Source organism: Embleya sp. NPDC050154 (assembly GCF_044460165.1).
In the GTDB taxonomy this organism is placed as follows: Bacteria; Actinomycetota; Actinomycetes; order Streptomycetales; family Streptomycetaceae; genus Embleya.
This window is the reverse complement of record NZ_JBITJP010000015.1, coordinates 1-57,671: the sequence shown is the minus strand read 5'-3', so window position 1 is coordinate 57,671 and position 57,671 is coordinate 1. Positions and strand designations below refer to the sequence as shown.

40 protein-coding genes (1 of these 40 running past the window's edge) are annotated in these 57,671 nt (G+C 72.0%); 18 read left to right on the top strand and 22 right to left on the bottom strand.

Annotation, left to right across the window (positions count from 1 at the left end):
- The 4 genes from ACIBSV_RS28900 to ACIBSV_RS28885 form a co-directional block, all read right to left on the bottom strand.
- Positions 1 to 518: the 5' portion of a thiol-disulfide oxidoreductase DCC family protein gene (locus ACIBSV_RS28900; RefSeq protein WP_395868055.1), read on the bottom strand. The gene continues 43 nt to the left of window position 1, outside the view; only the first 518 of its 561 coding nucleotides appear in the window; its start codon is at positions 516 to 518; its stop codon lies off the left edge, out of view.
- Between the two features lie 5 nt (positions 519 to 523).
- On the bottom strand, positions 524 to 982 hold the full coding sequence (locus tag ACIBSV_RS28895) for a hypothetical protein (RefSeq protein WP_395868053.1): 459 nt from the start codon (positions 980 to 982) through the stop codon (positions 524 to 526).
- Positions 983 to 1,263: 281 nt separating this feature from the next.
- The gene (locus tag ACIBSV_RS28890; RefSeq protein ID WP_395868051.1) at positions 1,264 to 2,739 is read right to left on the bottom strand and encodes an APC family permease; all 1,476 of its coding nucleotides are present in this window, start codon (positions 2,737 to 2,739) and stop codon (positions 1,264 to 1,266) included.
- Between the two features lie 190 nt (positions 2,740 to 2,929).
- Entirely contained in the window at positions 2,930 to 4,132 is a 1,203-nt protein-coding gene (locus ACIBSV_RS28885; protein ID WP_395868049.1) for an amidohydrolase family protein, read from the bottom strand.
- A 193-nt stretch (positions 4,133 to 4,325) separates the two neighbouring features.
- On the opposite strand from ACIBSV_RS28885, the gene ACIBSV_RS28880 reads away from it, so the two are divergent.
- A complete protein-coding gene (locus ACIBSV_RS28880) occupies positions 4,326 to 5,021 on the top strand; it encodes a GntR family transcriptional regulator (protein ID WP_395868047.1) in 696 nt (231 codons plus the stop codon).
- A gap of 66 nt (positions 5,022 to 5,087) precedes the next feature.
- On the opposite strand, the gene ACIBSV_RS28875 is transcribed toward ACIBSV_RS28880, so the two are convergent.
- On the bottom strand, positions 5,088 to 5,537 hold the full coding sequence (locus ACIBSV_RS28875) for a MerR family transcriptional regulator (protein WP_395868045.1): 450 nt from the start codon (positions 5,535 to 5,537) through the stop codon (positions 5,088 to 5,090).
- Between the two features lie 64 nt (positions 5,538 to 5,601).
- Here ACIBSV_RS28875 and ACIBSV_RS28870 point away from each other — a divergent pair, with 64 nt between their 5' ends.
- The 7 genes from ACIBSV_RS28870 to ACIBSV_RS28840 all read left to right on the top strand — a co-directional run bounded on the left by ACIBSV_RS28870 (position 5,602) and on the right by ACIBSV_RS28840 (position 12,320).
- On the top strand, positions 5,602 to 6,558 hold the full coding sequence (locus ACIBSV_RS28870; protein ID WP_395868044.1) for an oxidoreductase: 957 nt from the start codon (positions 5,602 to 5,604) through the stop codon (positions 6,556 to 6,558).
- Positions 6,559 to 6,706: 148 nt separating this feature from the next.
- Complete coding sequence (locus tag ACIBSV_RS28865) at positions 6,707 to 7,024, top strand: peptidylprolyl isomerase (RefSeq protein ID WP_395868042.1); 318 nt, start codon at positions 6,707 to 6,709, stop codon at positions 7,022 to 7,024.
- Positions 7,025 to 7,291: 267 nt separating this feature from the next.
- Positions 7,292 to 8,083: a S1 family peptidase gene (locus ACIBSV_RS28860; RefSeq protein ID WP_395868040.1), complete on the top strand. Its 792-nt coding sequence runs from the start codon at positions 7,292 to 7,294 to the stop codon at positions 8,081 to 8,083.
- 232 nt (positions 8,084 to 8,315) lie between these two features.
- Complete coding sequence (locus ACIBSV_RS28855) at positions 8,316 to 8,840, top strand: PadR family transcriptional regulator (RefSeq protein WP_395868038.1); 525 nt, start codon at positions 8,316 to 8,318, stop codon at positions 8,838 to 8,840.
- On the top strand, positions 8,837 to 9,517 hold the full coding sequence (locus ACIBSV_RS28850) for an ABC transporter ATP-binding protein (RefSeq protein ID WP_395868036.1): 681 nt from the start codon (positions 8,837 to 8,839) through the stop codon (positions 9,515 to 9,517). Before ACIBSV_RS28855 ends, ACIBSV_RS28850 begins: the two co-directional genes overlap by 4 nt.
- A 20-nt stretch (positions 9,518 to 9,537) precedes the next feature.
- Positions 9,538 to 11,832: an FtsX-like permease family protein gene (locus tag ACIBSV_RS28845; protein ID WP_395868433.1), complete on the top strand. Its 2,295-nt coding sequence runs from the start codon at positions 9,538 to 9,540 to the stop codon at positions 11,830 to 11,832.
- 188 nt (positions 11,833 to 12,020) lie between these two features.
- Complete coding sequence (locus ACIBSV_RS28840) at positions 12,021 to 12,320, top strand: hypothetical protein (protein ID WP_395868034.1); 300 nt, start codon at positions 12,021 to 12,023, stop codon at positions 12,318 to 12,320.
- Positions 12,321 to 12,392: 72 nt separating this feature from the next.
- Here the strand turns inward: ACIBSV_RS28840 and ACIBSV_RS28835 are convergent, their stop codons facing one another.
- Complete coding sequence (locus ACIBSV_RS28835) at positions 12,393 to 13,178, bottom strand: SAM-dependent methyltransferase (protein WP_395868431.1); 786 nt, start codon at positions 13,176 to 13,178, stop codon at positions 12,393 to 12,395.
- A gap of 1,696 nt (positions 13,179 to 14,874) precedes the next feature.
- Here ACIBSV_RS28835 and ACIBSV_RS28830 point away from each other — a divergent pair.
- The 3 genes from ACIBSV_RS28830 (at position 14,875) to ACIBSV_RS28820 (ending at position 17,582) form a co-directional block, all read left to right on the top strand.
- Entirely contained in the window at positions 14,875 to 16,023 is a 1,149-nt protein-coding gene (locus ACIBSV_RS28830; RefSeq protein WP_395868032.1) for a helix-turn-helix domain-containing protein, read from the top strand.
- 61 nt (positions 16,024 to 16,084) lie between these two features.
- Positions 16,085 to 16,546, top strand: coding sequence for a hypothetical protein (locus ACIBSV_RS28825; protein ID WP_395868030.1), 462 nt, complete (start codon positions 16,085 to 16,087; stop codon positions 16,544 to 16,546).
- Between the two features lie 223 nt (positions 16,547 to 16,769).
- Entirely contained in the window at positions 16,770 to 17,582 is an 813-nt protein-coding gene (locus ACIBSV_RS28820; RefSeq protein ID WP_395868028.1) for an SAM-dependent methyltransferase, read from the top strand.
- Between the two features lie 45 nt (positions 17,583 to 17,627).
- On the opposite strand, the gene ACIBSV_RS28815 is transcribed toward ACIBSV_RS28820, so the two are convergent.
- Together ACIBSV_RS28815 and ACIBSV_RS28810 are read right to left on the bottom strand one after the other, a co-directional pair.
- Positions 17,628 to 18,554, bottom strand: coding sequence for a Scr1 family TA system antitoxin-like transcriptional regulator (locus ACIBSV_RS28815; protein ID WP_395868026.1), 927 nt, complete (start codon positions 18,552 to 18,554; stop codon positions 17,628 to 17,630).
- 144 nt (positions 18,555 to 18,698) lie between these two features.
- Complete coding sequence (locus ACIBSV_RS28810) at positions 18,699 to 18,932, bottom strand: DUF397 domain-containing protein (protein ID WP_395868025.1); 234 nt, start codon at positions 18,930 to 18,932, stop codon at positions 18,699 to 18,701.
- 657 nt (positions 18,933 to 19,589) lie between these two features.
- Between ACIBSV_RS28810 and ACIBSV_RS28805 the strand changes: the two genes are divergently transcribed.
- Positions 19,590 to 22,496 carry a LuxR C-terminal-related transcriptional regulator gene (locus tag ACIBSV_RS28805; RefSeq protein WP_395868023.1) on the top strand — a complete coding sequence of 969 codons (2,907 nt, stop codon included), beginning with the start codon at positions 19,590 to 19,592 and terminating at the stop codon, positions 22,494 to 22,496.
- A gap of 56 nt (positions 22,497 to 22,552) precedes the next feature.
- On the opposite strand, the gene ACIBSV_RS28800 is transcribed toward ACIBSV_RS28805, so the two are convergent.
- The 7 genes from ACIBSV_RS28800 to ACIBSV_RS28770 form a co-directional block, all read right to left on the bottom strand.
- Positions 22,553 to 23,425 (bottom strand): class I SAM-dependent methyltransferase, encoded by an 873-nt coding sequence (locus ACIBSV_RS28800; RefSeq protein ID WP_395868021.1) that lies wholly within the window; start codon positions 23,423 to 23,425, stop codon positions 22,553 to 22,555.
- The gene (locus ACIBSV_RS28795) at positions 23,422 to 24,807 is read right to left on the bottom strand and encodes a cytochrome P450 (RefSeq protein ID WP_395868019.1); all 1,386 of its coding nucleotides are present in this window, start codon (positions 24,805 to 24,807) and stop codon (positions 23,422 to 23,424) included. The genes ACIBSV_RS28800 and ACIBSV_RS28795 overlap by 4 nt, the downstream gene beginning before the upstream one ends.
- Positions 24,808 to 24,866: 59 nt before the next feature.
- On the bottom strand, positions 24,867 to 27,893 hold the full coding sequence (locus tag ACIBSV_RS28790) for an NHLP bacteriocin export ABC transporter permease/ATPase subunit (protein ID WP_395868017.1): 3,027 nt from the start codon (positions 27,891 to 27,893) through the stop codon (positions 24,867 to 24,869).
- Between the two features lie 152 nt (positions 27,894 to 28,045).
- Positions 28,046 to 30,316, bottom strand: a complete 2,271-nt coding sequence (locus ACIBSV_RS28785) for an NHLP family bacteriocin export ABC transporter peptidase/permease/ATPase subunit (RefSeq protein WP_395868016.1) — start codon at positions 30,314 to 30,316, stop codon at positions 28,046 to 28,048.
- Positions 30,313 to 31,128, bottom strand: coding sequence for an HlyD family efflux transporter periplasmic adaptor subunit (locus ACIBSV_RS28780; protein ID WP_395868014.1), 816 nt, complete (start codon positions 31,126 to 31,128; stop codon positions 30,313 to 30,315). Before ACIBSV_RS28780 ends, ACIBSV_RS28785 begins: the two co-directional genes overlap by 4 nt.
- On the bottom strand, positions 31,112 to 32,671 hold the full coding sequence (locus tag ACIBSV_RS28775) for a SagB family peptide dehydrogenase (RefSeq protein ID WP_395868013.1): 1,560 nt from the start codon (positions 32,669 to 32,671) through the stop codon (positions 31,112 to 31,114). Before ACIBSV_RS28775 ends, ACIBSV_RS28780 begins: the two co-directional genes overlap by 17 nt.
- Positions 32,672 to 32,804: 133 nt before the next feature.
- Positions 32,805 to 35,108, bottom strand: a complete 2,304-nt coding sequence (locus ACIBSV_RS28770) for a TOMM precursor leader peptide-binding protein (RefSeq protein ID WP_395868011.1) — start codon at positions 35,106 to 35,108, stop codon at positions 32,805 to 32,807.
- Between the two features lie 468 nt (positions 35,109 to 35,576).
- On the opposite strand from ACIBSV_RS28770, the gene ACIBSV_RS28765 reads away from it, so the two are divergent.
- The 4 genes from ACIBSV_RS28765 to ACIBSV_RS28750 all read left to right on the top strand — a co-directional run bounded on the left by ACIBSV_RS28765 (position 35,577) and on the right by ACIBSV_RS28750 (position 39,855).
- Positions 35,577 to 35,966 (top strand): hypothetical protein, encoded by a 390-nt coding sequence (locus ACIBSV_RS28765; RefSeq protein ID WP_395868009.1) that lies wholly within the window; start codon positions 35,577 to 35,579, stop codon positions 35,964 to 35,966.
- Between the two features lie 42 nt (positions 35,967 to 36,008).
- The gene (locus tag ACIBSV_RS28760) at positions 36,009 to 36,368 is read left to right on the top strand and encodes a hypothetical protein (RefSeq protein ID WP_395868007.1); all 360 of its coding nucleotides are present in this window, start codon (positions 36,009 to 36,011) and stop codon (positions 36,366 to 36,368) included.
- A 210-nt stretch (positions 36,369 to 36,578) separates the two neighbouring features.
- A complete protein-coding gene (locus ACIBSV_RS28755) occupies positions 36,579 to 37,685 on the top strand; it encodes a hypothetical protein (RefSeq protein WP_395868006.1) in 1,107 nt (368 codons plus the stop codon).
- A 52-nt stretch (positions 37,686 to 37,737) separates the two neighbouring features.
- Entirely contained in the window at positions 37,738 to 39,855 is a 2,118-nt protein-coding gene (locus ACIBSV_RS28750; protein WP_395868004.1) for a radical SAM protein, read from the top strand.
- 140 nt (positions 39,856 to 39,995) lie between these two features.
- On the opposite strand, the gene ACIBSV_RS28745 is transcribed toward ACIBSV_RS28750, so the two are convergent.
- Together ACIBSV_RS28745 and ACIBSV_RS28740 are read right to left on the bottom strand one after the other, a co-directional pair.
- Positions 39,996 to 40,292: an acyl carrier protein gene (locus ACIBSV_RS28745; protein ID WP_395868002.1), complete on the bottom strand. Its 297-nt coding sequence runs from the start codon at positions 40,290 to 40,292 to the stop codon at positions 39,996 to 39,998.
- A gap of 74 nt (positions 40,293 to 40,366) precedes the next feature.
- Entirely contained in the window at positions 40,367 to 42,106 is a 1,740-nt protein-coding gene (locus tag ACIBSV_RS28740; protein WP_395868000.1) for a fatty acyl-AMP ligase, read from the bottom strand.
- A gap of 466 nt (positions 42,107 to 42,572) precedes the next feature.
- Here ACIBSV_RS28740 and ACIBSV_RS28735 point away from each other — a divergent pair, with 466 nt between their 5' ends.
- Positions 42,573 to 44,156: an MBL fold metallo-hydrolase gene (locus ACIBSV_RS28735; protein WP_395867998.1), complete on the top strand. Its 1,584-nt coding sequence runs from the start codon at positions 42,573 to 42,575 to the stop codon at positions 44,154 to 44,156.
- A gap of 165 nt (positions 44,157 to 44,321) precedes the next feature.
- On the opposite strand, the gene ACIBSV_RS28730 is transcribed toward ACIBSV_RS28735, so the two are convergent.
- From ACIBSV_RS28730 to ACIBSV_RS28710, 5 genes are all read right to left on the bottom strand, one after another.
- The gene (locus tag ACIBSV_RS28730; protein ID WP_395867996.1) at positions 44,322 to 45,362 is read right to left on the bottom strand and encodes a hypothetical protein; all 1,041 of its coding nucleotides are present in this window, start codon (positions 45,360 to 45,362) and stop codon (positions 44,322 to 44,324) included.
- Complete coding sequence (locus ACIBSV_RS28725; protein ID WP_395867994.1) at positions 45,359 to 46,273, bottom strand: ABC transporter ATP-binding protein; 915 nt, start codon at positions 46,271 to 46,273, stop codon at positions 45,359 to 45,361. The genes ACIBSV_RS28730 and ACIBSV_RS28725 overlap by 4 nt, the downstream gene beginning before the upstream one ends.
- Positions 46,274 to 46,277: 4 nt before the next feature.
- On the bottom strand, positions 46,278 to 46,703 hold the full coding sequence (locus ACIBSV_RS28720; RefSeq protein WP_395867992.1) for a GntR family transcriptional regulator: 426 nt from the start codon (positions 46,701 to 46,703) through the stop codon (positions 46,278 to 46,280).
- Positions 46,704 to 46,890: 187 nt separating this feature from the next.
- Positions 46,891 to 48,825 (bottom strand): ABC transporter ATP-binding protein, encoded by a 1,935-nt coding sequence (locus tag ACIBSV_RS28715; RefSeq protein WP_395868429.1) that lies wholly within the window; start codon positions 48,823 to 48,825, stop codon positions 46,891 to 46,893.
- Positions 48,826 to 48,842: 17 nt separating this feature from the next.
- On the bottom strand, positions 48,843 to 49,535 hold the full coding sequence (locus ACIBSV_RS28710; RefSeq protein ID WP_395867990.1) for an alpha/beta fold hydrolase: 693 nt from the start codon (positions 49,533 to 49,535) through the stop codon (positions 48,843 to 48,845).
- A 664-nt stretch (positions 49,536 to 50,199) separates the two neighbouring features.
- Here ACIBSV_RS28710 and ACIBSV_RS28705 point away from each other — a divergent pair.
- Positions 50,200 to 57,671, top strand: a 7,472-nt coding sequence (locus tag ACIBSV_RS28705) for an amino acid adenylation domain-containing protein (RefSeq protein ID WP_395867988.1), incomplete at its 3' end; no start/stop codon positions are given.

The following is a 57,671-nucleotide window of genomic DNA, read 5'->3' as shown; positions in this document are numbered from 1 at the left end:
CACGGTTCGCGGTAGGGATCCTCGTACGGATACGGGGGGACCGGCCCCCGCCGGGTGACCGCACGGATCCGGGCCGCGGCCAGTACGGCGGCCCGGGCCATCGGCATGCCCATCGGCGTGGCGAGCCGGTAGGACAGGCCGCGGTAGGCGCGCAGTGCCCACGCCACGGTGATCCACGCGGCCGGGCCGGTCCACACCTCGCCGGCACTGCCGACGACGGTCAGTTCACGCATGGTCGCGACGTGGTCGAGTTCGGGGTAGCGGTTGCGGGCCCGGGGCGAGCCGGCCGGAAGCAGGTCGACGGCGAGCAGGGTGGGCTGCCGGGCGATCCAGTCCGAGAGCGCCGTGCACAACGGGCAGTCGGCGTCGTACAGGACGGTGAGGCGGCGGATCGGGGTGGGCGGCTCGGGGGTGAGCGGCTCGGGGGTGGGGGTGCCGTGCCGGGCCGTCCCCTCCGATCGGCCCGGCACGGTGTTCTCGGGAAGGTTCTCGGTGGGGTGCTCGGGAAGGGCGATCATCGGGATCAGACCCCGGGTGCGGGTCGGGTCGTGCTCTGCGGGTGCACCGGCGGGCCGAAGTCCCGGCCGGAGACCTTCCGTGCCCGCCGGGCGCCGCCGTCGGTGCCGTAGGCCTCGTCCGCCAGACCGCGCTGCCGGATGCGGTTGAGCACGTAGACGTTCAGCAGGTGCAGCACACCCAGGACCAGCAGCACGGTGCCGAGTTTGACCGACAGCGCCTCGACCGAGTCGCGGGCGGTGTCGATGGTGCCGCCGCCCTTGAGGTAGAGCGCGACGAAGCCGAGGTTGACGAGGTAGAAGCCGACCACCAGGAGGTGGTTGACGGCGGCGGCGAGTTCCTCGCGTCCGCGCAGGACGTCCTGGAGGAAGACCTGCCCGCTGCGGCTGAGGGTTCGGGCCACCCAGACGGTGAGCCCGACGCTGATGACCAGGTAGATGGCGTACGTGACAACGGTCATGTCCATTGACCGGCTCCTTTTTGAACGTGTTCAAACTGGCCGACGAGCGTGACTGTAGACCTGTTTTTGAACACGTTCAAGTCGCCGTGTCCAGGTGCCGGGTGGAGTGGCGAACACTTCGGGCGGAAACCACGAAACCCGCCGAACACACCGCGAGTGCGGTGGGATCGACGGGTGTTCGGGGCCGGCGGGAGTGGAGTGACGGCGGAGGCCCGCGCCGAGTAGCTGCGTGCAGTCACCTCTGCCGAACCGTCGAGGGCGTGACGCGGCGCGCGGTGGGCCGGGGTTCAGTCCCGTTCGACGTCGGTTGTGGTCAGCAGGGCGTAGCGCTCGGGGTCGGCGCGGCGGATGTGTCGGGCCATCAGCAGGCCCGCGCAGAACACGATCGGCAGCGGGACCAGCAGCGCCGCGTTCACGCCGTCGGCCGCGCCGGTGAGCAGGTCGAAGTGCGCGACCGCGAGGACGGTGAGCAGGACCAGGCCCGCGCCCGCCGCGAGCGGCGCCAGTACCACCCGGACGCGGGAGAGCCCGCGCCGGTCGCGGCGGAAGAAGCCGAACACCGCGAACGCCGCGAGGGCCTGCATGGCCATCACGCCCAGGACGCCCACGCCGTTGGGCCACAGGAAGGTGACCGTGTACGGGTCGACGTCGGCGAGCGCGCCGACCACCACCACGGCGAGCCCGATCGCGCTCTGCACCACGACCGCGCGCCCGGGCGAGCCGGTCCGCCGGTCGACCCGGCCCAGTCCGCGCGGCAACAGCCCCTCGCGGCCGAGCGCGTACATGTACCGCGTCGCGGCGTTGTGGAAGGCGAGGGTGGCGGCGAACGCGCTGGTGATGATCAGCACGTGCATCGAGTCGGCCAGCCAGGTCCCGACGAACTCGCCGCCCGCGGTGAACACCAGGTCCGCGCCGCCCTCGCCGTTGGCCACCGCGACCGACTCCTCGCCGCCGAACGCGCCCATCACCACCCACACGGTGAACGCGTAGAACAGCGCGAGGAAGCCGACCGCGATGTAGGTGGCACGCGGCACGGTCCGCTCCGGCTCGCGTGCCTCCTCGGCGTAGATCGCGGTCGCCTCGAATCCGGTGAACGCGCCGATGGCCAGCACGAACATGCCCGCGACGCCGTCCCCGGACAGGTGGGTGGGGTCGAACACGCCCGGATCGAAGGTGGATCCGCCTCGATCGCCCAGTACGCCGATCTCCAGCACCAGCAGGACCAGTACCTCCAGGGCGAGCGCGATGCCGAGCACCTTCGCGCTCAACGTCACCCGCAACCAGCCCAACAGGGCGACACCCGCGACACAGCCCAGCGCCCAGACCCACCACGGCAGCGCGAACCCGGTCAGGTCCTCGACGCCGGTCGAGGCGAAGTAGCCGAAGCACGAGACCATGCCGATCTCGATCAGGTTGTACGACACGACGGCGACGTACGCGGCGCCCACGCCGACGGCCTTGCCCAGGCCCCGGGCGATGTACGCGTAGAACGCGCCCGCGTTGCGGACGTAGCGGCTCATCGCGGTGAAACCGGCGGCGAACAGCGCGAGCAGCAGGCCCGAGAGCAGGTAGCCCAACGGCGCGGCCAGGCCGCCCATGCCGATCGCGGCGGGTGCGACGCCGGCCATCGCGGTCAGCGGCGCGGCTGCCGCGACCACGAAGAAGACCAGGTCCGCGGTGCCGATGCGGGCGTTCGCGAGCGTGTTGCCGGGGTCGACGGGGGCCGCGACGGAGGGCGCGGCGGTTTCCTGACGGATGGTCATGAGGGTTCTTCTCCGGGGCGGGGGAGGGGTGCGACCGGCTCGACGGGACGGGTCGAGCCGGTGGTCGGGAGGTCGGCGACCGGACGCAGGGGTGGGTGGGCCCGTGGTCGGGAATGGTCGAGAGTCGGCTGCGTGGGGCGGCTGGGCCCGTGGTCGGGCGAGTGGGGTGGCGCCGGTCGGTGCGGTGTGGTCAGCCTGCGAGTCGGCCGTCGGTGGCGACCACCCGGCCGCCGTGCAGCACCAGTCGGCGGGCGGGGTGTGCGGCGACGGCGGCCTGCGTCGAGGTCGCCTCGACCACCACCAGGTCGGCGCGCGCGCCGACCCGCAGCCCGTAGTCGGCCAGGCCGAGCGCCGCGGCGGCGGCGTCGGTGACCAGGTCGGCGGCGACGGCGAGTTCGGCGTCGGTGCACAGGTCCTGGCGCAGGCCGACGATCGTCGCGCGTTCGAGCATGTCCCCGGTGCCGTACGGCCACCACGCGTCGCGGATGTTGTCCGAACCGGCGAACACCCGCACACCGCGCTCGCGCAGCGCGAGCACCGGCGGCATCGGGCCGCTCGGGCCGTTGGTCAGGATCGACACGCCGGCCGCCGCGAGGGCGTCGGCGGTGCGGGCGAACTCGGCGGGGGCCAACGCGCCCAGACAGTACGCGTGGCTGACCGTGACGGTGTCGGCCAGGCCGAGCGCGGCGGTGCGCGCGGCGATCTCGCGCAGCTGCGCCGCGCCCGGCTCGCCGCCGTCGTGCAGGTGCAGGTCGATGCCCGCGCCGTGCCGTTCGGCGAGTCCGAAGACCACGTCCAGGTGGCCGGCCACGTCGCCGTCGAAGCCGAGCGGGTCCAGGCCGCCGATCAGGTCGGCGCCCTCGCGCAGCGCCGCGTCGAGCAGGTCGGCCACCCCCGGGGCGGTGACGATGCCGCTCTGCGGGAACGCCACGAGCTGCATCGACAGCAGATCCCGGCAGCGCTCGCGCAGTTCGACCAGCGCGTGCAGGCCGGTCAGACCCAGCCACGGATCCACGTCCACGTGTGAGCGCACGTGCCCGGTGCCCAGTGCGACGACCCGGCGGACCAAGTGCTCGGCCCGCTCGCCGACCGGCACCCGGACCCGTTCGCGCAGTGCGCGCTCGGCGGCGACCCGCTCGCGGATCGTGCCGCCCGTCACGTGTGGTTGCCAGTCGGCGCCCAGGAAGGTCTTGTCCAGGTGGATGTGCCCGTCCACGAACGCGGGCAGCACGAGCGCCCCGGCCAGGCCGAGCGCGCCTGTGGGAGGTGGGCCGAAGCGCTCGACCGCAGGCGTCACGGCGGCGATGCGGCCGTCACGAAGGGTGAGGTCGGCTCGGGTTCCATCGGGCAGCGTCGCGTCGACAAGCAGGTCGGGACGGGATGTTACGGACAATGGATCGGACAAGGCGACCTCTTCTCGGAGAGCGGAGGTTGCTCAACGTAGCTGGTATACCGAATACCAGACAAGAGTTTCGCGGGTCTCGATTCGACTCCGGGCACACACTGCGATGATCTGCGGAGCCGACGATCGACGACCGGCCGTTCGCCGGACGAGGCCGGACGGGCCGAGGAGGGAAGTGCGGGGCATGGAGGACAACGGGCCGGCCCGACCTCGGCCGAGCATCGGCGCGGCCGACCGCTCGCTGCGCGATCAGGTCTACGAGGAACTGCGCGAACGCATCATCGAGGGCGACCTCGAACCCGGCCGCCGGCTGGTCGAACGCGAGATCGCCGCCGAGTTGGAGGTCTCCCGGGTACCGGTGCGCGAGGCCGTGCAGCGTCTGCAGGCCGAGGGCTTCGTGACCGGGCACCCGCGCCGGGGCGCGGTGGTCGCCCGACTGCTGGGTCCGGACCTCGCGCACTTCTTCGACATCCGGGAAAGCCTGGAGGAGTTGGCCGCGGGCCTGGCCGCCGAGCGGGCCGACCCCGCCGGCCGGGATCGGCTGGGCGCCTTGCTCGCCGCCGCGCGGCGGGCGGGCGAGGCGGGGGCGGCGGGCGAGATCGCCGCGTCGAACGCGGCCTTCCACGCGGAGATCGTCGCGCTGTCCGGCAACCCGATGCTGGTCGCCATCATGGAGCCGCTGAACGGCCGACTGCGCTGGTTGTTCCGGCTCACCGCGCAGCCGGAGGACCATCCGGTGATGTGCCGCGAACACGAGGCGATGTACGCGGCGATCCGGGCCGGCGACGCGGATCGGGCGCGGCGGCTGGCCCACGACCACGTGGTCGCCAACCGCCGGATCACCATGGCCGCCCTCGCCGACGCCGACCGGACGCCCTGAGCGCCGCCCCGACCGGCTACGCCCGCACCGTCGGCGGCAGCCGGACGTTCCGGGCGTCCGCCGCCGTCAGCGCTCCGGCGTCGGGGCCCACACCCCGGCCGCGGTACCGGCGCGCACGTGCCCCTCGTACGCGACCACCTTGCCGTGGATGACGTCCAGGCTCGCGTTCAGGTCGGCGACCCGGGCCCGCACGGTCTCCTCGTGTTCGCGCAACAGGGCCAGTCGCTGCGGCTCGTTGCCCGGGCCCGAGCGCACCAGCGCGGCGAACTCCTTGAGCCGGGCGATCGGCAACCCCGAGTCGCGCAGCCGATTGCACAACAACAGCCAGTCCACGTCCGCGCGTTCGTATACCCGCCGGCCGCCGGCGGAGCGCGGGATCGGGCGCAGCATGACGCCCTCGCGCTCGAAGAAACGCAGCGCGTGCACGCTCAGCCCGGTCGCCTCGGCGACCTCGCCGATGGACAGGCGATCCGTGTCCTCGATCCCACCGACAGTCCCACCGACAGCCCCGGCCATGCCGACGAGGCTACCTCGGCCGGACGTTGACCTAGACCGCACTCCAGCTTCTAGCGTCGCGTACATGATCAGCACACAACGCCGGATCGGCTCCGGCTTCGGCGCCCACAGCAGCACCCACGACGTCCTGGCCGGCATCGACCTGTCCGACACGACCGCGCTGGTCACCGGCGGATACTCGGGACTGGGCCTGGAGACCACCCGCGCGCTGGTCGCGGCGGGCGCGCACGTGATCGTGCCCGCCCGCAGGGTCGATCCGGCCCGGGCCGCGCTGGGCGACCTGCCCGGCACCCGGGTGCACGCCCTCGACCTCGCGGACCAGGAGAGCATCCGCGTCTTCGCCGACGGGCTCCTGGCCACCGGCCGCCCGCTCGACCTGATCATCTGCAACGCGGGTGTGATGGCCTGGCCCAAGACCCTGGTCGGGCCGGGCTGGGAGGCCCACTTCGCGATCAACCACCTCGGCCACTTCGCCCTGGTCAACCGGCTGCTTCCGGCTCTGACGCCGGGCCGCGCCCGGGTGGTGTCGGTGGCCTCCTCGGGACACTTCCTCTCCGACATCCGCTGGGCCGACCCGCACTTTCGCGACGGCTACGACCGATGGGTCGCGTACGGGCAGTCCAAGACCGCGAACGCGCTCTTCGCCCGGCACCTGGACGAGCTCGGCGCGGGTCGGGGTGTGCACGCCTTCGCCCTGCACCCGGGCAGCATCCTGACCCCGCTGCAACGGCACATCCCCCGCGAGGAGCAGCTCGCACAGGGTTGGATCACCCCCTCCGGCGCACCGGCCGCCGGCTTCAAGACACCCGCCCGGGGCGCGGCCACCACCGTTTGGGCGGCCACCTCGGCACTGCTCGACGGGCACGGCGGCGCCTACCTCCAGGACTGCGACATCGCCGAGCCCGCGACCGGCGACGACATGCTGATGGGCGGGGTCAAGCCCTGGGCCGCGGACCCGCAGCGGGCGGCCCGCCTGTGGCGGATGTCGGCCGGACTCACCGGAGTGGACGCGTTCGGCTGACCGCGGAGAGCCGGTCGCGCGGGGCCGGCGTGGCGCGTTCCGGTCGGTCCCGCCCGGTCGTGTGGCGGCCTTATCATCCACATGATCGACAACTCGGTGACCGCGCTCGGCCCGAGCGCGCCGGGTGGCGACGACCCCGGGAGCGACCTTGTCCGACGCGCTGGAATACCACGCCCTGCATATCGCGGTGGAGACGGAGAGCGAGGGGCGGGCGATCCTCGAGGAACTCGCCCGGGACCCGGGCCGGTTCGGCGAGATCGCCCGGAAACGTTCCAAGGATCCGCTGTCCGCCGCCAACGGCGGCGATCTGGGTTGGGGACAGGAGGACGACTACGCCGACGCGTTCGCCGAGGCGTTGGTGCGACTGCGTCCCGGTCAACTGAGCGATCTGGTCGCGTCCCAGTACGGCTTCCACATCATCAAGCTCGCGGGCACCCGCCCGGCCCGCTTCGTCGACGAGGACTGACCGAGCGGTGCGTGCCCCGCGCGCGGCCGGGCCGGGCGCGAGCGCCGGGCGGGTCGATCGCGGTGCCGGGCGGGTTCGGATGCGGGTGTCGGACGGTTCCGGGCGTGGGCCGGGCGGGTCCGATTGGTGCAAGCGCTCTTCGCGTGCGGGTGGAGGCCGGCGCGAAAGGGGATGCATCCGCAGGGCGACCGCGTGCGTGCAAAGGGTAGGGCCGTCGGTTCCGTCGGGACCCCGTGGCACGGCCGTCCGATCGAAAGGGACCGCGAGATGACTCGTACTCGGCAGACGCAGGACACTCACCGACGCACGTCGAGGAAGGTGTTCGGCGCTGCGGCCGTCGCGCTCGCCGCGATCGGCGTCTGCGCGGCGCCCGCCTCGGCCGTGCGCTTCGGCACCGACGCGCCCGCCGGTGCCGCGCCGTACGCCGTGGCCCTGTTCACCGCCGACGGCCAACAGTTGTGCGGCGGAACGCTGGTGGCCCCGAAGAAGGTGCTCACCGCGGCGCACTGTGTGAACGGGCTGGAGGACCCGACCGCCATCACGGTGGTCGCCGGACGTCTGGACCTGTCCGGCACGGGCGGACAGACCCGCAAGGTGACGAAGACCAAGGTGCACCCGAAGTTCGAGGAGGGCACGCTCACCTACGACGCGGCCGTGCTCGAACTGGACCGCTCGCTGAGCCAAAAGCCCCTGCCGATCGCCGGCGCGAAGGACGGCGCGCTCTACAAGGTCGGCAACAAGGCGACCGTCTACGGGTGGGGCAAGACCGATGGCGGCGCGACGACCACGCGACTCAAGCGGACCACCCTGGTGCTCTCGCCGCTGGCGCAGTGCGAGCCCTACACGTTCCCCGAGGACAGCCCGGCCACCCGGGTGTGCGGCCAGGCGCCGGCCGACAACCCCGGCACCAGCATCTGCTGCGGCGACTCCGGCGGGCCGCTGGTGGAGAAGGGGAAACTGATCGGGATCGTGTCCACCGGCAACAAGTACTGCACGGGCGAGCAGCCCGAGTCGGTGTTCACCCGGGCGAGCGCCGTGACCAAGGGGCTCGGCCTCTGAGTGGTTCCGGGAGTCCGGAACAGCGCGTGATCCGTCTCGGCTGAGCAGGTGGGTTCGGCCGAACAACCGCATTCGTGAGGATGAGGGCGCGTCGCCGATCGGGCGGCGCGCCCTCGTCGATCCCGTCGTACGCCCGTCCGTACACCCACCCTGGTGCCCTCCATCAGCCCGGTCCCGCGCGGGTCGACCTCGCTATACACACTAGGTATACCTGCTGTGTATAGTTCTCCGCATGTCAATCGGACACACCCTGCTCGGGCTCCTGGAGTCCGGCCCCCGCCATGGCTACGACCTCAAGCGCAGCTTCGACGAGCGCTTCGGGCGCGACCGTTCGCTCGCCTACGGCCAGGTCTACTCGACCATGTCGCGGCTGCTGAAGAACGGGCTCGTGGAGATAGACGGCCTCGAGACCAGCGGTGGCCCCGAGCGCAAGCGCTACTCGATCACCGACGCCGGGGTCACCGACGTCGAGCAGTGGCTCGGCCAACCCGAGAAGCCCGAGCCCTACCTCCAGTCGACGCTCTACACGAAGGTCGTGCTCGCGCTGCTCACCGGCCGGGACGCCAACGAGATCCTGGACACCCAACGCGCCGAGCACCTGCGCATGATGCGCGACCTCACCCGGCGCAAGATCGACGGCGACCTCAGCGACCGACTGATCTGCGACCACGCGCTGTTCCACCTCGAGGCGGACCTGCGGTGGCTGGAACTGACCACCGCACGCCTCGGCGAACTCACCCAGGAGATCCGCACGTGACCGACGCCCTGCTCAGTGGCCAGGATCTGCACAAGACGTATGGTGCGACGCCCGCGCTGGCCGGCGCGGAGTTCACCATCCGCGCGGGCGAGGTCGTGGCCATCATGGGTCCGTCCGGATCGGGAAAATCCACGCTGCTGCACTGTCTGGCCGGCATCGTCCGGCCCGATTCCGGCGCCATTCGCTACGACGGCCGCGACGTGACCGCCATGACGGACGGGCAACGCAGCGCGCTGCGCCGCGGCGACTTCGGTTTCGTCTTCCAGTTCGGCCAGTTGGTACCCGAGTTGACCTGCCTGGAGAACGTCGCGCTGCCGCTGCGGCTGAACGCGGTCAAGCGCAAGGAGGCCGAGGCGAGAGCCCGCGAGTGGATGGAGCGCCTGGAGGTCGCCGACCTCGCGGGCAAACGACCCGGTGAGATCTCCGGCGGGCAGGGTCAGCGGATCGCGGTGGCCCGCGCCCTGGTGATCCGCCCGCGGGTGGTGTTCGCGGACGAGCCGACCGGTGCGCTGGACTCGCTCAACGGCGAACGTGTCATGCAGATGTTGATCGAGGCGGCCCGCACCACCGACGCGGCGATCGTGCTGGTCACCCACGAGTCCCGGATCGCCGCCTACTCCGACCGCGAGATCGTGGTCCGCGACGGCCGGTCCCGAGACATGGCGCGTGCCGCGTGAAGGTGTTGCGCGACCTGGGCATGGGCGCCGGATTCGCGGTCACCGGCGGCCGGGAGGGCTGGACCCGTACGCTGCTGACCGCGATCGGGGTCGGGCTGGGTGTGGCGCTGTTGCTGCTGACCACCGCGATCCCCGGCGCGCTGGGCGCCCGGGACGACCGCGGGCGGGCCCGGGACGAGCACGCGGGCCGGGCGGCCGAAGCCGGCGCGAACACCCTGCTGATCGGGATGGCGGACACCGCCTACAAGGGTGAGGACATCCGCGGCCGGATCCTGCGCGCGGAAGGCCCGGACGCGCCGATCCCGCCGGGACTGCGCAAGCTGCCCGGCCCGGGCGAGATGGTCGTCTCGCCCGCCCTGGCCGAACTGCTCGGCTCGGACCGGGGGCGGTTGCTCAAGGAGCGCTTCCCCTACCGCACGGTGGGCCGGATCGGCGACCGGGGCCTGATCGGTCCGGACGAACTGGTCTACTACCTCGGCAGCGACGCGCTCGCCGCGGACTCCATGTCGACGCTGCGGATCACCGAATTCGGCAACTCGATCCCGGCGGAGAAGCTGGACGCCAGGCTGCTTCTGCTCGTCCTGGTGATGTTCGTGGTGCTGCTGATGCCGGTCGCCGTACTGATCGCCACGGCTGTGCGGTTCGGCGGCGAACGGCGCGACCGACGGCTCGCGGCGCTGCGGCTGGTGGGCGCGGATTCCCGGACCACCCGCTGGATCGCGGCCGGTGAGGCGTTCGCGGGCTCGCTGTTCGGGCTGCTCCTCGGGCTCGGCTTCTTCCTGATCGGTCGGCAACTGACCGATGTCGCGGCGGCGTTCGACTTGAGCATCTTCCCGAGCGACCTGGATCCGAGCGTGCCGCTCGCGGTCCTGGTGGCGCTCGCGGTGCCGGCCGCCGCCGTCGCGGTGACGTTGTTCGCACTGCGTTCCGTGGTGATCGAGCCGCTCGGCGTGGTGCGTACCAGTACGCCGATCCGGCGCCGGGTGTGGTGGCGGTTGTTGCTGCCGCTCGCGGGCGTGGCGCTGCTGTTCCCGATGATCCGCCGAGGCGCCGATCGCGGCGAGTTCAACGAACTGCAGGTGGTCGCCGGGACGGTGCTCCTGCTGGTCGGTGTCACCGCGCTGCTGCCGTGGCTGGTCGAGGCAGTGGTGTTCCGGCTCGGCGCCGGTCGGGTGCCGTGGCAACTCGCGGTGCGCCGGCTGCAACTGGGCAGTGGCCTGGCCGCGCGGTCGGTCAACGGCATCGCGGTCGCGGTGGCGGGCGCCATCGCATTGCAGATGCTCTTCCTCGGCGTCGATCAGGACTACGTCAAGGAGACCGGCCAGGACACCGAGCGGGCGCAGATGTCGATGTCGTCCGATGTGCGGGCGGGCAGCGACAAGGTCGCCGAGATCACCCGGGCGATCCGGGAGAGCAAGGGTGTGCGGTCCGCCTTCGGGTACGCGAGCACCCGGATCGGCGATCGGGCGGAGGACCCGGCCGGCTCGACCTCGTTGACCATCGGGAACTGCGACGCGCTGCGCGAGCTGGCCCGAATCGATCGATGCGCCGAAGGCGACACGTTCGTCATCGAGGCCCGCGCGAACCCGTTCGGCGAGATGCAGGTGGCCGCCGGGCAGCAGGTGATCGTCGATCCGTCGTACGGCCCGAACTCGGAACGGTCGGCCCGCACGCCGTGGCGGATTCCGGCGGCCGCGGCGACGGTTCCGGGGCGGGCCGACCCGCGCGGACGTTCGTACGACGGCGTGCTGGCGACGCCGAGCGCGGTGCCGGCGGCCGCGACCAAGCGCCTGACCCTCTCGATGGACATCCGAATCGACCCGGCGGCTCCGGACGCCCGGGACCTGGTCCGCAACGCCGCGGCCCGGGTCGACCCGCTGTCCTCGGTCTACGATCTGTCCTCGATCGAGGAATCGCGGCGGTTCGCCAACGTGCGCACGGCGCTGTTCATCGGCACGGCGGTGGTGCTGGCGCTGATCGGCGCGAGTCTGCTGGTGACCATGCTGGAGCAACTGCGCGAGCGGCGGAAATTGTTGTCGGTGCTGGTCGCGTTCGGCACCAGGCGCAGCACGCTGAGCTGGTCGATCCTGTACCAGTCGGCGATCCCGGTGGTCCTGGGGCTGATGCTCGCGGTGGCCACCGGTGTGGGGCTGGGTGCCGCGCTGCTCGGGATGGTGGGTCGGCCGTTCACCGTGGACTGGTCCGGCATGGCGGCGATGACCGGGATCGGCGCGGGCGTGGTGTTGCTGGTCACGGCGTTGAGCCTGCCGCCGCTGTGGCGGCTGATGCGACCGGATGGACTGCGTACGGAGTAGCGGTACCCAGGCTCCGGTCGGTGGATGGTGGTGGTGCCGGGTTCGGATTTCCGAGTCCGGCATCGCCGTGTCGTGGGTGGTGTTCTGGCACGCACCGGCGGGGTATTCAGGGGCCGCTGTGGAGATATGCCGAGCTTCGTGCACCCGTTCAGGCGAAACCTGCCGAGGGTGCGTTCGTTGTCACAGACATGGACGAGATGGAGGTCGTGTTGGTCGGGCCGGTCACGGCGGTCGCCCGGGTCTGCGTGCGGCTGCGCGAGACCGGCGACCTGGTGGCGGCCGATCGGATCGTCTCGGCCGAGGAGGACCCGGGGTTCGGCTCGTGCCGGGTGCGGATGACGGTGCCCGGGCGCGCCGCGACGGACCCGGAGCCGCCGCCGAGCCGGGGCGCGTCGATCGGCCTGTTCACCGCGATGGCGGCGTATCTGGGCAACCCGGCGCAGTGCCGGCGCGGTTCGGGTCGGCATCGGGCGCCACCGAGAGCGTGAGCGCGCCCCCGGGGCATGGGGCGCGCGTTGTGGCGCGGCCGCCCGGGGGCGGTGGGCCGGGCTCGGCGGGTGTCAGGTCTTGCGGGCGACCGCGCCGAACTGCGGTACGACCGGCGGCAGTTCGTCGGCGGGGGCATCGGTGCGCCAGCGGGAACAGGTCACGATGCCCGGTTCGAGCAGTTCCAGACCCTCGAAGAACCGGGTGAATTCGGCGCGGCTGCGGGCGGTGATCGGCGGTTTCGCGTTCTCGTTCCAGAACCGCATCGCCTCGACGTTGCCCTCGCCGCCGAGTTCCGTGGTCGGGTGGGTCACCACGAGGTAGCTCCCGGAGGGCACCGCCGCCATGAGCCGGTGCACGATGTCCACGGCCGTGTCGGTGTCCAGGATGAAGTTGAGGCTGCCCAGGAGCATCACCGCGATCGGTCGCTCGAAGTCCAGCGTCGCCTTCGCGGTCGCGATGATCGCGTCCGGGTGGTGCGCGTCGGCGTCGATGTAGTCCGTGGCGCCTTCGGGGGTGCTGGTGAGCAGGGCTCGGGCATGCGCCAGCACCAGGGGATCGTTGTCCACGTACACGATCCGCGCGGCGGGGTCGACCCGCTGGGCGACCTCGTGCGTGTTGTCGGCGGTGGGCAGCCCGGTCCCGATGTCCAGGAACTGGTCCACGCCCGCCTCGCCGGCCAGGAATCGCACCGCGCGGCCCAGGAAGACCCGATCGGCTCGGGCGACTTCGCCGATCGAGGGGAACATGTCGGTGACGTGGTCGCCGACCTTGCGGTCGATCGGGTAATTGTCCTTGCCGCCCAGCCAGTGGTTCCAGACCCGGGCGTTGTGCGCCACGTCCTGACTCGATGTCGGCATGCCCTCGTCGGGTCGACTCTCGCTCACGGGGTGGTTCCTCTTCCCTGTGCGCCGTGCACCCGGCGCCTGTTCGCCGTTCGGCGGGCGCGTTTCCAACCAAGGGCGGCACCGACCGGCGCGATCGAACCGATTCCCGAACCATTGTGCCAGGCGCCGACCGTTCGGTTCGCTTCGGTGACCGGGCGTGTCGGGCTCGGGTGGACCGGCGCGTGCGCGCCTCGCCATCGTGCCGATCGGCGCCGCTGTGGCCGGGGCGCGGCGGGTCGGCGATGGTGGAGGGATGACCGAACGGCGGTTCGACACCCGGGCGCTCGGCGACGCGTACGAGCGGTCCATGGGGCGGTGGAGCAGGGCGGTCGCGGCCGAGTTCGTGACATGGCTCGACGCGGACGCGGGGCTGCGCCGGGTGGACGCGGGCTGCGGTACGGGCGCGTTGACCGCGACCGTGGTGGACCGGTGCCGGCCCCGGTGGGTGCTCGGGCTGGACCGGTCGGCCGGGTTCGTGGCGCGGGCTCGGGCCGGGGTGCCGGCGCCGGCCGGGTTCGTGGTCGCCGGAGGTGCTGACGGGGTTCGCCGGCTTCGACGAGCTGTGGGAGCCGTTTCTGGCCGGACAGGGACCCGCGCCCGGCTATGTGGCCGCGCGCTCGCCGCCCGCCCGGGACCGGCTGCGGGAGGCGCTGTGCACGGCGGTGCCGACCCGGGCGGACGGGTCGATCACGCTCACGGCCCGGGCCTGGCGATCCGGGGCACGCGGGCGGGGCACGGAGTCCGGTGCGTGCGGGGCCGAGCGCGGAGTCGGGTGCGCGGGCCGCCGGGCACCGAGTCGGGTGCGCGGGCTGCCGGGCAGTACGTCGGGTGCGCGGGCTGCCGGTGAGCGTGGTCGGCAACGACGAATACGAACGCACCCTCGGAGGAATTCCGGTCCGGGGCGCGTGCGCGGGCGGGTGGCGACGGGTTGTCTGTGCGCCGGAGTGGGCGTGGGGGTGCGGCGGGTGGGGTCGGTGTCGGGATTGTCGGAATTCCCGAATGGAGCGGAGGTCGCTGCTTTGCATATGCAATTGCATGCGTATCACTCGGGAGGGTGGATTCGCCATGCGCGCGGGTCCGCTCGGGGGTAGGCGCGAAAATCGGGCCGATCGGACGCTTTGCCGATTTCCGATCGAATTTTGGCGTCGCCTGTACTTTTATGTTTCCGGGCCTGCGGTTCTCGACGGTTCGGCGGTCGCTGCCGGCGGATCGGCAGGACGTCCTCGATCGTTTCGGATGCCCGGGGCCGTGTCCGTGCATTTGCATTTCTGCGGATTCGTTGGTGCCCGGGAAATTCTGGGAGTAGCTTCCGAAACGTCGAATGACCCCGGATGGCGGTCACCCGTCCGGGGTCATCGGGAACAACGATCAAGGAATCGAAGATGTTGATCGAGTTATCCGGCGGAGGGTTTTCGGGCCGCCTCCGGCGATTCCCGAAAGTACCATTCCGTGCTTTTGCCCGGGGGGAACGATGCGAAGTCCGAGGATCGACGAGGCGGGGTGCGGGGACGGGGGGATCGCGAGCCGTGCGGGGGTCGCGGGCGTTACGCGTGTCGCGCCCGGATCGGGCGCCCGGGGGTCGTTCGTGAGGCGCGTGCGTATCGCGAGCCGGGACGTTTCCGGGCTCGCGGTCGCCGCCTCGGTCGAAGCCGGAGGGGAGAAACAGGGGATGAACGCCCGGAGGGGCATCACCCGGTGCGCGGCGTGCGGTCGACGATTCGCACAGCGCAAGGTGACCGGCCGCAAGCGGCTGTACTGCGACCCGACCTGTCGGCAACGGGCGCAGCGGGCGCGCGAACGGGCGCGGGCGCAGGCGCGGGCGCAGGCGCGGGCGCAGGTGCGTGGGATGTCGGTGCGGGTCGAGGCGGGCGAGCAGGCTGCTCGGGTGCGGGCCGCCAAGGCCGTCGAATCCACCGAATCCACCGAATCCACCGAGCACGCCGGTCGGGTCGATCCTCGCGCTCTGGAGACGGGAATCGTGGCGATCCTGCGCCGGGTGGCGTGCGCGCTGGAGGAGGCCGAGCGCACGCGTGAGCCGCTGCGGGTGCGGCTCGCCTACGCGGATCGGCTCAGCGGCGAGACCCGGCGCTATCGGGCGGTGGTGGGGGAGGAACGTCCGAACTCGGCGACGCGGCCGCGTCCGGAGTGGTCCGCGCAATTGGCCGCGCGGCTGGGCGCCCGCGCGGACCCCGGCGCGGACGCCGGCGGCGACGAGGACCTCTCGTCGTCGCAGCACGCGGGCGAGCGGTTGGCCGCCGCGTTGCGTGAACTGCGCCGTGCCGACGGCGTGACCGTCGCGGAACTGGCCTGGCAGGCGGGGATCAGCGAGGGCTTCCTGGACCGGATCCTGGCCGGCGAGGTCTGGCCGTCGTGGCCGGTGGTGGAGACGCTGGCCGGAAAACTGGGCGGCGAGGCCCACGAGTTGCGTGCGCTGTGGGAGTGCTCGCGTGGGATCGACCACCACATCCGGCGGGAACTTCGGGACCTGGCAATGCTGTTGGCGCAGATGTTGCGCGGCCTGTGGCTGGCCGCCGGGCGACCCGCGTCGGACCGGATCGGCGGCGCGCCGCTCACCCCCGACTCGGTGGGGCGCATCCTGGCCGGCGAGCTGATTCCGGATCGCGGCACCGCCGAACTCCTGGTCGTACGCCTGGGCGCGCACCCGGACGTGATCCGTCGGTTGTGGACCCACGTGCACTACGGCGTCCTGACCCGCCTCGGCGACACCGGATTCCCACCCGGTGGACTCCCCTTCACGGCACTCGCGGGCGCCGACCCGGGTGTGGACGCCGGTCCCGGTGTTGCCGATGTCCGGTGACCCGCGTGCGACCCGGCCCGTCGGTCTCGTCACGCCCGCCGGAGTAGGCGCACGTGCAGGCGTGGTCGGGCGGTCCCGTGCTCCGCTCGACTTCGCCGCGTTCTGCCTGCTCTACCGGGCCCGTTGGGCGCAATACGCCCGCCTGCGGGTGGGTGACCGGGTCCGCGGGGATCGAGCCGTGCAATCGGCGGTCGCGGAACTGGCCGTCAACTGGGCGGACATCCTGCGCGGACCGAACCCGACCGCCGGTGCGTGGCGGATCCTCGGCCGGGCGGTCACCCGCGCTCCCGGCCCGATGCCCGTCCCCGCGCGGGACACTCTGCACGACGCGCTCCCTGGTCCTCAGGCGGACGCGGTGCTGCTCCACTATCGGCTGGGCCTGACGCTCACCGCGACCGCCGACCTGATGGGCACCGACCCACCCGAGGTGGCGGCACACCTGGTCGCGGCCGAACGCACCCTGCCCACCGCCATGGTCAAAACCCTCGAACGCGACCCCGAAGCGAGCCACGGCCCATCGTGACGGAGGATGCCGACCGCGTCGGGCCGCGACGGACGTCGTCCGGTGGATGGTTTCGGCGGCGCTCGACGGCGGGCGGGGCGTATCGCGTCGCCATCACAAGCGGGTCGTGCGCGGGGCTTCTCGAAGGAGTGGCTGTCCGGGGGCCGGGTGCGCGCCTAGCATGGCCGGGGGCGGCCGGGACGGTGGCGGTGTGCCCGGGCGGGTGCGGAATCGAGGGGGTCTGGTGGGGGACGCGGAGAAGCACGTTTTCGAGATCGACGTGGACACGCCCAGTGCGGCTCGGATGTACGACTGGTATCTCGGCGGTACGGACAACTACCCCGCCGATCGGGTGGCCTGTGAGGAACTGCTCAAGATCGTCCCCAGTACCCGCGAACTTGCCCGCAACAACCGGGCGTTCCTACAGCGGGTGGTGCGGGTGCTGGCCGCCGAGTACGGGATTCGCCAGTTTCTCGACCACGGATCCGGGTTGCCGACGCGGGAGAACGTGCACCAGGTGGCCCAGGGCGTCGATCCCGGTTCCCGGGTGGTGTACGTCGACAACGACCCGATCGTGTTGGCGCACGGCCGGATGTTGCTGGAGGAGAACGACAACACCGCGGTGATCCAGGCGGACATGACCGACACCGCCGGCATCTTCGACCACCCCGACGTCCGGCGGCTGATCCGACTCGACGAGCCGGTGGCCGCGTTGTTCGTGTCGGTGCTGCACTGTCTGCCCGATGCGGCAGAGCCCGCCGCGATGATCCGTCGGGTCGCCGAACGGCTGCCCTCGGGCAGCTTCATGGTGATCTGCCAACTGGTCAGTGAGGACGCGGAGATCCGGGACGGGGTCAGCGACTTCATGGCCGAGGCGACCGGCGGCAACTGGGGACGGGTGCGTGAACCCGCCCAGGTGGACGCGTACTTCGCCGGGCTGACGATTATGGAACCGGGCCTGGTCGAGGTCTCCACGTGGCGACCCGACTCGCATGTCACCGCGCGCCAGGAGACCGATGAGTGGATCGAGTACGGCGGCCTGGCCCGGATTCCCTGACCGCACCCGCACCGCCCGCCGAGCACCGGGACACCGGCGCACGGGTCAGTCGGTCCGGCCCGCCGCGAACCGCCGTTCGGCGTCGCGCAGCATGCGTTCGCTGGACAGGCGGTCCTCGGCGGCGGCCCACAGTCGCAGCAGGATCTCCCGATAGGCGTCGATGTCCGCGCGCCTGCTCAAGTACGTGGCGCTATTGGCCTGTTCCAGGTAGATCATCTCGCTGGGGCCGCCCGACGCGAAGCGCAGATACGTCATCGGCGACGGCGGCGTGATGCTGGCGGCGCGGTCGAAGCGTACGACGCGGATGTTGATGCGATCCCGCCCCGACTCCGCCAGCAGGTGGCGCATCTGCTCGGCCATCACCTCCGGGCCGCCGACCGGGCGACGCAGGATGCCCTCGTCCAGCAGCGCGGTCAGGTCCGGTCGGCGCTCGTCCGCGAGCAACGCCTGGCGCCGGCAGCGCAGATCGATCCGTCGCTCGACCTCCTCGTCGTCGGCGCGCGGCAGCCCGGTGCGTACGATCGCGCGGGTGTACGAGGGCACCTGCAACAGGCCCGGGACCACGTGCACCTCATAGGTGTCGATCTTGGTGGCCGAGTCCTCCATGCCGATCAACCGTGCCAACCAGCCCGGCATCACGTCGCTGTAATGGCTCCACCACGCCCGCTCCAGCGCCTTCTTGAGCAACTCCTCTATCTCGGAGAGGGATTCCTCGTCCCGCACCCCGTAGAAGTGGACCAGGTCGAAGACGTCCCGGGCGCGTGGCGGGCTCTCGCCCCGCTCCAGACGGCTGATCTTGGACATCGAGGCCCGGATCGCCTCGGCCGCGTCCTTGAGTCCCTTGCCGTTGTCCAGGCGCAACTTGCGCAGCGTGGCCCCGAGCACCTTCACGGCCGCGGCCGGATTGCTCTGCTGGGTCAGTGACACCACGGGTGCGATCGACGGGGCGCGGGCCGGGCGGTCGGCGGACATACGGGCTCCAGGAATGGACGTGTCGACGCACGCCATTATCGCGAGTCGAAACCCGCCTGTCCGTCGATCCCACGGCCGAGCCCGGGCCCGGACCTTCCTCAACCTCGCCCGCACCGCCCGCGCCTCGCCCGGACCCCGCCCGGATCAGTCGATCGGGGAATCGACCCCGCCGTTCTTGGCACCCGCGACGAACGCGGCGATCTCCGCCCGCGCGTAGACCAGAGCCGGTCCCCGCGCGCGCCGCGAATCGCGCACCGCGACCTCCCCCTCGGGCAGCACGGCGAGTTCGACACAGTTGCCCTCGGCCGTGCTCGCGCTGCTCTTCACCCACGTCACGGACCCGAACGAGTCCGCCGGATCCCCGTTGCCGGCACGCATCCTCATCACCCTTTCCGATCCCGCCCGATCGCGACCCGCACGGCGCGATCACGGACGCGACAGCCGTCTCGCAAAACCACCTGCATTTGCATCATGGGACCGAGTGAACGTCCCGTCACGGGAAACCGACCCGGAAGTCCCCCGAAAGAGTGCCCGATCCGGGTCGGCGCAGACCTCCCGAAGTCGCACCCGATCCCGCCCGATCGCCCCCGCCCCCCGAACGACCGGCGCCGTAACCCGGGGCGCCCGCGGCAACCGACCCGACCCCTCGAAACCGGTCTCCGGGAGAGAGATCCGGCCGAAATCAGAGGGTTGACCGGCGCCCGGAGCGAACTTGGGATTTGTTCAACACACGGTCACAAGATCCTTGCGCGCAGTTGGCAATCGGGACTTGTGGCCCGCCGCCGCAATGGCGTAACAAGGAACCCGCCGATGGTGTGACACAGCTGATCGGCGTGCCCCACACCGCGGTTCCGCGACCGCGGAACCCGACGGGGAGGGGCCGCGCGGCACGACCGGAACCACCCACGCACGGCTGGACAGGCGGGACGTCCTCCCACGTCCCGGAACGAGACACACCGCTCCGGCCCCGCGGGGAGCCGCCGGCGGCGTCCCCGACGAGCAACGCTGTGCCCACTTTCCCCGCACAGCGCCGCGGTGGGGGCCGCGCCCGGGGGAAGGGACGCTTCAGTGGAACCGGAGCGGGTATCCGAACTTTCCGATCTACTCGCGTACGCACGCGCTTCTCGTACCGGCGCCGGCGGGCGAGCCGTGATCATCAGAACCCCGTCCGGCATGTGGTGCCGTGAACTGCTCGTCGAGTTCACCGACCGACAACGCCGCGCCGGCGCCGCGCCGATCCTGGTCTCGTGCCAACACCGCGACGCGGACCAGCCTTTCGCCGCGCTGCGCCAGCTGCTCACCGGCCTCGACGACGCCGCCGACACCCCCGGCGACTCTCGCTTCGACGAACTGCGCCGGGCTCTGCCGCACGCCGTCCCCGACAACGACCGGCAGCTGTTCGACGAGCTCTACGAGGCGCTGCTGCCCGCGGTGCGGCGCTGCCCCCGAGTGATCGTCGTCGACCACGCGCAGTGGATGGACGACGCCTCGCTGCGGTGGTTCGCGCACCTGGTCCGCCGACTGTCCCGACTGCCGCTGCTGGTGGTGCTCGGCGTACGCGTCGACGACGACCTGCCCGCGCGCGACGCGCTCGAGGACATCGGCGCGCAGGCCGCGTGCCACGAGACCACGCTGCGCCCGCTGTCCGTGCACAGCGCCCGCGAACTCGTGCAACGGGCCTACGGCGGCCGAGCCCCCGACGAACCGTTCGTACGGCTGTGCCACCAGGTCACCGGCGGCGTGCCCGAATACCTGGCCCGGCTGGTCGACACCCAACTCCAGGCCGGGCTGCCCCCGGAACTCGGGCCCACCCGCTCCGGGATCCACGTCGACGGCAGGCCCCGGCTCACCCGGGCCGATCACATCCGCCGCATCGCCGCCCGGATCGAGGCCGCGGCGGTGACCACCCGGCTGGCCCGACAATCCGAGCGGGTCCGCGCGCTGGCCCAGACCGCCGCGTTGTTCGGCGACGGCGCCGACCTGGACATCGTCGCCGACCTGCTGGGCACCGGTCCGGACCGGCTGGACGGCCCGCTGGCCGAACTGGTCCGGATCGGCGCGCTGCGCCGCGCCCCGGTCGGCAGCCGGCTGATGTTCCGTACCCCCGAACTGCGGGACGCCGTCCACGACACCATCCCGGAGAAGCTGCTGCGCGACCGACACCTGCGTGCCGCCCGGCGCCTCGGCGACTATGGCGCACCCCCCGTACGCGTCGCCGAACACCTGCTGCGAATCGACACGCTGGACCTCGACGACCACGCGTGGGCGGGTGCGGTGCTGCACGAGGCGGGCCGCACCGCGCTGGAGGCGGGCGCGACGCTGCGCTGCGCCGAGTACGCCCGGCGGGCCCTGCGCGACGACCCGGCCCCCGAACACCGGGCCCGTCTACTCGTGTTGCTCGGTCGGGCCGAGGTGCCGACCGCGCCCGAGGCCGCCGCGCGGCACCTGGAGGAGGCGCTGCGACTGCTGACCGACCCGGCCGAACGCGCCGAGGCGGTCCTGGAGTTGTGCCACGCGCACGTGCTGCGCCAGGGGGACTGCGTGGAGTCGGTGATGCGCCCGGCCCGCAGCACCGCGTCGCGACTGGGCGAACTGGCCGAGCAGGACTGCCCCGACCCCGACGTGCGGCTGCGCCTGCGCGCCGTCGTCCACCAGGGGGCACCGCACGGCGGCCGGCCCACACGCGAACTGCCGCACGGCACGGATTCGCCGGTGGACTTCACACGAGTCACCGGAGTCACCGCCGGCGAGCGCGAACTGCTCGCCGCGTTGGCCTCGGACAGTGCGTGCCGGGCCGAACCCAGCTCGGTGGCGCTGGACCTGATCGAACGCGCGCTCTCCGGGGAAGCGCCGCGCGGCAGCGCCTCGGCCCTGCTCCTGCTGCGCAGTGTCGTGGTGTTGGCCTGGGCCGGACGGCTCGACGAGGCCCGGGCGTGGGCGGCGGGCCTGACCGCGACCATCCCGATCGGGCCCGCGCACTCGCGGATCGGCCTGCCCGCCGTGGTCGCGCACTGCCTGTGCGCGGACATCGCGCTGCGGGCCGGGAACCTGCCCGAGGCGCTGTCCGAGGCGCGCACCGCGAGCCGACTCGCGCGCGGCCCCGAACTGTCCGCCCTCGCCCAACTGACCCGCGTGCAGTTGGCGCGCATCCGGGTGATCCTGGGCCAACACGACGCAGCCACCGCGATGTTGCGTGGATCCCTGGGCGTACCCCGGGCCCGGGCCACCGCGCTGGGCGTGCGCGGGCGATGTCGGCACGCGATGGGGGACATCCGAGGAGCACTGACCGACTATCTCGAATGCGGCCGGCGACTGGCCGAGCTGGGCATCGTCAACCCGGCGTTGAGCGACTGGCGAGGTGGCGCGGCACTGGCGCTGACCGAACTGGACCGGTGCGCCGAAGCGGTGCCGCTGCTGGACGAGGGTCTGGACATCGCCCGGCGCTGGGGCGCCGCGGCCACCATCGGTGAGGCCCTGCGCAACCGGGCACGGATCGAACCCCCGCGCGCCGCGGCCCGATTCCTGGAGGAGTCGGTCGCCGTCCTCGAACACTCCGGCGCCCGTCTGCAACTGGCCGAGTCCCTGGTGGAGTCGGGCCGGATGTACGCGCTGGCCGGGCAACCGGCGGCGGCCCGGCAGTCGTTGCGGCGCGGGATGGGCCTGGCCCAGGAGTGCGGTTGGGACCTGCTGGTCGAGCGGGCGCACAAGGACCTGCTGGCCTGCGGCGGCCGACTGCGCCGCACCAGCCTGTCCGGTCCCGGTTCGCTGACCCCCTCCGAACGCCAGATCGCCGAACTCGCCGCCGCCGGGCACACCAACCGTGCCATCGCCGAGTTCCTGTGCGTCACGCGCGGCACGGTGGAGGTGCACCTGACGCACGTCTACCGCAAGCTGGGCATCTCCGGCCGCTCCGCGCTGTCCACCCGGCTGGCCTCGAAGTAGCCGCCGACGCCGACCCGGGCCGGCCCGACCCGCGTCTCGCCCGCGCCGAACCGCGCCTATGGCGCGCTTCGGCGCGGGCGAGACGCGGTGTGCCCGGCCCGGGGCACCCGCCCACCCACCGCGAAGCCCAGCAGCATGGTGAACCCGTCCAGCGCGACGAACCGCTCCCACGCCGCCATCGCCCTGGCGTACACGCCCAACCCCAGGACGCCCCGCTCGACCAGCGGGAGCAACCGTTCCGGGGACAACTGCGGCCCGAGCGCGCCGACGCCGCCGACCTCGTCGCTGGTGTAGGCGAACGGCCGTACGGTGATCTCCTCCAGGCCCGCCGCCCGCAGGATCCGCGGCAGCCTGCGCGCCACCAACCGGTCCCCGCCGTCCGCCGCCTGGGCCGAACCCAGCGCCCGGTAGGCCTCGGCGGAGAAGGCCGACATGTCCGGGTCGGCGCAGCCCCACAGCCCGGCGTCCACGTCGACGACGGCCAACCGTCCGCCCGGCCGCACCAGGCTCGCGAGGGACCGCGCGGCCCCGACCGGGTCGGCCAGATGCTGGAAGACGTACCGAGCCAGCACCAGATCGAACCCCGCCGCCGGCAACGGGGGGCGGGCCAGGTCGCCCGCCACGTAGCGAATCCCGTCGTCCGACCCCTGCGCCCGAGCCACCGCCAACAGTCGCTCGTCCGCGTCCAACCCCACCACCCGCGTGCCGGGGTCGACCAGTCGCGCCCGCAGCCGCCGGGTGACCGCTCCCGTGCCGCAGCCCGCGTCCAGCACCGCCCCGCCCGAGGTCGGCGCCCACTCGGCGAGCACCCGCCACTCGTGTGCCCAGCTCAACTCCGCCTGGGTCTCCAGCCGGCGCACCTCGGCCGGCACCCCGCCCCACTCGGCCTGCGGCCGGTAGCTGCCGCCGGGGTGGATCGCGCCGCTCACCGCGCGCCGCCGTCCGCGAGCAGGTGCGGCGTCATCAGCAGCCCGTCCCGCGGGCGCAGCGTCACCAGTGCCTCCGGCACCACCGGATGGCCGACCACGCCGCGCAGTTCCAGCCGTTGCAGGATGGTGGCCAGTACCAGGATCGCCTCCGTGGTCGCGAACGACTGGCCGATGCACACCCGGGGCCCGCCGCCGAAGGGCACGTACGCGTGCGCGGGTCGCCCCTGCCGCGCGGTCGCGGTGAAGCGGGCGGGCCGGAACTCCTCGGGTGCGTCCCAGACGCGCGGGTGCCGGTGCAGGGTCCACGGACTGATGCACACCAGCGTGCCCGCGGGCACCGTGAGTCCGTCGAGGACGTCCTCCGTGTTCGCCCGCCGGGAGATCAGCCACACCGGGGGATACAAGCGGATCGCCTCCTCCAGGCAGCGCCGGGTCAGATCCAGGCGCGGCAGGTCCTCGGCCCGGGGCGCTCGGCCACCGAGCACCTCGGCCAACTCCGCCCGGACCGCCGCCGCGTACTCCGGCCGGCGGTCCAGCAGATGCACCGTCCAACTCAGCGCCTTGGCCGTGGTCTCGTGCCCGGCCATCACCATGGTCAGCACCTGATCGTGCAACTCGCGATCACTGAACGCGTCCCCGTGCGCGTCGCGCGCGGCGAGCATCGCGTCCAACAGGTCGGCGGGGCGATCCGACGGCGGTCCGGTGTAACGGCGTGCGGCCACCAGCATCCCGACCACCCGCTCCAGGAAGGTTTGCGCGGCCAGGTACGACCCGCGCAGCCGGCGGAACGCGACGTCGTCCACGACCGACGCGTTCGGCTCGCCGTCGAAGTGGCCGATGAAGCGGTTGATGTCGTCGACGGCACGCCCGAATCCGGGCCCGGCCGCGGCCAGATCCGCGCCCAGCAGGGCGTCCGCGACGATCCGCAGGGTCAGCGCGGTGAAGTCGTGGTCCACCCGCACCGGGCGACCGGCCCGCGCGGCCTCGCTCCACGCGTCGGCGAGATCCGTGGCGGCGTCGGTCATCAGGGTGTCGAACGCCTCCACCTGCCGGGCTCGGAACGCCGGCGCGCACAAACGCCGTTGCCGCTCCCAGGTCGGCCCGTCGCTGGTCAGCAGCCCGGTGCCGAGCAGCGGAGTGAGCATGAAGTCGTCGGGCGTGCCCGCCTTCGTCCACGCGGTGTAGTTGTCCTTGAGGACGTGCCGGACCAGATCGGGGCGATTGACGAACCACACCACCTCGCCCCGGGTGCGATGGCTGCACAGGTCGCCGTATTCGGCGGCGAGTTCGCTGAGGAAGGCGAGCGGGTCGTCCCGGATGCCGGCCAGGTCGAGTTCGTCGGCGGGCCCGGGTGGACGCCGGCGGACGGGGGATTCGGACACGAGGAACCTCCTGGAGCCGGCCTGCGGATACCGGCGACGGACGCGAAATCGGCCACGAACTAGGCCATCTGACGTTGCACCAGCCGGTGGAACAGCCCGTCCTCGTCGGCCAGCAACTGGTCCGGCGGTCCCTGCTGCACCACCCGCCCGGCGTCGAGCACGATGATGCGGTCGGCCTGCATCACCGTGGACAGCCGGTGCGCGATGATGATCCGGGTGGCGTTGAGCCGGCGGGTGCTCTGGGTGACCACCTCCTGTGTGCGGTTGTCCAGCGCGCTGGTCGCCTCGTCGAAGAACAGGATGCGCGGTCGGCCGATCAGTGCCCGGGCGATCATCAGGCGCTGCCGCTGGCCGGCGGACAGGGTCACCGCACCGTCGTTGAGGACGGTGTGCATGCCCATCGGCATATGGCCCAGGTCGTCGTCCAGACCGGCCATCTCGGCGGCCTCCCATGCCTCGTCGAGGGTGTAGTCGCGCAGCCCGCAGATGTTGTGCAGCACGCTGCCCGCGAACAGTTGGCCGTTCTGCAACACCACGCCGAATTGGCGGCGCACGGCCGCCACATCCAGCGACGCCAGGTCCTGCCCGTCGTAGAGCACCGAACCGGTGGTCGGCTCCTCGAAGCCGATCAACAACCGCAGCAGGGTCGACTTGCCGCAGCCGGTCGGCCCGACGATGGCCACGAACTCGCCGGGACGGGCCCGCAGGTTCACGTCCTCCAGTACCGGCGGGCTGTCCCGGTGGTAGCTGAACGACAACCGGCTGACCTCGATGCCGCCGTACAGATCACCGGGCGGCTGCTTGGACTCCAGGACCTCGGGCAGCGCCCGCAGCACCGGCTGCACGCCCTCGTACAGCGGCACCGCCGCGGCCACCATGGTCACGCTCGCGGTCATCTGCAACATCGAGCCGAGCATCAGGGTGAACGCGACGTTGAAGGACAGGAAGTCGCCGACGTCCAGTTGCCCGGAGGCCGGACCCGAGACCATCGCGAACAGCACGAGCGTGCAGGCGAGCAGGTAGGCCGAGTTGAACACCGTGACCAGGTTCTGCAGGCGGCGGGTGCGTACGGTCAGCATGCGGCCGCGGGCGAAGGCCATCGCCCAGAACGCGAACGCCCGGTCCTCGGCCGCTGCGACACGCAACTTGGGCAAACCGGAAAGAAGTTGGAACATACGGCCGGACAACAGGTGTTCCTCGGCCACGAGTTCGCGCTGCCAGCGCATCTGGCGCAGTCCGGCGACCGCGCAGACCGCGCCGCCCAGCAGCGCGAGCAGGCAGGCCACCAGTGCGAGCGGCACGCTGTAGAAGAACAGCAAACCCAGATCGACCGTGAAGACCAGGAACGCGGGGACGAACAACGCGGTGACCCCGCTGAGGATCTCGCGCAATCCGCTGATGCCCATCGCGGCGCTGCTGAGCGAGCCGGAGGAGACGGAGGCGAAGAACCCGGTGGGCAGCCGGAGCAGCCGATCCCACACGGCCGCCTGCGCGGACGCCTCGAACCGGCCCTCGATCCGCAGCAGGGACAGGTTCTGCACCGCGGAGAAGGCCGCGGCCAGCAGGGCGGACGCGATCAGGACCACGCACATCTGGGAGACCAGGACCCGATCGCTCTGCGGCACGAACACGCCGAGCACCTTGCCGGTCAGCACGGGCACCAGCAGACCGAGCAGGGCCGCCGCCAACCCGCAGGCGAGCAGCACGAGCAGATCGCGTGCGCTGCCCCGGACGCCGAAGCGCAGCAGCGCGCCCCGGCCGCCGGGCTGCTCGGGCAGCGGCGGGTAGAACATCGTCGCGCGGCGCTCCAGCGTGTCCGCCAGCGCCCGGGTCACCGGCCTCCAGTCGGCGCCGGAGGAGTCGAGCACGTGATAGCGCCGCCGCCGCCACACCAGCGCGACCGGGCGGCGGGTGTCCGGATCGTTGTCCACCGCGCGCACATGGCCGACCAGCGGGCCCGAGTCGGTGCGCCACCAGCGGTCCACCAACTGCACGTCGCGCACCCGGAACCCGGAGGAGACGGCGATCCGCTCCAGCGGGTGCAGTCGCGCGTCGGAGGCCTCCGAGGTGCCCGAGCGGGTGACCCGGACACCGCCCGCCTGTCCGACCACCCGGGCCACCGCGAGGTAGTCGTCCTGATCGGCCGCGTCCAGGCCGGGCCGGTGGGCCGGCCGATACGGGTCGAGCACCGCGCCCAACGCGCGCGAGGAACGGCGCAGCGCGTCCGCGTCGACCAGCCGCCGGGCGTCCAGTTCCCGACCCGCGTTGCCGCGTCGGCCGCGCAGCCGTTCGTCCACGCGCTGCATCAGGGTGTGCTGATGGCGGGCCAGGTCGGTGGCGAACACCGCCTCCGAGAGCACGTCGCGGGTGCGGACCGCGTGCACGAACGCGCCGCCGGCGGAGTACAGCCAGTCGGCCGCGCCGATCGCGAGCCGGCCGCCGAACCCGACGGTGGGCACCGCCTCGGCATCGCCGGCGTCCTCCGCGGCGGGTCGGATCGCGCCACCCGGTCCACGCTCGTCGGGCTCGACGGCGTCCTCGTTCGGCCCGCCGATGGCAACGGAGCCGGAGAGCACCCGCACCCACAAGGTGCCCTCGACCGAGCGGGCCGAGCCGCCGGCGGGCATCTCCGCGCCGTCCCCGGCCTCCAGGGCGGTGAAGGTACGCGGTGGCAGGCCCATTCGGACCGCGTCGGCCAGCGCGCCCAGGCCGCGGTCCAGGCAGGCCGCGAAGCAGCCCGCGAACGCGTCGTCCCCGGCGGCGGCGGTGAGCACGTCGGTGAGCGCGGCGGTGCGCACGGCCCCGCCGGGCAGCGGTTTGCCCAGCATCGCGGTGCCGCCCGCCGGCACCCCGCACAACGCGGTCCCGGCGCCCACCCGGCACAGGAACTGCCAGCGACCGCCCTCCTCCTCGGTGGTGGCGAACACGTCCACCATGCCGGCGGTGACGAACCACACCTCGTGCGCGCCGACGAGCGGGAAGGCACCGGCGACGTCGGGCCCCAGCCGGTCACCCAGCGCGCGCAGGTCCAACGGGGTGTCGCCGGGCGGCTCGGCGGGTTCGAAGCCCTGCGGGGGCTCGGTCATCCTGCTTCCTCCATCGGGCGGTTCGCGGGCGGCGGGCAAGGCGTCGGGTGGTGGCGTCCGGTGCCGGGGACGTTGCCGGCGACCGTGACGGGCACGGCGTCGAAGGCGATGGGTCGGCCGAGGCGCCGGCGGAACCGCGCCTCGGCCGGCGCCTACTGGTCGCGGATGAGTTCGGCGTACGGCCCGGCGACGGCCGCCAGCGCGTGGTGGCTGCCGCGTTGCGCGACCCGGCCCTGTTCGAGCACGACGATCTCGTCGCTGTCGCGCACCGTGGACAGGCGGTGCGCGATGATCACGCACGCACAGCCCCGCCGACGCAGGTTGTCGTCGATGGTCGCCTCGGTCTGCGCGTCCAGCGCGCTGGTGGCCTCGTCCAGGACCAGCACACTGGGATTGCGGACCAGCGCGCGGGCGATCTCCAGGCGCTGCCGCTGGCCGCCGGAGAAGTTCTTGCCGCCCTCGGCCATCGGGCTGTGGATGGTGCCCGGGCGGGCCGCGACCACGTCGTACACGGCCGCGTCGCGCAGCGCGGCCACCACCGCCTCGTCCGGGATCGAGTCGTCCCACAGGGTGACGTTGTCGCGCACGGTGCCCTCGAAGAGGAAGATGTCCTGGTCCACGAACGCGACCGCGGTGCCCATCACATCGCGCGGATAGTCCCGTCGCGGCCGGCCGTCGAAGAGCAACTCGCCGGTCCACGGCTCGTACAGGCCGGCGATCAACCGGCTCACCGTCGATTTGCCGCTGCCCGAACCGCCGACCAGCGCGACCCGCTCGCCCGGGCCCACCCGCAGCGAGAAGTCGTCCAGGAGCGGTTTGCCCAACGGGCTGTAGCCGAAGGTGACATGGGAGAGCTCGACCCGACCGGCGAGCACCGGGGTGGTGTCGTGCCCGTTCCCGAACCGGGCCCGGCGGGCCTGTTCGTCCTCCAGGAACTCCGGTGCGGGCGGGAACTTCTCGATGTCCTTGAGCCGGTGCAGGTCGGCGGTCACGTCCTGCAGGCGCGGCCCGAGGTTGGCGAGTTGGGCCACCGGTCGGCTGAACGAGTTGACCAGTGTCTGGAAGGCGACCAGCAGGCCGATCGACATGTGCCCGTCGATCGCCCGCAGTCCGCCGATCCACAACAGCAGGCCGCTGTCCACCGCGGCCAGCAGCGGCGGGACCACGGCCAGGATCGAGGTGGGCGCGCCCAGCGTCTGCTGTCCGGACACCACCCGGGCCTGGAACCCGGCCCAGCGCTTGAAGTAGTCGCCCTCGGCGCCGGATGCCTTGAGCGTCTCGATCAGTTGCAGGCCGTTGTACGAGGCGGCGACCAGGCCGGAGCGGTCCGCGCGCAGCCGGGCCACGGTGTCCGTGCGCATCCGCGAGACCAGCTTGAGCACCACGATGTTGAGCATCGCCACGCCCACCCCGACCACGGTGAGCTGCGCGTCGTAGGTCCACAACAGGCCCGCGTAGACCAGCACCAGGAGCGTGCTGACCGCGGTGGTGGCCACGTCGCGGGACAGGATCTGCGCGATCGTGGCATTCGAGGAGACCCGTTTGCCGATCTCGGCGGGACTGCGCTGGGTGAAGAACACCACGGGCAGACGCAGCAGATGGCGCACCACGCGTACCGAGCTGCGGATCGAGGACGCGGACTCGACGCGCAACAGGTGGGCCTGTTGCAGCATGGTCAACCCGACCGTGACCGCCGCCGCCAGCCCCATCGAGGCGAGTAGCGCGGGCAGGAACGAGTGGTCGCCGCCGGTGAGGACCCGGTCGATGTACACCCGGGTGAAGGCGGGCGCGGCCAGCCCGGGCAGGATCAGCAGCAGGCTGGCCAGCAGCGCGAGCAGCAGCGCGCCGCCGCTGCTGCGGTAGCGCGCCCGCAGGTCGGCGAGCAGTCGGGGCGAGTGCCCGCCGCGGCGGAAATCCGGGCCGGGCTCGAAGGTGAGCACGATGCCGGTGAACGCGGCGTCGAACTCCTCGAGGGTGACCACCCGGCGGCCCTGCGCCGGGTCGTTGAGGCGCATCACCGGTCGGCCGAGCCGGCGGGCCGGGCCCTCGTAGACCACGAAGTGGTTGAACTTCCAGAACAGGATGGCCGGCGGCCGGCCGCGGAGCAGCGCGGCGGTCTCCATCTGCATGCCGCGCGCGGTCAGACCGTACGCGCGCGCGGCGCGCAGCAGGTTCGCCGCCTTGGCGCCGTCCCGGGAGACACCGCACGCGTGGCGCAGTTCCTCCAGCGGCACGTGACGCCCGAAGTGGGCGAGCACCATGGCCAGCGCGGCGGCGCCGCATTCGACGGCCTCCAACTGGATGACCGTGGGGGTGCGGACCGACGTCCGGCGTTCGCCGGACTCGCGGCGGCGTCTTCCGGGCTCGGCCGGGGCGGGAGGTCCGGTCGGTGCCCCGGCCGGCGGGGGCGAGGTGGTGGTCATCCAGGAAGCAGCCAATCGAGCGGGCGCTCGCCCGGCAGGCGGGCGAAGCCGGTGATGGGGGTCTGCGAGTCGATCCGGAACGGCGGACCGGACTTGTTGGTCCACCGATAGCCGCTGAGTGTGCGCGGATCGGTCTCCAGGTCGACGGTGACCCGGACCGCGCCGCCGGCGGACAACAATCGGGCCGCGGCCTGTTGGTCGCCGCCGAGGAAGTCGGTCACCTGTTGGGCGGTGTAGGGGAACTGGTCGATCGCGGTGATCCGGCCGCGCAGCAGTCCGAACGCCTGGGAGGGCGCGGACTGGACGGACACGTCCACCTGGGTGCCCGGGCGCAACATGCCGGCACTGCGCGGCGAGACGAACAGCGTGGCCAGCAGTCGGTCGTCGTTGGCGTCGGTGCGCTCGACGGTCATGAACGTGGTGCCCACCGAGATGTACTGGCCGCTGGAGACCAGGACGCCGATCACCCGGCCGGCGAACGGCGCGCGGACGATCTGGGTGGCACCCTGCTGGTCGACCACGGACAACACCGGGGTGCCCTTGGGCACCAGCGTCGCCGAGTCCACGAACAGGTTGGACACCAGGCCGGTCTGCGGGCTCTGCACCCGCGAGACGCCCAATGGGTGGGTCAGGATGCCGGGCACCTTCACCTTGCGGGGGAGGGTGCCGGTCGCCGACCACCCGGCGGCGCAGCCGACCAGCAGGGCCAGGGCCAGCAGCAGGGCCCACGCGCGGGGGCGAGCCAGGCGGATCGGCGCGTCCAGTTCCTCGGGTGCCTTCAGCGCCTCCAGGGCCTCACGACGAAAGTGCATCGCGGCCTCCCATCGGGCCCGCGCGCTCGGGGTGGTGCGGCTCGACCCGGTGCGGCTCGACGCGATCCGGGTCGAGGTGATCGGATTCGACGTGATCGGGTTCGACCCGGTGCGGCTCGGGGCCGACCGTGCCGAGCAGGAACTCGCCGACGCTGCCCTCGTGTTCCCACCGGTTGCCGGTGGCCAGCGCGAACATGTCGGAGTCGCCGCCGCCGAGCCCGCACGCGGCCAGGCCCATCGCGGTCGCCACCAGGTACATGGTCTGGTAGAGCACGCCCACGTGCTTGAGCACGAGCGCGTAGCCCATCGTCTGGTACTTCCACATCACCCGGCCGAAGCGCGCGCTCACCACCAGCACCACCTGCGGCGGCGCGGTCATCAAGGACGTGGCGCGGGCCACCTCGGACAGCCGGTGCACCGCCGGGCCGGGCTCGGCGACGCGTTCGAGGCGATGCTCCCGCGGGTCGTAGTGGTAGAGCCCGGGCTCGATGCCCTCGACGTTGTTGATCAGCGGGTACAGCTCCAACTCGTGGCAGCGCCCGCCCGAGGGGTAGGGGCGGTCGCCGATCTCCTGGCGCTCCTCGTGGAAGATCGCCCGGTTGCGGGCCGTGCGGTACAGGAACTCGCCGAGTTGGTCCAGGGTCAGCGGCGCCGCGTCGTCGTGCGCGCGGATCGAGCGGCGGCCCTCCAGCACCTCGGTGAGGGTGGGGTCCGTGCGGCGCACCGCGTCCAGGTCCGGGCGCGGCAGGTCGATCGCGTCGCCGGGGAACGCCGGGCGCACCGCGGGCAGCGGCGGCGCCGAGGCGGCCCGCCAGTAGGTGCCGCCGTACGGCAGGTCGTGGCGCCCGGCGCGGGTGCGGCCGTGGAACCACAACTCGTGCGGCGACCACTGGGCCCGGTCCGGATCGGCGTCCTCGGTCTCGGGATCCACCAGCAGGCCGTGTCGGGCCAGCAGGTCCAGCGCCCGGCCGACGCCCGGTGGTGATTCGGCGGGCCGGTGTGGCAGGCCGGCGAGCAGCGCGGCCAGCGCCGGGTCGAGCAGGTCGGCGGCGACCGGGGCCAACGGCGACTCCAGGACGGTGTGTTCGCCGTCGCGGCGCAGCACCGCGAAGCGGGACAACCGCAGCCGGGTCCGGTCCACGGCGGCGGTGCCGCGCGCGGCCTGCGGCGCCGGCGGCGCGAGCGGACGCAACGTCAGCAGGGGCCGGCCGGCCGCCTCCAGGCGGATGCTCAGCCAGCCGCCGGTGCGCAGCCGGCGCAGCAGCGTGGGCAGCTTGAGCAGCGCCGCCTCGCCCTCGCGCGCGATGACCACCTGATGCAGGTCGTCCTCGACGCACGGATGGGCGGCGAGCAGCGCGACGGCCGCCGCGACGCCCGGCGTGAGCACGCCCAGTGCCAGCCCGCGCGGGCCGAGGAAGAGCAGCGTCGCGCCGTCCGCGCCGGTGCTCACCCGGGCGCCGGGATGCAGGGCGATGCGTTCCACCGGCGCGGACTCGGTGGGTGTGGCGACCGCCGCCGCGGGCGGGGTGCCGAGGCTGGTCATGGAACCTCCGGGGCAGGTCGGGCCGTACGAGGGCCGCGCCGGGGCGGGCGGTGCGGCCGGTCCGGGGCGCGAGGCCGGAGCCGGCCGGCCCCGGGGCGCGGGACGAGGCCGCGCCCCCGGGCCGCCCGGGTGCTCAGAAGAAGACGCTGTACGGGTTGAGCTCGGCCTCGGGGGTGGGCGCGTCGAGCCAGCCGAGCCGCACCGGCGTGTCGTACATCCGGCCCGGACCCAGGCGCCGCCAGAAGTGCCGCAGCCCCGGCACCATCACCTTGGCCACGTGCAACTCCAGGTCGGGCAGCGACTGGTCGAGCACGATCACCTCCAGGTCGACCGCGCGCAGCCGGTCCACCGTGTTGCGGATGTCGCGCGCGATGTCCCCGCTGTGCAGGGTGCCGTAGCCGGCCAGGGTGGTGGCCGGCAGGTGCGGCGCGGGCAGCGCCCACGGCTCGCGCTCGGCGGTGGCGGTGTGCAGCCAGGCCAGGGTGTGCGGATCGTCCTCCCAGTACTTGGTGGTGCCGTCCGGGTTGCGGTTGATCACCGCCGGGAGGAACTGGTTGACCTCGGTGAGCGCGCGCAGCACCGCGATCCGTACGTCCAGGTGCGCGCCGAAGCCCAGCAGGATGTCCTCCACCGGGTGGTCGGTGCGCCGCGAGACCGCGGCGAACGTGGGCACACCCAGGTCGGTGGTGATGTCGACGACCTCCAGCGTGCGCTGCATCCCGGCGTAGAACTCGCGCAGGGTGTCCACGTACGGCTCGCGCAGCGAGTCCAGGTCGAAGCCGGGGCGCAGCGCCCGGTTGTACCACCACAGGCCGACCGCATCCCGTTCGCAGCTCTCGAACAGGCCCTGCATGATCGCCTCTTCGAGGGTGTTCCCGGAGGCGTTGCCGTTGCCGTCGCTGAAGCAGAAGAAGTGCTCGTGCAGGTCGGGGTGGCCGAACCAGGAGTAGCCGGCCGGCACCAGGCGGGGCCGGTCCCCGGTCAGCGACCACGCGCGGGACCACTGCAGGCGCCGGTCCTCGTCGAAGCGCTCGGGCACCAGGTGCAGCCGCCCGGCCGATTCGCGGTTCCACCTCTCGCGCGTCTCGTACTGGTTGTCGGAGTACAACAACAGGTCGTAGGGGTGCACGGCCAGGTCCGGGCCCAGTTCGGCGAACGAGCCCGGCTCGGTGGTGCGGTCCGCGCGCCATACGCCCGAGTAGCGCTCGATCGCCTCGCAGACCCCGCTGACCCGCGCCTGGACGTCACTGCGGCCCTTGCCGCCGCTCTGCCCGCGCAGGTTGCGCCGCAACATCGCGATGTTGTGCCCGGGGACGGCGAAATTGTGGCTCGCCGAGTAGCTGAAGGTGACGCCGTTGTCGACGTCGTTGAGCAGGCGCAGCGAGCTGATCGCGCCCAGCAGCCGGCTGATGTGCTTCTCCAGGCGCTTGAACGTGTCGTCCGGGCGCATCGTGCGGTGGCCACCCTCGTCGTCGAACACCACCGGCTGGTCCGCGAGTTCGATTCTGGGGTCGCGGTCGAGCAGGAGCGTGGGGTCGCCGCAGGCCGGACACTGGGGTTGGCGGATCAGGCGATGTTGTTCCAGGCGCCGGCCGGCAACGTGCAGCGAGACCAGGACGCCCTCGTGGTCGGAGCGCCCGGCGGCCAGCAGTTCGGCGGCGGCCGCGGCGACCAGGTGCGCGGACAGGCCCACCGACCACGCGGTGGCGGCCAGCGACGTGCGGATCGGCTCGTCCGCGACGGTGCCGTCGTCGCGCCGCCGCAGGAAGGTTTCCACCTGCTGGTTGCCGGCCAGCCGGTGGGCCAGGCAGTGCCAGCAGCCGGTCTTCCCGGGTACCAGGTAGGGGCCGGTCCACACCTCGGCCCCAGTGGGCTTGGCGAGCAGCCACGGCAGTGCCTCGGCGCGCAACCGGGCGTCCATCGCGTCCAGTCGGGGGTCGAGGTAGTCGTCGGTGAGCACCACCGTCAGGTCCGGTCCGCGCCGTCCCTCACTCGCCCCGGCGCCGACCTCGGCCGGGGTCACCGGGGTCACCGTCGCGCCGATCTCGCGCAGCGCGGCGACCACGGCGGCGGCGTCCACCGCGCCCAGCGCGGCCACCTCGATCCGCGCCTCGCCGAGCCGGCGCAGCGCCGTCGCGGCGTCCAGTCCCAGGCCCTCCCAGGCCGCGGCGGTGGCCCTGTCCTCGCCCACCGCGCCGTCCACCAGGTGTCCGAAGCGCTGGAACTTGGAGACGGCGAAGACGACTTCACCCATGGTGAAGCGTTCGGCCAGCTTCTCGGTGATCTCCGCGATGGTGTGCGTGCCGTCGAGATACGGCAACACGGCGGTGACCGCCTTGCCCTGCACGAGGTAGTGGCCGTCCTCGCAGACGAGGAAGACCCGGTCGGGACCGAAGGCGCGAGCGACGAGATGTGCCTTGAGACGAGGCAGGTCCACGAATTCTCTCCCGGCGTAGTCGAAATTCCACGAGCGGCGTCGACGGCTGCTGCCGGTAATTCTTAGCCGCCGCCGATAGGCCCGGACAAGGTCGTTTCGGCGATTCTCCGCTGTTTCTCCGGTAGTCGTGCACTCGGGCATGGGGGTGCCCCTCGGATCCCTATCGGGGGGTGCCGCCTAACGTTGGGGGGTGTCTCGATTAGCTTCCCGGACCGGCACTTTGACCTGCGGGAGGTGAGGGCCGAGGTGTGGGGGAGGGGCGCCCTAATCATGGGATCCGGTAATTATGAATTCGGGCATTGACGGGCCACCGGCCGCCTCCGCATGCTTCCGGTATCGCAGCCGACGTCGATCCGAAACCGGCGTGAACAGGCGCCGAGCAGGTGGAACGTCGTTATTCCGGACCGATTCGAATCGGCGCGGAATTCGCTGCACGACCCGAAGTCGGACCCCATGAAGGAGATTCGGATGGACCCCAGGGACAGGGCCGCGTTCGTCAGGTCCTACACGAAGGTGTTGACCGCGGCCTGGTCGGACGACGAGTACGCGGCCCGGCTCGAGAACGACCCGCGCTCCGCGCTGGCCGAGCACGGCCTGGAACTGCCCGCCGGCGCCACGGTGCGCATCGTGCGCAACCTCGGCGGCGAGCCGGACCTGGACAGCCAGGTCGAGCTGTGGGAGAGCGGCGCCGAGACCAACTCGTACGAGCTGCGGGTGCCCAACTCGCCGCAGATCGAGATGCGCGAGCTCTCCGAGGCCGACCTCGAGTCCGTCGCCGGCGGCGGCCTGGACTCGCCGCAGAACCCCGACGACACCACGTACTGCTGCTGCTGTTCTCCGTGCTGCTGCTGCACCTGATCCGCAGCGCACCCGACCGACGTCGCGGAGAGGAAGGCTCGCATGGAGCCCAGGGAAAGAGCCGCGTTCGTCGGCTTCTACGCCAAGGTGCTGACCTCGGCGTGGTCGGACGACGACTACGCGGCCCGCTTGGAATCGGACCCGCGAGCCGCCCTCGCGGAAATGGGCTTCGAGCTACCCGCCGGTGCCACGGTCAGCATCATCCGTGAGGCCGGTGGCGAGCCCGACCTGGAGGCCCAGGTGCACGCCTGGGCGGAGGGCGCCAAGACCGGTCGATACGAACTGTGGGTACTGGACTCGCCGTTGCTCGAGACGCGCGAGTTGTCCGAGGCCGACCTGGACTCGGTCGCCGGCGGCGACGCGTACAGCTGTTCCTGCTCGCCGTGCTGCACCAGCACCTGATCGACGCCCGCTCGGCCGGGTGAGCACCGATCGGCGCCCGATCGAGTGCCGATCGGCCACACCCGCACGCGATCGCCCGCATCCGCACCCGAGCGGCACGTGGGGGACCGCCTGATCCACCGCTGTCCGTACAGCCGGTTCCGGCGCCCCGGGAGTCGTCCTCCCGCGGCGTCGGAACCGCCCCGTTCCACCGACCCGAGGCGGAGAGAGATGCCCGGACCAGCCGCGCCGGATGTGCGCGCACCGCGCCCCCTTCCGGTGCGCGTCACCTCCACGCCCGGCGACGCCCGCCGGGCGGCCTCGGGCGTTCGCCGCCGACTGGCCACGCTGGTGGCGGCCGTGCTGGTCGCCGGCGCCGTGCTGGCCGGCTGCGGGGACACCCCCGCCGACCCCAAACCGGCCACACCCCAGGGCGCCGCACCCCCGGTGGGCGTGGAACAGGCCACCCGGCTGCTGCACGAGTACGCCGCGGCCAACACCCGGATCAACGCGAGCCTGGACCCGGCCGCGGTGGACGCGATCGAAATGCCGCCCGCCTCGACCGGCAGCAAGGCCGGACTCCAGGTGGCCAAGACCCAGGCGGTCGTGGTGCCCACGACCGGATACGTGCAGCCCAGGTTCGTCTTCCCCCGACTGACCGGCTATCCGAAGTTCTTCGTCGCGATCACCCAACTGCTCCAGTCCGACACGGTCTCCCCCTCACCCAAGTACCTGCTGTTCGTGCAGGAGCGCGAGGACGCGCCGTGGAAGGTCGCCTACTACCCGTTCGTCACCGACCGCTCCGAGATCCCCGAACTGGAGCAGGACGCCACCGGCGGCGCCCCGGCGGTCGCCGACAGCGCCGGTCTGCTCGCCGATCCGGCCGCGCTGGGGCGCGCGTACCAGGACTACGCCCAGGGCAAGCGCGACCCCAAGGTGCCGCTGTCGCCGACCAAGACGCTCACCGGGCAGCTCACCGGCGGCTGGACCGCCGGAGTGCAGGCGCTGCGCGCCAAGGGCGCCCTGCTGGAGCGGGTGATCCCCACCGACGCGCCGCGCTACCCGACGTTCCTGCTGCGCACCCGCGACGGCGGCGTGCTCGCCTTCACCGCCGTCCAGGTCCGGGACACGATGACCGCCTCCGGCGGCAAGGACGGCGTACCGCTGGACGCGGGCAGCCGCGAGGCCGCGCTCGCGGGCAGTCCCGAGGGGGCCCGCGCACCGCAGTACGTGGTCGACCGCCTGGTGGTCTCGCTCAGCCACATCCCGCCGGCCGCCACCCCGGGCACCGGCGTGCAACTGATCGCCTACGGCGACTACGCCCTCTCGGTCACCTGAGCACCCGTCGGCCCGTCCGCTTCGTCACCGACCCCAGCAGGAGGCTCCCCGGATGTCGCCGTCGCCCGCCGCACCGGCCCGTCGCCGCCAGGTCCACCTGGTCGAGCTGACCGTGATGCCCGGCGTCCGCTACAGCGCCGTGCTCGGCCAGCTCCAGGCGGCGGCCCAGGCCGACCCCGGGCTGGCCGCCGCGACGAGCTTCCACAAGCACGTGCACCTCCAAGGCGGCGGCGCCTACGCGCGCGCCGCCCGTACCGTGCTGGACAGCCTCGACGACCCGCTCGTGGTGGCCTTCACCGTCTACTTCTGGAACCGGGCCCGCACCCTGGAGCTGGCCCGGCGGGTCAAGGAGCGCTGGCCGCGCTGTCGGATCGTGGTCGGCGGCAACGACGTCACCCACCAGCAGCGCGAGCTGTTCGCCCAGGCGCCCTGGGTGGACGTACTCGTGCACGGCGAGGGCGAGTTGCGCTTCCGGGACCTGCTGCGGGCCTTCCTCGCGCATCCCGACGCCCCGCTCGCCGACCCGATGCTCGGCGCGGCGTTGGCCGCGATCCCCGGGATCAGCCGGCCCGGGCCGAACGGGCGCCCGATCGACACCGCCGACGCGCCTCGGGTGAGCGACCTGGACGCGCTCCCCTCCCCGCTGCTGGACCCGGGCGTGTGGTCGGACCAGGACCTGGCCGCGTCCCGGATGATCGTCTACGAGACCAACCGGGGTTGTCCGTACTCGTGCGCGTTCTGTTACTGGGGCGGCGCCACCAACTCCAAGGTCCGCCAATACTCGCTGGAGCGCATCCGGGCCGAACTCGACCGGATCGTCACCCACGCCGGCAACGGCACCCAACTGTTCATCGCCGACGCCAACTTCGGCATCCTCCCGCGCGACACCGAGATCGCCCGGCACCTGGTGGAGCTGTGCGCGCGGCACCGCAAACGGCTGCTGGTGATGACCAACTGGGCCAAGAACACCAACGGGCGCGTCGTGGAGATCGCCTCGATCCTGCACGGGGCCGGCCTGACCGGCGCGATCACGCTGTCCGCGCAGTCCTTCGACGCCGAGGTGCTGCAACTGGCCAACCGCACCAACATCCGGGTGGACAACTACCGGCGCATGCAGCGGCAATTCCGCGACCGGGGCATCCCGACCTACACCGATCTGATCTGGGGCCTGCCCGGCGAATCGCTGGCCACCCACCTGGACGGCGTCGAGGAGGCGGTCGCCGCGGGCGGATCACCGGTGGTCTACCCGCTGCTGCTGCTCAACAACACCGACTACACCCACGCGCGCTTTCGCGACGAGCACGCGCTGACCACCCGACGCATGCCGTGCGACCCGGGCAACACGGACCTGATCGCCGACGTGGTCACCGGACACGCCCGGATGGACTTCGAGGACTGGCTGCGCGGCATGGAACTGCGCATCCCGCTCACGCTGTTCCACAAGTGCCTGCTGCGCTGCACCCTGCGCGTGCTGGCGCACACCACCGGCACCCGCACGGTCGACCTGGTCGCGGCGCTGGGCGAACACCTGCGCACGGGCGGCCCCGACCCGATCGCCGCGTACTGGTTCGGCGACTACACCCGCTCGTGGCGCGAACCCGAGCGTTTCCCGCGCGAGGCGCTGTACGCCGAACTCGGCGACGAGTTGATCCACGAGGAGGTGCACTACCAGGCGATCCTGCATCGCATGGTGCGCAACCCCGACCGTGCCCGGCAACACGCGCACGCGGCCGTGGACTTCCTCTACGAGCGTCTGGGCGCGGACCCGGTCGCGGCGGCCCGGCTGCCCGGGCGCGCGGACCTGGAGCGGGTGACGGAACTGGACATGGCCGCCGCCGCGGTGTTCCGGGCCGGCATCCACAAGGTGGCCGAGACGCACGAGTTCGCGGTGCCCGGTGCGCTGTGGGCGATCCTGCGCGAGCACGGCGACGTCCCCCCGGCCGACGACGAGATCGCCGCCGACACGGACGCCGGCCTCGGCGTGGACGTCGATGCCGACACCGACCCCGGTCCGGTCCGGGGCCGGGTCGCGGTGCCGCAGGCCCGGATCCATTACCCGTTCAGCGCGTACGCCCTGTCCGTGTGGCACGGCAGCGGCCGGCCGATCCACGACTGCGCGACCACCGCCCGATCCGCCGGCCGGCCGCTGCCGGCCTCCACGCTCCAATGAGATCGAGGCAGTCATGAATCGCACCGTGCGGGTGGCCGCCCCGATGCTCTACGCCACCGCGATCGTCCTGGCCTTCATGCTCGACACCCGGGCGGGCGTGGTGGTCTGCGTGGTCGGTGGCATGCTGCTGGGCGTGTTGTTCACGGTGGCCCGTCGCCGCCGACCGTCGCGTCCGCAGCCACCATCCGGCCCACCAACGACTCGGTGAACGCGGCGACCGTCGGGAACTCCCAGAGCGCGTCCGGTTCGATCTCGAAACCCACGCGCTCCTCGGTCTCGGCGAGCACGGACAACGCCGCCACCGAGTCCAGGCCGTAGTCGGTCATCGGCGTGCCGGGATCGATCGCATCGCGCGAGAGTTTCAACTCCTCGGCCAGAAAGCCGCAGAGCCAGCTCTGCAATTCGGCCCGCAGGACGTGCGCGGGAGAAGCGGGCATGTGCGGCTCCTTGGTCACGGCGGTGCGCTGCGCAAGGATCGGACCGATCCGATCCGGCGCGCCGGCGCGGACGGCTACTGCGGATCCCGGTAGAGCGAGGCCAACCTGCCCTCGTGGAACAACTCGCGCATCGCCGAGCGCTGGACCTTGCCGCTGGTGGTGCGCAACACGGTACCCGGGCTGAGCAGCGCCACCGTGCCCACCCGCACGCCGAACTCGCGGCCTACGGTGTGCCGCATCGCGGCCGCGAGCGCGGGCAGGCGCTCCTGGGGCACCCCGGTCACCTCGTGGGTGACCACGACCTCGGCGGACCCGGCGGTCGAACCGTTGGTGCCGGTGTCGAACACCACGCCCACCCGGCCCAGTTCCGGATGATGTACGCGCAATTCCTGCTCCACGTCCTGCGGATACACGTTGCGTCCGTGCACGATCAGCATGTCCTTGAGGCGGCCCTGTACGTACAACTCGCCGTCGTGGAGCACTCCCAGGTCGCCGGTGCGCAGATAGTCCCCGTCCTCGCCGAGCGCGGTGCGCGCGCCGAACACACCGCCGCCGTCGCCGTGTCCCCAGTAGCCGCCCGCCACGCCCGGACCGCGCACCCAGATCTCGCCCAGGCGGCCCTCGGGCAGCACCTCGCGCGAGTCCGGATCCACCACGCGGATCTCGCACGCCTCGGTGGGCGGACCGCAACTGATCACCTCGCGCGTGGCCCCACCCCGCGTCGCGGGCACGAACGTGCCCCGGGCGAGCGCGCCCAGGTCCACGCGCGTGGTCAGCGGCGTGCGTCCGCGCCGCCCGGACACGTACAACGTGGCCTCGGCCAAGCCGTAGCCGGGCAGCAGGGACTGCGGCCGGAAGCCCGCCGGGGCGAACCGCTGCGCGAACGCGGCCAGCACGCGCGGGTCGATCGGCTCCGAGCCGCACACCGCCACATCCCAGCGGGACAGGTCCAAACCGGCCACGTCCGCCTCGCCGATCTTGCGCAGGCACAGCTCGAAGGCGAAGTTGGGCGCGAACGAGACGTTGACGCCGTACGCGTCGATCAGCCGCAACCAGCGCAACGGGCGTCGCACGAAGGCGCTCGGCTGCATCTGCACGGCGCTGCCGCCGGCCAGCAGACCCCACAACAACTGGGCGTTGAGTCCCATGTCGTGGTAGAGCGGCAACCACCCGCCCAGCCGCATGTCCTCGGGCCAGGTCATGCCGCGCATCCCGGCGTGGGCGTTGTGCAGGATGTTGCCGTGCCGTACGACCACGCCCTTGGGACTGCCGGTGGAGCCCGAGGTGTATTGCAGCAGAGCGGTCGTGGATCGGTCCAGCGGCACCGGTGTCCAGGCGTCCGCGTCGTCGGCCAGGCCCGGTTCGTCGCCGGCGACGACCGGGACGTCGGCTGTTCCCGAGCCGGCGAGCCACTCGCGCACCTCGGCCGCGTCGGCGCACGTGGTCAGCACGGCGCCGATGCCGGCGTCCGCCGCGATCCCGACGAGCCGTTGCCGCTGATGCCGGTAGCGCCCGGGCAGGGGAGCCGGGATGGCGATCATTCCGGCGTACAGGCAGCCCAGGAAGGCCGCGACGAACTCGAGACCGTTGGGGTGCAGCAGGAGCACCCGTGAGCCCGGCGCGAGGTGCTGTTGCAGCCAGGCGGCCCGGCCGCGGGCCTCGCGGTCCAACTCGGCGTAGCTCCGGCGCCGCAATCCGCCCACCGGATCGTCCGGATCGGCGAGAAAGGCGACCGCCTCGGCCTGCGGTCGCTCCGCCGCGTGCCGGCGCAGCAGCGTCACCAGATCCGGCGCGTGGTCCAGGTCATCGATCATGCGAGTGTCCTTCGGCGGCCGGGCGGAAGTGCTCGGGCATGGGAAGGTGCGTGCTGCGGGAACGGACGAGGGCACGAGCGAGCGCCCCGGCACCCCGGTCCATGGCCACCGGACACTACCGGCGCCGTCACGGGTCGGACAGGCCGACCGGCCGCGGCGGCGGGTACACCGCGGCCCCGGGCGCCCGGCCGGTCCGGGCGTTCAACCGGTGCGCCGCCGCAGTTGAACGCCTGTACGAGGCGGTGTGGTTGTCCGTCCGCCCGGCCGGTCCGAAAATGGCAGCGGCGGTGCCCGCATCACCCTTCTGCCCGGGCGCCTTCGTCCAGGGCCGACGTCGGATGTCCGCCGATGGCGCCGGTCGCGCCGCCGTGAGCGGCGCACGACGCGGCGCACGCACGCCATGGTTGCCTGGTCTGCCCGCCAGGGTCGTCCATTTCCCCGGATCTCCTCGAAGCGGAGTGCCCAGATGACGGATACACCTGTTTTCCTGCGCTCAAAGGTCATCGTCGAACCACTCGTGGACAGGTTCTACGCCTGGCTGCACACGGTGGCGCCGATCCAGGCGGCGATGAACCTGGCCTACCTCCAGGTGCCGATGCTGGAGTCGTACGTGCAATCGCCCCAGGTGCACATCGCCGCCAGTGACAACCCGGCGCTGCGCGGCGGCTACTTCGTCAACATCGGCGCGGAACGCTCCGCCGAGGTCGCGGAGTTGTTGGAGACGATCAAGCGGGAACGGGCGGACATGCTGCGCCTGGCCGCGGCGGTGGCCGAGGCGCAGGAGCTGCTGCGGGCCAACGCCACCGGGTTCGACCTGACCCCGCTGTACCCCAAACTCCCGCCCGAGCTGGGCGGCCTGGTCGAGTTGGCCTACGACACCGACAACCAGGCCTCGGTGCGCTTCATCGAGCCGCTGGCCTACGCGAGCGAGGCGTACGTCGAATCCCGGCAGTCGGTGCAGCTCTCGCTGGAGCCGGGCACCGAACGGCCGTTCATCCTGAGCACGCCCCGGCTGCCCGGACCTGACGTGCTGGAACTGCCCATCCCCTTCCGGCATTCCGGTCTCGAGGAGTTGTTCCGGGCCCGCACCACGGCGAGCACGCTCGGCCGACTGCGCGAGGCGCTCGAACTCGACGACGCCCAGGCCGTGCAACTGGGCACGCTGCTCAGCGACCGGCCCAGTCTGTCCGAGGATCGGCACATCGAGGCGGGCGGCCGGATCCGCTACTTCGGGCACGCGTGCCTGGTGCTGCAGACCCCCGAAGCGGCCATCGTGACCGACCCGTTCATCAGCGCGGACAGCTCCGCCGGCGACCGGTACACGTTGGACGACCTGCCGGACCGGATCGACCTGGCGCTGATCACCCACGGTCACCAGGACCACATCGTGCTGGAGACGCTGCTGCAACTGCGCGGTCGGGTCGGGGCGATCGTGGTCCCGCGCCCCTCGCGCGGCAACCTCGAGGATCCCTCCATGGCGCTGATGTTGCGGCACATGGGCTTTCCCGTGATCGAGGTCGACGACTTCGAGGAGGTGCCGTTCCCGGGCGGCAAGGTGGTCGCCACGCCGTTCCTGGGCGAGCACTGCGACCTGGATATTCGCGGCAAGTCGACGTACTGGGTGGAGTTGGCCGGACGCACCGCGTACGTGGGCGCGGACTCCTCCGGGATCGACCCGCAGCTCTACCGGCACGTGCGCAACCACCTGGGCACCGCGCACTACGCGTTCCTGGGCATGGAGTGCGACGGCGCGCCGCTGACCTGGCTCTACCAGGCGCTGCTGACCAAGCCGGTGACCCGCAAGATGAGCAAGTCCCGCAAGTTGTCCGGCTCGAACGCGGAGCAGGCCGCCGCGATCATGACCGAGCTGGGGGCGAACGAGGCGTACGTCTACGCCATGGGCGAGGAGAGCTGGCTGGGTCACGTGATGGCCACCACTTACAACGAGGACACCTACCAGCTCAAGCAGGTGGACGAGTTCCTGACCTGGTGCGCCGACCACGGGATCAAGGCCGGGCACCTGTTCGGGCAGCAGGAGTGGCGCTGGTGACGTCCCGGCGTGCCGGCCGGCGCCCGCGTGCGCGGGAGTCCTGACCCGGCGCCGACCCGCACACACGATCGGCCGACCGCGTCCCACGCGGTCGGCCGATCGTGTGTGCGGGGCAGGGAACGGGGGCGGTGGCCGGCACGATCGGACCGGCCATCGGGTACCGGCTCAGGTGAGGTTGCGGGGAATGCGCCAGAGCGCGAAGCCCGCGAGCAGCAGCGCGCCGCCGAGGAAGATCGCGGTCTCGGCCCACTGGAAGGTCCAGTACCGGCCGGCGGGCTGGTACTTCACGTCGAAGTGCAGGTTCTGCGCGGCCAGGCACTCGCCGGACTCGGCCAACCCGGACTTCGCGGGCTCCAGGCAGCTCTGCACTTCGGGGCCGGTGGTGGCGGGTTTGCCGTCGGCGGTGCGGATCTTGGTGGATCCGGTCAGCACCCACGCGCCGGGCATGCGGTAGTCCTCGATGCGCAGCGTCGCGCCGGTGGAGACCCGTTCGTCCGGTCCGCCGGCGTCGCCGTCCAGGATGAAGCTGCTCACCCGGGGCAGCGTGGTGCCGTTCACCGCGACCGCCGCCTCCTTCGCCGGGAGCATGTGCGGCCGCACGTACGGCATCACCACCTGCACGACGGCGAAGAGCACCAGCGTGACGGCCATGGCCGGCAGCGTGCGGCGGATCAGCAGGCCGATGGTGGTGCCCAGGACGAACGCGAAGACGGCGTAGCCGAGCGGCACGAGGTTGCGCGCGTCGAAGACGAGCGGGGTGAACCGGGTGCCCTGGAGCCGGTCGAAGGGGCGGGCCGCCCAGGTCAGCAGGGCGGAGAAGACTCCGGTGAGGATCAGCGCGGCGACGGTGATCACGGCGAGCTTGACCGCGAGCCAACGCGCACGGGTCACGCTCTGGTTCCAGACGAGTCGGTGGGTGCCGCTCTCCAGCTCGCGGGTGACCAGCGGCGCGCCCCAGAAGGTGCCCAGGACGGCGGGGACGACGATGAGCAGGGCCCCGAGGAGGGTCAGTTGCGCCTTGTAGTCGGATTCGAAGGCGTCCTTTGCGGTGGCGCAGGTGTTCAGCGCCTGGCAGCCGACGATGTGCGCGTCGTAGTCGTCGCGGATGGACAGGCCGAGGAAGACCAGGTAGATCGCCAGCACGGCCAGCGCGCCGAGCGCGATCAGGGCCTGGGTGCGAAATTGTCGCCAGGTGAGCCAGATCATCGTGGGGCCTCCGAGGTCTGGATCCGGGTGCGCGGCGCGGGCAGGCCCGCGGCGCTGTCGGCGGCCTGGGTCATGTAGGCCAGGACCATGTCCTCCAGGTCCACATGCTCGGCGGCACTGACATGGTGCGGCACCGAGCCGGAGGTCCGCACCACCAAGGTGCTTTGGCGGGCGGTGTGTTCGGCGGTGACCACGTCGATCGCCGCGGGCAGCGCGTCGAGTTCGCCGCGTGCTCCGGTCAAGCGGTAGTGGCTGGCCAGCAGTTCGTCCACCTCCCCGGCGAGTTGCACGCGCCCGGCGGCGAGCACGATCAGGTAGTCGCTGACCCGCTCCAGGTCGGAGAGCAGGTGCGAGGAGAGGATGATGCTCACGTCGATCTCGACCACGACCTCCATCAGGTTCTGGAGGAACGCGCGGCGCGCGAGCGGGTCGAGGGCGGCCACCGGTTCGTCGAAGATCAGCAACTCGGGGCGTTTGGCCGCGGCGATGGTGAGCGCGAGTTGGGCGCGCTGGCCGCCGGAGAGGCGGCCGGCCTTCTGTGCCGGGTCCAGGCCGAGTTGGCGGATCCGCTCCTCGGCCAGCCGCCGATCCCAGCGCGGGTTCAGCCGCGCCCCCATGCGCAGGTGGTCGGCGATCGTCAGGCCCGGGTAGACCGGGGTGTCCTGCGCGACGAAACCGACCCGGGCTAACTGGTCGGCGCTCGCGGCGGGTCGGTTGCCGAGCACGCTGATGGTGCCCGCGGTCGGGGCGATCAGGCCGCAGGTCAGACCCAGCAGCGTCGATTTGCCGGCCCCGTTGGGGCCGACCAGGCCGATGATGCGTCCGGAGGGCACACTCAGCGTGCAGTCGGCCAGGGCGTCGTGCCGGCCGTAGCGCTTGCCGAGTCCCTCGGTTTCCAGAACCGGAGTCATTGCCTCACCTTTCTGGTGTTCGCACGTTTTCCGTATGGGCTGCTTCGGTGGACCGCAGCGTGGTCCGGAAGGTGGTCATGAGCAGAGCCTCGATGCTGTCCGTGGTCAGGCCCGCTTCCTGGGCCCGGTCCAACCAGCTCCGCAACTCCTCGCGCAGGCTCTCGTGTGCCGCCAGCGAGCCGTCGGTGAGAGTGCGGGTGACGAAGGTGCCCACGCCCGGCCTGGGCGAGACCAGGCCCTCGTGTTCGAGCTCGCGATAGGCCTTGAGCACGGTGTTGGGGTTGATCGCGAGCTTGGAGACGACCTCCTTGACCGTCGGCAGTTGGTCGTCGACCGACAACATGCCCAGACGCAGGGCCTGTCGGACCTGATGGACCAACTGCAGGTACGGGGATACACCGGAGCGGGTGTCCAAATGGAAGTCGATCATGGTCACTCCGCTTTAACTAGGATGCTAGCACTTTAGTCTACTGTGTGTGGCGTGGCGCACACGGATTCGAACACGATCGCCCACCGGCGAAACGACGAAACGGCCGGGGTACGCCGCGACATCGCGGCGTACCCCGGCCGTTCCCGGGCGGACCGGGGCGGTGGGACGGGGGAGAGGGGCGTAGCGGTCAGGCCGGTCCCGGCGCGGAGGTCTCCGGGAGCAGGTCCGGATCCGGGACGTCCTTCCGCTCGGCGAACTGCGTGCGGTACAAGTCGGCGTAGATCCCGCCGGCCGCCAACAGGCCGTGGTGCGTGCCGCGTTCCACGATCCGACCCGCGTCCACCACCAGGATCTGGTCGGCGTCGCGGATCGTGGACAGGCGGTGCGCGATCACCAGCGAGGTCCGGCCCTTGAGCGCGGTCTCCAACGCCTGCTGGATCGCCGCCTCGGACTCCGAATCCAGGTGCGCGGTCGCCTCGTCCAGCACCACGATCGGCGGCGACTTCAGCAACAGCCGCGCCAGCGCCACCCGTTGCTTCTCGCCGCCGGAGAGCCGGTGGCCGCGGTCACCGACCACGGTGTCCAGGCCCTCGGGCAACGCGTCGATCACCTCCTGGATCCGGGCCGCCTCGCACGCGGCGACCACCTCGGCCTCGGTCGCCTCCGGGCGGGCATACAGCAGGTTCGCCCGGATCGTGTCGTGGAACAGGTGCGCGTCCTGGGTGACCACGCCGATCGTGTCCCGAAGCGAGGTCAGGGTCAGCTCGCGCAGGTCGTGCCCGCCCACCCGGACCGCGCCACGAACCGGGTCGTACAGCCGCGGCACCAGATTGGTGATCGTGGTCTTGCCCGCGCCCGAGGAGCCGACCAGCGCGGTCATCCCGCCCTGCGGCACGGTGAAGCTCAACTCCCGTAACGTCCAGTCGTCCTGCGCCGACTCCCGCACCCGCGCGCCGGTGCTCTCCAACGAGGCCAACGAGACCTCCTCGGCGCTCGGATAGCGAAACCACACGTCGTCGAACTCCAGATCCAGGCCCGACGTGCCGTTGTCGCCTGCCGCGGGCAGGTCGTGCGCCCGCGGGTGCTCCACGATCAGCGGTTGCAGGTCCAACACCTCGAAGACCCGGTCGAAGCTCACCAGCGCGGTCATGAAACTCGCCTGAATACTGGAGAGTTGATTGATCGGCCCGTACAACCGCAACAACAGCGCGACCATCGCCACCAGCGCGCCGATCTCCAGGGTGCCGTCGATGGCCAGCCGCCCGCCGAACCCGTAGACCAGCGCGGTGGTCAGCGCGGTCAACAACGTCGCCAGGATGAAGAACAGCCGCGCGTACACGTTGGAGACCACCGCGATGTCCCGCACCCGGGCCGCCCGCCGCGCGAACGCGTCGGACTCCTCCACCGGGCGGCCGTACAGCTTGACCAGCATCGCGCCCGAGACGTTGAAGCGCTCGTTCATCATCGAGCCCATCTCGGCGTCGAGTTGCATCTCCTCCCGGGCCAGTCGTTGCATGGCCCGACCGAAGTACCGCGCGGGCACCAGGAAGATCGGGATCAGCACCAGCGCGGCCAGGGTGATCTGCCACGAGAGGTAGAACATCGCGGCCAGCACCAGTCCGACCGTCAGGAACGTGGACACCGCCTGCGTCAACAACGTCGTCACCGCCTGCTGCGCACCGATGATGTCGGTGTTCAACCGGCTGACCAGGGACCCGGTCTGGGTGCGGGTGAAGAACGCCAACGGCTGCCGCTGTACGTGCGTGAACACCTCGGTGCGCAGCTCGTAGACCAACCCCTCGCCCACCCGCCCGGAGAACCACGCCTGGCAGTAGATCGCGCCCGCGTCCACCACGGCCAACACCGCGATGGTCACGGACAACCACACCACGACGGAGAAGTCACCCGGCCGGATGCCGTCGTCGATGACCGTCTTCAACATCAACGGACTCGCGGCCATGATGACCGCGTCCACGATCGTCGCCACCAGCGCCAACACCACCCAGTGGCGATGGCGGCCCGCGTACGGGAGCACGCGCCGGACCGTGCCCGGCGAGACCCGCTGCCGGGTGATCGAATCGTCCAGGCGCAGCGTCGGCCCCATGCCCGGGGCGGCCATCATGCTCACGGAACTTCCTCTCAGTACTTTTCGAGGAACTCGACGATCACCGAGTTGACCTCCTCGGGACGTTCCAGGTGGCCCAGATGGCCCGCGTGGGGGATCGTGACCAGGTCGCAGTCCGGGATGGCGTCGGCCACCTCTGCGGCCAGATGCACGGGCGAGATCAGATCGTCGGCGAACGCCACCACCCGACACGGCACGGTGATCCGGCCCAACTCCGCACGCCGATCCACGTCCAGGTCCACCCAGGCCTGGCCACCGGTGGAATCCGCGTCGCCGGACAACTCGAAGATCTCCAGCCACGTCGCGGCCGAGTCGTCGTCGTTCAACGTGGTCGGCGACAACATCTGGATCGCCGTGTTCAACGCGCGATAGGCGGGCGGCAGGCGGACACCGTCCTGATCCACCGCCCGTTCCGCGAGGGTCTGCGCCCGCCGGATGGCGTCCGAACGGGCCCGCGTGGCGATGAGCACCGCACTGCGCACCGACTCCGGGTGGTGCAGCGCGAGTTCCTGTGCGATCAAAGCACCCAGGGAAAGCCCGACCAGGCGACAGGGAGCCAGATCCAACGCGTCGATCAGACCTTTGGTATCGGCCACCATGTCCTCGAGCGAATATTTCCCCGGCGGAGCATCCGAGGGCGCGATTCCCCGATTGTCGAAGACGACCGTCTCGAATCCGGCCCGATGCAGCGCGGGTGTCTGATGCATGGTCCAGACCCGACCCGCGGCGCCCGAACCCATGATGAGAAGAACACTTTCCCCGCGACCCGAGCGCTCGTAGGAAAGACGGATGCCATTGGCGTGCAGGAAAGGCATGGTCGATGAGTTCCATTCGCCGTCGGGAACGGGATGCCGCCCCCGGGCCACGCCGGCCCGAGCGTCCGCGCCCCGACCGTAGCGGGCGCCGAGGCGACCGGCTCGCCGCGATCCCGCCGCGATTCACCATGTCATCGGCAGGCCGCCGGGCTCAACGCGACCACCTGGGACGACGCCCGCGAGCGGGGCCCGCGGGTGTTCAACCGTGGCGCCGCCGCAGTTGAACGAGCGGCGCCCAATCCGCCGAACGCCCGCCCCCGATCGGCCGGTTGACATCCCCCGAGCACGCTGATGAGGATGACGGCCGGAAGCGAGGAGAATCCCGAAAAAGCCGCCCCGGCAAGGCCGGACGCCCTCGACCGGAAGGGCGGCAGCGAATCCGGTCGAGTCGGATCCGGCCGAGAATACCGTCGACGCACGGGTGAAACCGACGACGGATTCCCGAATCGGCACACGCCGCGGACCACACTCGTCTCGGCCGGTCATCACGGATCTCTATGGAGAAGTACCGACCTTCTCCCGGTCGCGGCCGCCGACATCACCTGGGGGAGAGCGAATGGCCGCAACCGCGCCTGGGCTTTGGGAACTGACGGCCGGTCAACTGGGCGTATGGTACGCGCACCAGGTGGCGCCGGAGCACACGGTCTACAACGTCGGCGAATACCTGGAAATCCACGGCGACGTGGACGTGGACCTGTTCGTGAGCGCCGTACGCCGCGTGCTCGACCAGGCCGAGACCCACCGGCTTCGCTTTCGCACCCTCGACGGCGCACCCCGCCAATACCCGGACCCGGCGGACGAGCACCCCGTGCGCGTGGTCGACGTCGGCGCCGAAGCCGACCCGCGAGCCGCCGCCGAAAACTGGATGCGCCGCGACCTGGCCCGCAGGCTCGACCCCTGCACCGACCGCCTGTTCACCTCCGTCGTGCTCACCCTGGCGCCCGGCCGGGTGTTGTGGTACCAACGCGCCCACCATCTCGTGATGGACGGCCACGCGGGGTCGCTGATCGCCGACCGGGTCGCCCGCGTCTACACCGCGCTGCTGGCCGGCCGCACCCCCGACGAACCGCCCCTGGAATCGGTCTCGGTGCTGATCGACGCCGACCGCGCCTACCGCGCCTCGGCACACTTCGAACGGGACCGGCGGTACTGGCACGACACGCTCTCGGGCCCCGCCGAGACCTCGTCCCCGGACACCCGGTACGCGCGCAGCCTGCCCAGCGCGCAGACCCGGCACAGCGCCGCGGTCGACCCGCACGACACCACCCGACTCAAGGCCGCCGCGGCCCGGCTGCGCACCAACCTCCCCGCACTGGTCATCGCCGCCGCCGCCGCGCACCAACACCGCGGCACCGGCGCGCGCGACGTGATCCTGGGCATTCCCGTCCTGGGCCGAACCGGGCGTCGCGCACTCGCCATCCCCGGCATGACCTCCAACGTGATGCCGCTGCCACTGCGACTGGACCCGCGAACCACCGTCGGTGAACTCGTCGCACAGACCTCCACCGCCGTGCTCTCCGGCCTGCGCCACCAGCGCTACCGCTACGAGGACATGCTCCGCGACCTCAACAGCGTCGACGGCGCCGCGCTGTGCGGCCTGGTCGTGAACGTGATGAGCTTCGACTACTCGATGCGCTTCGGCGACTGCCCCGCCACCGTCCGCAACCTCTCACACGGCCCGATCGTCGACCGCCAGCTCAACGTCTACGACCGATCCGCCGACACCGGCCTGGACATCGACGTCGACGTCAACCTCGACCTGCACGACCCCGAGACGGCCGGCGACCTCGCCACCCGCTTCCTGCGCGTGCTGCACCGCATCGCCGCCGCCGACCCCGCCGACCCGATCGGCCGGATCGACCTGCTCGACCCGGACGAGCGGCACACGCTCACCACCCGCGGCAACGACACCACCGCCCCGGTACCGGCCCTGACCGCCACCGACATGTTCCGCGCCCGGGTCGAACACACACCGCACGCCCCCGCCGTGCTCTGCGACACCGACCGGATCGACTACGCCGAACTGGACGCCCGCGCGAACCGCCTGGCGGCCCACCTGACCGCACTGGGGGTGGGCCGCGAATCGGTGGTCGCGGTGGTCCTGGACCGAGGCGTCGACCTGATCGTCGCACTGACCGCCGTACTCAAGGCGGGCGCCGCCTACCTGCCCGTCGACCCGCGCCAACCACTCGAACGCCTCGCGTACATGCTCACCGACAGCCGCGCCTCGGTCCTGCTCGGCTCCGACGACCTCCTCGACGACCTCCCCGTCCGCGGCCTGCTCACCGTCGCCCTCGACGACCCCTCGGTCCGCGCCGCGATCGACGCCCGACCCGCCGACCCGATCCCCACCCGCGCCCGGCTCGCCGACCTGGCCTACGTGATCTACACCTCGGGCTCCACCGGACGACCCAAGGGCGTGGCCCTGACCCACGCCGGCATCGCCTCCCTGGTCACCGCCCAGGTCGACCGGCTCGACGTCACCCCGGACAGCCGGATCCTGCAATTCGCCTCCATCGGATTCGACGCCGCGACCTGGGAAATCGTGATGGCGCTATGCACCGGCGCGGCCCTGGTGGTCGCCCCGGCCAAGGAACTGCTCCCCGGCGGCGGCCTCGCCGACGTGATCACCCGACACCGCGTCACCCACGCCACGCTGCCCCCGGCGGTGCTCCCCGTCCTCGACCCCCGAGAGCTGACCTGCCTGCGCACCCTGGTCTCCGCCGGCGAGGCCCTCGGCCGCGAACAGGCGAGCCGATGGGCACCCGGCCGACGCATGATCAACGCCTACGGGCCGACCGAGACCACCGTCTGCGCGACCATGTCCCGGCCCCTGCGCCCGGACACCGACCCCGACATCGGCACGCCGATCACCAACTCCCGGGTGTACGTCCTCGACCACTGCCTCGCGCCGGTCCCGATCGGGGTCACCGGCGAGCTCTACGTCGCCGGCGCCGGCCTGGCCCGGGGCTACCTGCGCCGCCCGGGGCTGACCGCCGAACGCTTCGTCGCCGACCCGTTCCGGGCCGGCGGGCGGATGTACCGCACCGGAGACCGGGTGCGCCGGACCCCCGACGGGCAACTCGCCTTCGCCGGGCGGGTCGACGAACAGATCAAGATCAGAGGCTTCCGAATCGAGCCCGCCGAGATCGAGGCGGCACTGCGGACCCACCCCCTCGTCGGCCAGGCCGTGGTGATCGCCCGGGAGAGCGAATCCGGCGACCGGCGACTGCTGGGCTACGTGGTCGGCCCGGAGTCCTCGGGCGAGGCCCACGGCGGCGCCGTCGACACGGTCGCCGGCCTCGATGTGTGGGGTGACGGCGCCACGGCCGAGGCACTGCGCCGGTACCTGGTCGAACGGCTGCCGGAGTACATGGTGCCCACGGCGATCGTGCCGCTGCCCGCGTTCCCGCTGACCGTCAGCGGCAAGATCGACCGAAGCGCGCTGCCCGACCCGCGCCGGCACACGGCCGTCGACAGGTCGACCACCCCGGAAGAGGACATCCTCCGCGGGATCTTCGCCGACGTCCTGGACCTGGCGGCGGTGGGACCGGACGCCAACTTCTTCGAACTCGGCGGCCACTCACTGCTCGCCGCCCGACTGATCTCCCGCGTCCGCGCACTGCTGGGCGTCGACCTGGAGATGCGCGAGCTGTTCCGCACCCCCACCCCCGCCGGCCTCGCCGCCCACCTGTCCGGCGCGATCACCGGCTCGACCCGGAACCGGCCCGTGCTCGCCGCGCGGCCTCGCCCCGGCCGGATCCCGCTGTCCTTCGCACAACAACGACTGTGGTTCCTGGCCCAGTTGGAAGGGCGCGGCACCACCTACAACGCACCGATCATCCTGCGGCTGTCCGGAGATCCGGACCCGGCGGCGCTGTCCGCCGCGCTGCGCGACGTGCTGGAGCGGCACGAGGTGCTGCGCACGGTGCTTCCGGCCGAGGACGGCCGTCCGTACCAGCGGATCCTGCCGACGGACGAGGTGGGGTGGAGCCTGTCGACGATTCACCTCCCGGAGGACGAGCTTCCCTCGGCCGTACAACGCGCGGCGACGCACGCGTTCGACCTCGCGGTGGAACCCCCGTTTCGAGCCTGGCTGTTCGCGGGCGATGGCGAGACTCCCGACGCCGGAGCCGAGGCCCGGACCGGTTCCGATTCCGGTCCCGCCTCCACCCTCGGACTCGGCGCGTACGTGCTGGTCGTGGTGGTGCACCACATCGCCGCCGACGGCTGGTCGATGGGACCGCTCGGCCGCGACATCTCGACCGCGTACACGGCCCGGCGGGCGAACCGGGCGCCGAACTGGGCGCCGTTGCCGGTGCAGTACGCGGACTACGCGCTGTGGCAGCGGGAGTTCCTCGGCTCGGAGGACGATCCGGACAGCCCGATCCGGGCCCAGATCGACCACTGGCGCACGGCCCTGGCCGGCGCCCCCGAGGAGTTGGCCCTGCCCGCCGACCGCACCCGGCCCGCCGTGGCCGGCCATCTCGGGCACAGCGTCCCGCTCGACGTGCCCGCGGACCTGCACCGCGCGCTGGTGGAACTGGCCCGGGCCGAGGGCGTGACCGTCTACATGGTGCTCCAGGCGGCCCTGGCCCTGCTGCTGTCCCGTCTGGGCGCCGGTACGGACATCCCGATCGGCTCGGCGGTCGCCGGCCGTACCGACGAGACGCTGGACCCCCTGATCGGTTGCTTCGTCAACACGCTCGTCGTGCGCACCGACCTCACCGGCGACCCCGAATTCACCGAACTGCTGGCCCGGGTCCGACGCACCACCCTGGGCGCCTTCGCCCACCAGGACGTGCCCTTCGAGCGACTCGTCGAAGAACTCGCCCCCACCCGGTCCACGGCCCGACACCCGCTCTTCCAGGTCGTGCTGACGATGCAGGAAAGCGTCGAAACGGTTCTGGAACTGCCCGACGTCACCGTCGAGTTGTTGCCGGAAGAACGCCCCGGGGTGAAGTTCGACCTCGACGTCATGGTGGCCGAGACCTTCGACGAGCAGGCCCAACCCGCCGGACTCACCGGGTCGGTGACCGCCGCCGTCGACCTGTTCGACGCGGATTCGGCCCGTACCATCGCGGAGCGCTGGGTCCGGGTGCTGCGCGCGGTGACCGAAACCCCCGACATCCGGGCCGGCCGGGTGAACCTGCTCGACCAGGCCGAGCGGACCCGCGTGCTGGCCGAGTGGAACGACACCACGCTCCACGTCCCGCACCACACCATCGCGCAACTCTTCCGCGCCCAGGCGGCACGTACCCCCGGCGCCCCGGCGGTGACCTGCGGCGAAACGCACACCTCGTACGCCGAACTGCGCGAGCACGCCGACCGGGTGGCCCGATACCTGCTCGGATCCGGCGTCGGACCGGAGTCGGTGGTGGGCCTGTGCCTGCCCCAGGGCCTCGCGATGACCTCGGCGATCCTGGGCGTATGGCAGGCCGGCGCCGCGTACGTCCCGATCGACGCCCGCCAACCGGTGGACCGGATCGCCTTCCTGCTCACGGACAGCCGGGCCGTGCTGCTGATCGCCACCGAAGAGGTCCTGGACGACCTCCCGGCAGGCAAGGTGCGCATGGTCTCGATGGACGACCTGCCCACCGGCCCGGGCACGGCGGACCCCGTACCGGATCCGGTGCTCGATCCGGCCGGACTGGCCTACGTGATCTACACGTCCGGTTCGACCGGCACACCCAAGGGCGTCGCGGTCACCCACGGTGCGCTGGCCAACTACGTGACCTCGGTGCCCGCGCGCATCGGCCTCGGCACACCGGGAGCCCGCTACGCGCTGCTGCAGTCCCAGGTCACCGACCTGGGCAATACGACCGTGTTCACCTCCCTGGTCAGCGGCGGCCACCTGCACATCCTCGACGCCGACACCGTGCTCGACCCCCAAGCCGTGACCGACTACCTGGCCGAACACCGGATCGACCACGTCAAGGCCGTACCCTCCCACCTGGCCGCGCTCGCCGAACGCGGCGGCCCGGCCGCCGTACTGCCCGCCCGCACCCTGATCCTGGGTGGTGAGGCGGCCCCGGCGCCGTGGGTACGCGACCTGCTGCACGCGGCCGGCGACCGCGCCGTGTTCAACCACTACGGGCCGACCGAGACCACTATCGGCGTCACCACCACCCGGCTGACCGCCGAGATGGTCGAGCACGGCGTGGTCCCGATCGGCACCCCCATCGGCAACACCCGGGCCTACGTCCTCGACGACGCCCTGAACCCGGTGCCGATCGGGGTGACCGGCGAACTCCACATCGCCGGCGCCGGCCTCGCGCGCGGCTACACGAACCGACCCGGGCTGACCGGTGAGCGCTTCGTGGCCTGCCCGTTCGGCACGGGTGAGCGCATGTACCGCACCGGCGACCGAGCCCGTTGGACCCCGGACGGACGACTCGCCTTCGCGGGTCGGGCCGACGACCAGGTCAAGATCAGAGGCTTCCGGATCGAACCCGCCGAGATCCGGGCCACCATCCTCACCCACCCCCTGGTCGCCCAGGCCGCGGTGATCGCCCGCGAGGACGCACCGGGCGGCCCCCGTCTGATCGCCTACCTCGTTCTCGACGCGAACCGCGACGACGAGGAACCGGTCGACACGGTACGGGCGTTCCTGGCCCGACGGCTGCCCGAGCAGATGCTTCCCTCGGCCCTGGTCGTCCTGGACGCACTGCCCCTCACCGGCAACGGCAAGCTCGACCGCGACGCGCTGCCTGCGCCGGAACCCGGTGCCGCCGAATCGACCGGACGCGGGCCCGCCAACCCGCGGGAGGAAATCCTGTGCGGCGTCTTCGCCGACATCCTCGGCCTGGACGCGGTGGGCGTGGACGACAACTTCTTCGAACTGGGCGGCCACTCGCTCCTGGCCACCCGACTCATCTCCCGGGCCCGCTCCGCGCTGGGCGTGGAACTCGAGGTCCGAGCCCTGTTCGAGACACCGACCCCGGCGGGCCTCGCCACCGCGCTCGCCGCCGCCGATCCGGCCCGAACGGCCCTGGCCGCCCGGAGCCGCCCGGAGCGCATCCCGCTCTCCTACGCCCAGCAACGGCTGTGGTTCCTCGACCAGTTGGACGGCCCCGACCCGACCTACAACATCCCGGTGGTCGCCCGCCTGACGGGCGACCCGGACCGTACGGCCCTGCGCGCGGCGCTGCGTGACGTGATCGCCCGGCACGAGGTGCTGCGCACCGTGTTCACCGTCGTGGACGGCGAGCCGTACCAGGAGATTCCGGGCTCCGACGAGGTCGCATGGCAGCCGACCTTCGTCGACGTCGCGGCGGACGACGTGGCGGCCGAGGTGGCCCGAATGGCGACGTGCACCTTCGACCTGACGACCGAGCCGCCGATCCGGGTGTGGCTGCTGTCCGTGAACGCCCGCGAACACGTCCTGGTGGTGGTGCTCCACCACATCGCGGGAGACGGCTGGTCCTGGGGACCCCTGGGCCGGGACATCGCGCTGGCCTACGCGGACCGACGCGCGGGACGGGCGCCCGAGTGGGCGGCGCCGTTGCCGGCCCAGTACGCCGACTACGCGCTGTGGCAGCGGGAGTTGCTCGGCACGGCCGACAATCCGGACAGTGTGCTTGCGCGACAGGTGGGTTTCTGGCGCGAGGCACTGGCGGGCGTCCCGGAGGAGCTCGGTCTGCCGGTCGACCGCCCGCGTCCGGCGGTGGCGAGCCGCGCCGGCCACAGCGTCCCGGTCGAGGTTTCGAGCGAACTACACGGCCGATTGGTCGAGTTGGCGCGGTCCGAAGGCGTCACGGTGTTCATGGTGCTTCAGGCGGCGTTGGCGGTGTTGTTGTCGCGGTTGGGTGCCGGGACGGATATCCCGATCGGGTCGGCCGTGGCGGGGAGGACGGACGAAGGGCTGGACGAGCTGGTTGGGTGTTTCGTCAACACGCTCGTGTTGCGCACCGACCTGTCCGGCGATCCGGCCTTCCGGGAGGTGCTGGGTCGGGTTCGGGAGACGGGCCTGGCGGCGTTCGGGAATCAGGATGTGCCGTTCGAGCGGTTGGTGGAGGAGTTGGCGCC

Bases quoted from the DNA above. Each gene is read 5' to 3' on its own strand.
- ACIBSV_RS28775 (WP_395868013.1), bottom strand. From the start codon at position 32,671: ATGACCAGCCTCGGCACCCCGCCCGCGGCGGCGGTCGCCACACCCACC.
- ACIBSV_RS28890 (WP_395868051.1), bottom strand. From the start codon at position 2,739: ATGACCATCCGTCAGGAAACCGCCGCGCCCTCCGTCGCGGCCCCCGTC.
- ACIBSV_RS28810 (WP_395868025.1), bottom strand. From the start codon at position 18,932: ATGCGTGCCGGCAACGGGGATCCGGCGGACTCGTTCGGGTCCGTGACG.
- ACIBSV_RS28830 (WP_395868032.1), top strand. From the start codon at position 14,875: ATGAACGCCCGGAGGGGCATCACCCGGTGCGCGGCGTGCGGTCGACGA.
- ACIBSV_RS28710 (WP_395867990.1), bottom strand. From the start codon at position 49,535: ATGCATCAGACACCCGCGCTGCATCGGGCCGGATTCGAGACGGTCGTC.
- ACIBSV_RS28765 (WP_395868009.1), top strand. From the start codon at position 35,577: ATGGACCCCAGGGACAGGGCCGCGTTCGTCAGGTCCTACACGAAGGTG.
- ACIBSV_RS28715 (WP_395868429.1), bottom strand. From the start codon at position 48,825: ATGATGGCCGCCCCGGGCATGGGGCCGACGCTGCGCCTGGACGATTCG.
- ACIBSV_RS28895 (WP_395868053.1), bottom strand. From the start codon at position 982: ATGGACATGACCGTTGTCACGTACGCCATCTACCTGGTCATCAGCGTC.
- ACIBSV_RS28875 (WP_395868045.1), bottom strand. From the start codon at position 5,537: ATGGCCGGGGCTGTCGGTGGGACTGTCGGTGGGATCGAGGACACGGAT.
- ACIBSV_RS28880 (WP_395868047.1), top strand. From the start codon at position 4,326: ATGGAGGACAACGGGCCGGCCCGACCTCGGCCGAGCATCGGCGCGGCC.
- ACIBSV_RS28815 (WP_395868026.1), bottom strand. From the start codon at position 18,554: ATGTCCGCCGACCGCCCGGCCCGCGCCCCGTCGATCGCACCCGTGGTG.
- ACIBSV_RS28870 (WP_395868044.1), top strand. From the start codon at position 5,602: ATGATCAGCACACAACGCCGGATCGGCTCCGGCTTCGGCGCCCACAGC.
- ACIBSV_RS28740 (WP_395868000.1), bottom strand. From the start codon at position 42,106: ATGATCGATGACCTGGACCACGCGCCGGATCTGGTGACGCTGCTGCGC.
- ACIBSV_RS28855 (WP_395868038.1), top strand. From the start codon at position 8,316: ATGTCAATCGGACACACCCTGCTCGGGCTCCTGGAGTCCGGCCCCCGC.
- ACIBSV_RS28750 (WP_395868004.1), top strand. From the start codon at position 37,738: ATGTCGCCGTCGCCCGCCGCACCGGCCCGTCGCCGCCAGGTCCACCTG.
- ACIBSV_RS28840 (WP_395868034.1), top strand. From the start codon at position 12,021: ATGGACGAGATGGAGGTCGTGTTGGTCGGGCCGGTCACGGCGGTCGCC.
- ACIBSV_RS28745 (WP_395868002.1), bottom strand. From the start codon at position 40,292: ATGCCCGCTTCTCCCGCGCACGTCCTGCGGGCCGAATTGCAGAGCTGG.
- ACIBSV_RS28780 (WP_395868014.1), bottom strand. From the start codon at position 31,128: ATGCACTTTCGTCGTGAGGCCCTGGAGGCGCTGAAGGCACCCGAGGAA.
- ACIBSV_RS28835 (WP_395868431.1), bottom strand. From the start codon at position 13,178: ATGCCGACATCGAGTCAGGACGTGGCGCACAACGCCCGGGTCTGGAAC.
- ACIBSV_RS28730 (WP_395867996.1), bottom strand. From the start codon at position 45,362: ATGATCTGGCTCACCTGGCGACAATTTCGCACCCAGGCCCTGATCGCG.
- ACIBSV_RS28725 (WP_395867994.1), bottom strand. From the start codon at position 46,273: ATGACTCCGGTTCTGGAAACCGAGGGACTCGGCAAGCGCTACGGCCGG.
- ACIBSV_RS28860 (WP_395868040.1), top strand. From the start codon at position 7,292: ATGACTCGTACTCGGCAGACGCAGGACACTCACCGACGCACGTCGAGG.
- ACIBSV_RS28735 (WP_395867998.1), top strand. From the start codon at position 42,573: ATGACGGATACACCTGTTTTCCTGCGCTCAAAGGTCATCGTCGAACCA.
- ACIBSV_RS28760 (WP_395868007.1), top strand. From the start codon at position 36,009: ATGGAGCCCAGGGAAAGAGCCGCGTTCGTCGGCTTCTACGCCAAGGTG.
- ACIBSV_RS28755 (WP_395868006.1), top strand. From the start codon at position 36,579: ATGCCCGGACCAGCCGCGCCGGATGTGCGCGCACCGCGCCCCCTTCCG.
- ACIBSV_RS28785 (WP_395868016.1), bottom strand. From the start codon at position 30,316: ATGACCACCACCTCGCCCCCGCCGGCCGGGGCACCGACCGGACCTCCC.
- ACIBSV_RS28845 (WP_395868433.1), top strand. From the start codon at position 9,538: ATGGGCGCCGGATTCGCGGTCACCGGCGGCCGGGAGGGCTGGACCCGT.
- ACIBSV_RS28790 (WP_395868017.1), bottom strand. From the start codon at position 27,893: ATGACCGAGCCCCCGCAGGGCTTCGAACCCGCCGAGCCGCCCGGCGAC.
- ACIBSV_RS28720 (WP_395867992.1), bottom strand. From the start codon at position 46,703: ATGATCGACTTCCATTTGGACACCCGCTCCGGTGTATCCCCGTACCTG.